General features: G+C 69.7%; 56 protein-coding genes, 1 tRNA gene and 1 pseudogene (2 of these 58 only partly in view). 27 read left to right on the forward strand and 31 right to left on the reverse strand.

Features of this window, described 5'->3' with window-relative positions:
• Nucleotides 1–2,901: the 3' portion of a BTAD domain-containing putative transcriptional regulator gene (locus tag OG975_RS25725; RefSeq protein ID WP_406331722.1), read on the forward strand. The gene continues 225 nt to the left of window position 1, outside the view; 2,901 of the gene's 3,126 nt are visible here — the last part of the coding sequence; its start codon lies off the left edge, out of view; it ends in the stop codon at nt 2,899–2,901.
• Nucleotides 2,902–3,008: 107 nt separating this feature from the next.
• Here the strand turns inward: OG975_RS25725 and OG975_RS25730 are convergent, their stop codons facing one another.
• The 5 genes from OG975_RS25730 to dhaM form a co-directional block, all read right to left on the reverse strand.
• Nucleotides 3,009–3,824 carry an ABC transporter permease gene (locus OG975_RS25730; protein WP_406331723.1) on the reverse strand — a complete coding sequence of 272 codons (816 nt, stop codon included), beginning with the start codon at nt 3,822–3,824 and terminating at the stop codon, nt 3,009–3,011.
• Between the two features lie 83 nt (nt 3,825–3,907).
• The gene (locus OG975_RS25735) at nt 3,908–4,867 is read right to left on the reverse strand and encodes an ATP-binding cassette domain-containing protein (protein WP_406331724.1); all 960 of its coding nucleotides are present in this window, start codon (nt 4,865–4,867) and stop codon (nt 3,908–3,910) included.
• A 221-nt stretch (nt 4,868–5,088) separates the two neighbouring features.
• Nucleotides 5,089–5,544, reverse strand: a complete 456-nt coding sequence (locus OG975_RS25740; protein WP_406331725.1) for an ATP-binding protein — start codon at nt 5,542–5,544, stop codon at nt 5,089–5,091.
• Between the two features lie 75 nt (nt 5,545–5,619).
• Nucleotides 5,620–5,919 carry an HPr family phosphocarrier protein gene (locus OG975_RS25745; protein ID WP_406331726.1) on the reverse strand — a complete coding sequence of 100 codons (300 nt, stop codon included), beginning with the start codon at nt 5,917–5,919 and terminating at the stop codon, nt 5,620–5,622.
• A complete protein-coding gene (gene dhaM, locus OG975_RS25750) occupies nt 5,903–6,295 on the reverse strand; it encodes a dihydroxyacetone kinase phosphoryl donor subunit DhaM (RefSeq protein ID WP_406331728.1) in 393 nt (130 codons plus the stop codon). Before dhaM ends, OG975_RS25745 begins: the two co-directional genes overlap by 17 nt.
• A 60-nt stretch (nt 6,296–6,355) precedes the next feature.
• Here dhaM and OG975_RS25755 point away from each other — a divergent pair, with 60 nt between their 5' ends.
• The 7 genes from OG975_RS25755 to dhaL (OG975_RS25785) all read left to right on the forward strand — a co-directional run bounded on the left by OG975_RS25755 (nt 6,356) and on the right by dhaL (OG975_RS25785) (nt 13,494).
• Nucleotides 6,356–7,135: an IclR family transcriptional regulator gene (locus tag OG975_RS25755; RefSeq protein ID WP_406331729.1), complete on the forward strand. Its 780-nt coding sequence runs from the start codon at nt 6,356–6,358 to the stop codon at nt 7,133–7,135.
• 332 nt (nt 7,136–7,467) lie between these two features.
• Nucleotides 7,468–8,238, forward strand: coding sequence for an MIP/aquaporin family protein (locus OG975_RS25760; protein WP_406331730.1), 771 nt, complete (start codon nt 7,468–7,470; stop codon nt 8,236–8,238).
• On the forward strand, nt 8,235–9,233 hold the full coding sequence (gene dhaK, locus OG975_RS25765; RefSeq protein WP_406331731.1) for a dihydroxyacetone kinase subunit DhaK: 999 nt from the start codon (nt 8,235–8,237) through the stop codon (nt 9,231–9,233). Before OG975_RS25760 ends, dhaK (OG975_RS25765) begins: the two co-directional genes overlap by 4 nt.
• A 152-nt stretch (nt 9,234–9,385) precedes the next feature.
• Nucleotides 9,386–10,012: a dihydroxyacetone kinase subunit DhaL gene (gene dhaL, locus OG975_RS25770; protein WP_406331732.1), complete on the forward strand. Its 627-nt coding sequence runs from the start codon at nt 9,386–9,388 to the stop codon at nt 10,010–10,012.
• Nucleotides 10,009–11,694, forward strand: coding sequence for a phosphoenolpyruvate--protein phosphotransferase (locus OG975_RS25775; protein WP_406331733.1), 1,686 nt, complete (start codon nt 10,009–10,011; stop codon nt 11,692–11,694). The genes dhaL (OG975_RS25770) and OG975_RS25775 overlap by 4 nt, the downstream gene beginning before the upstream one ends.
• Nucleotides 11,695–11,809: 115 nt before the next feature.
• A complete protein-coding gene (gene dhaK / locus OG975_RS25780; protein ID WP_406331734.1) occupies nt 11,810–12,802 on the forward strand; it encodes a dihydroxyacetone kinase subunit DhaK in 993 nt (330 codons plus the stop codon).
• 47 nt (nt 12,803–12,849) lie between these two features.
• Nucleotides 12,850–13,494, forward strand: a complete 645-nt coding sequence (dhaL, locus tag OG975_RS25785) for a dihydroxyacetone kinase subunit DhaL (RefSeq protein ID WP_406331735.1) — start codon at nt 12,850–12,852, stop codon at nt 13,492–13,494.
• Between the two features lie 167 nt (nt 13,495–13,661).
• Here the strand turns inward: dhaL (OG975_RS25785) and OG975_RS25790 are convergent, their stop codons facing one another.
• Nucleotides 13,662–13,826 (reverse strand): hypothetical protein, encoded by a 165-nt coding sequence (locus tag OG975_RS25790; RefSeq protein ID WP_406331736.1) that lies wholly within the window; start codon nt 13,824–13,826, stop codon nt 13,662–13,664.
• 198 nt (nt 13,827–14,024) lie between these two features.
• On the opposite strand from OG975_RS25790, the gene OG975_RS25795 reads away from it, so the two are divergent.
• Both OG975_RS25795 and OG975_RS25800 read left to right on the forward strand, forming a co-directional pair.
• A complete protein-coding gene (locus tag OG975_RS25795; RefSeq protein WP_406331737.1) occupies nt 14,025–16,130 on the forward strand; it encodes a nitrate- and nitrite sensing domain-containing protein in 2,106 nt (701 codons plus the stop codon).
• A 383-nt stretch (nt 16,131–16,513) separates the two neighbouring features.
• The gene (locus tag OG975_RS25800) at nt 16,514–16,660 is read left to right on the forward strand and encodes a hypothetical protein (protein WP_406331738.1); all 147 of its coding nucleotides are present in this window, start codon (nt 16,514–16,516) and stop codon (nt 16,658–16,660) included.
• Between the two features lie 238 nt (nt 16,661–16,898).
• Here the strand turns inward: OG975_RS25800 and OG975_RS25805 are convergent, their stop codons facing one another.
• Complete coding sequence (locus OG975_RS25805) at nt 16,899–17,150, reverse strand: hypothetical protein (protein ID WP_406331739.1); 252 nt, start codon at nt 17,148–17,150, stop codon at nt 16,899–16,901.
• A pseudogene (locus OG975_RS25810) lies at nt 17,147–17,569 on the reverse strand (response regulator). Before OG975_RS25810 ends, OG975_RS25805 begins: the two are co-directional and overlap by 4 nt.
• 186 nt (nt 17,570–17,755) lie before the next feature.
• On the opposite strand from OG975_RS25810, the gene OG975_RS25815 reads away from it, so the two are divergent.
• From OG975_RS25815 to OG975_RS25835, 5 genes are all read left to right on the forward strand, one after another.
• Nucleotides 17,756–19,081, forward strand: a complete 1,326-nt coding sequence (locus tag OG975_RS25815) for a glycosyltransferase family 4 protein (RefSeq protein WP_406331740.1) — start codon at nt 17,756–17,758, stop codon at nt 19,079–19,081.
• 36 nt (nt 19,082–19,117) lie between these two features.
• Entirely contained in the window at nt 19,118–20,578 is a 1,461-nt protein-coding gene (locus tag OG975_RS25820) for a hypothetical protein (protein WP_406331741.1), read from the forward strand.
• Between the two features lie 74 nt (nt 20,579–20,652).
• Nucleotides 20,653–21,030 carry a BlaI/MecI/CopY family transcriptional regulator gene (locus tag OG975_RS25825; RefSeq protein ID WP_406331742.1) on the forward strand — a complete coding sequence of 126 codons (378 nt, stop codon included), beginning with the start codon at nt 20,653–20,655 and terminating at the stop codon, nt 21,028–21,030.
• A 123-nt stretch (nt 21,031–21,153) separates the two neighbouring features.
• Nucleotides 21,154–21,333, forward strand: coding sequence for a hypothetical protein (locus tag OG975_RS25830; RefSeq protein ID WP_406331744.1), 180 nt, complete (start codon nt 21,154–21,156; stop codon nt 21,331–21,333).
• Nucleotides 21,334–21,335: 2 nt separating this feature from the next.
• Nucleotides 21,336–21,725 (forward strand): M56 family metallopeptidase, encoded by a 390-nt coding sequence (locus tag OG975_RS25835; RefSeq protein WP_406331745.1) that lies wholly within the window; start codon nt 21,336–21,338, stop codon nt 21,723–21,725.
• Between the two features lie 294 nt (nt 21,726–22,019).
• On the opposite strand, the gene OG975_RS25840 is transcribed toward OG975_RS25835, so the two are convergent.
• The 7 genes from OG975_RS25840 to OG975_RS25870 form a co-directional block, all read right to left on the reverse strand.
• Nucleotides 22,020–22,346 carry a GNAT family N-acetyltransferase gene (locus OG975_RS25840; protein ID WP_406331747.1) on the reverse strand — a complete coding sequence of 109 codons (327 nt, stop codon included), beginning with the start codon at nt 22,344–22,346 and terminating at the stop codon, nt 22,020–22,022.
• A gap of 77 nt (nt 22,347–22,423) precedes the next feature.
• Complete coding sequence (locus OG975_RS25845; protein WP_406331748.1) at nt 22,424–23,164, reverse strand: hypothetical protein; 741 nt, start codon at nt 23,162–23,164, stop codon at nt 22,424–22,426.
• A gap of 79 nt (nt 23,165–23,243) precedes the next feature.
• Nucleotides 23,244–24,029 carry a hypothetical protein gene (locus OG975_RS25850; RefSeq protein ID WP_406336463.1) on the reverse strand — a complete coding sequence of 262 codons (786 nt, stop codon included), beginning with the start codon at nt 24,027–24,029 and terminating at the stop codon, nt 23,244–23,246.
• A gap of 118 nt (nt 24,030–24,147) precedes the next feature.
• Nucleotides 24,148–24,837, reverse strand: a complete 690-nt coding sequence (locus tag OG975_RS25855; RefSeq protein WP_406331749.1) for a DUF488 family protein — start codon at nt 24,835–24,837, stop codon at nt 24,148–24,150.
• 243 nt (nt 24,838–25,080) lie between these two features.
• Nucleotides 25,081–25,154, reverse strand: a tRNA-Pro gene (locus OG975_RS25860).
• Nucleotides 25,155–25,183: 29 nt separating this feature from the next.
• Nucleotides 25,184–25,984, reverse strand: coding sequence for a Pr6Pr family membrane protein (locus OG975_RS25865; protein WP_406331751.1), 801 nt, complete (start codon nt 25,982–25,984; stop codon nt 25,184–25,186).
• 314 nt (nt 25,985–26,298) lie between these two features.
• Complete coding sequence (locus OG975_RS25870) at nt 26,299–27,225, reverse strand: metallophosphoesterase (protein ID WP_406331752.1); 927 nt, start codon at nt 27,223–27,225, stop codon at nt 26,299–26,301.
• Between the two features lie 134 nt (nt 27,226–27,359).
• On the opposite strand from OG975_RS25870, the gene OG975_RS25875 reads away from it, so the two are divergent.
• Nucleotides 27,360–27,824, forward strand: coding sequence for a GatB/YqeY domain-containing protein (locus OG975_RS25875; protein ID WP_327430434.1), 465 nt, complete (start codon nt 27,360–27,362; stop codon nt 27,822–27,824).
• 195 nt (nt 27,825–28,019) lie between these two features.
• Here the strand turns inward: OG975_RS25875 and OG975_RS25880 are convergent, their stop codons facing one another.
• The 3 genes from OG975_RS25880 to OG975_RS25890 all read right to left on the reverse strand — a co-directional run bounded on the left by OG975_RS25880 (nt 28,020) and on the right by OG975_RS25890 (nt 31,382).
• Nucleotides 28,020–28,259 (reverse strand): LuxR C-terminal-related transcriptional regulator, encoded by a 240-nt coding sequence (locus tag OG975_RS25880; RefSeq protein WP_381263141.1) that lies wholly within the window; start codon nt 28,257–28,259, stop codon nt 28,020–28,022.
• A gap of 204 nt (nt 28,260–28,463) precedes the next feature.
• Nucleotides 28,464–28,925, reverse strand: a complete 462-nt coding sequence (locus OG975_RS25885; protein WP_406331753.1) for a hypothetical protein — start codon at nt 28,923–28,925, stop codon at nt 28,464–28,466.
• Nucleotides 28,926–29,111: 186 nt separating this feature from the next.
• Nucleotides 29,112–31,382: a transglycosylase domain-containing protein gene (locus tag OG975_RS25890; RefSeq protein ID WP_406331754.1), complete on the reverse strand. Its 2,271-nt coding sequence runs from the start codon at nt 31,380–31,382 to the stop codon at nt 29,112–29,114.
• 419 nt (nt 31,383–31,801) lie between these two features.
• Here OG975_RS25890 and wblA point away from each other — a divergent pair, with 419 nt between their 5' ends.
• On the forward strand, nt 31,802–32,140 hold the full coding sequence (gene wblA / locus OG975_RS25895) for a transcriptional regulator WblA (protein ID WP_028799159.1): 339 nt from the start codon (nt 31,802–31,804) through the stop codon (nt 32,138–32,140).
• A gap of 104 nt (nt 32,141–32,244) precedes the next feature.
• Here the strand turns inward: wblA and OG975_RS25900 are convergent, their stop codons facing one another.
• Nucleotides 32,245–33,600, reverse strand: a complete 1,356-nt coding sequence (locus OG975_RS25900; RefSeq protein ID WP_406331755.1) for an ArsA family ATPase — start codon at nt 33,598–33,600, stop codon at nt 32,245–32,247.
• Entirely contained in the window at nt 33,597–34,574 is a 978-nt protein-coding gene (locus OG975_RS25905; protein WP_330306146.1) for an ArsA-related P-loop ATPase, read from the reverse strand. The genes OG975_RS25900 and OG975_RS25905 overlap by 4 nt, the downstream gene beginning before the upstream one ends.
• A 118-nt stretch (nt 34,575–34,692) precedes the next feature.
• Here OG975_RS25905 and OG975_RS25910 point away from each other — a divergent pair, with 118 nt between their 5' ends.
• The 4 genes from OG975_RS25910 to OG975_RS25925 all read left to right on the forward strand — a co-directional run bounded on the left by OG975_RS25910 (nt 34,693) and on the right by OG975_RS25925 (nt 37,278).
• Nucleotides 34,693–34,854, forward strand: coding sequence for a DUF4177 domain-containing protein (locus OG975_RS25910; RefSeq protein ID WP_143608830.1), 162 nt, complete (start codon nt 34,693–34,695; stop codon nt 34,852–34,854).
• On the forward strand, nt 34,851–35,321 hold the full coding sequence (locus tag OG975_RS25915) for a RidA family protein (RefSeq protein ID WP_406331756.1): 471 nt from the start codon (nt 34,851–34,853) through the stop codon (nt 35,319–35,321). The genes OG975_RS25910 and OG975_RS25915 overlap by 4 nt, the downstream gene beginning before the upstream one ends.
• Before the next feature lie 260 nt (nt 35,322–35,581).
• The gene (locus OG975_RS25920; protein WP_406331757.1) at nt 35,582–36,451 is read left to right on the forward strand and encodes an NUDIX hydrolase; all 870 of its coding nucleotides are present in this window, start codon (nt 35,582–35,584) and stop codon (nt 36,449–36,451) included.
• On the forward strand, nt 36,448–37,278 hold the full coding sequence (locus OG975_RS25925) for an MBL fold metallo-hydrolase (RefSeq protein ID WP_406331759.1): 831 nt from the start codon (nt 36,448–36,450) through the stop codon (nt 37,276–37,278). The genes OG975_RS25920 and OG975_RS25925 overlap by 4 nt, the downstream gene beginning before the upstream one ends.
• 60 nt (nt 37,279–37,338) lie before the next feature.
• Here OG975_RS25925 and OG975_RS25930 read toward each other — a convergent pair whose 3' ends face one another.
• The 4 genes from OG975_RS25930 to OG975_RS25945 form a co-directional block, all read right to left on the reverse strand.
• Nucleotides 37,339–38,145 carry a nucleotidyltransferase domain-containing protein gene (locus tag OG975_RS25930; RefSeq protein WP_406331760.1) on the reverse strand — a complete coding sequence of 269 codons (807 nt, stop codon included), beginning with the start codon at nt 38,143–38,145 and terminating at the stop codon, nt 37,339–37,341.
• A gap of 73 nt (nt 38,146–38,218) precedes the next feature.
• Nucleotides 38,219–38,689, reverse strand: coding sequence for a hypothetical protein (locus tag OG975_RS25935; RefSeq protein WP_406331761.1), 471 nt, complete (start codon nt 38,687–38,689; stop codon nt 38,219–38,221).
• A 388-nt stretch (nt 38,690–39,077) separates the two neighbouring features.
• Nucleotides 39,078–39,314, reverse strand: coding sequence for a hypothetical protein (locus OG975_RS25940; protein WP_406331762.1), 237 nt, complete (start codon nt 39,312–39,314; stop codon nt 39,078–39,080).
• A gap of 128 nt (nt 39,315–39,442) precedes the next feature.
• A complete protein-coding gene (locus tag OG975_RS25945) occupies nt 39,443–40,117 on the reverse strand; it encodes a Crp/Fnr family transcriptional regulator (RefSeq protein ID WP_006382668.1) in 675 nt (224 codons plus the stop codon).
• 372 nt (nt 40,118–40,489) lie between these two features.
• On the opposite strand from OG975_RS25945, the gene nth reads away from it, so the two are divergent.
• From nth to OG975_RS25960, 3 genes are read left to right on the forward strand one after another with little or no spacing between them, the layout of a single operon-like run.
• Nucleotides 40,490–41,539 carry an endonuclease III gene (nth, locus tag OG975_RS25950; RefSeq protein WP_406331764.1) on the forward strand — a complete coding sequence of 350 codons (1,050 nt, stop codon included), beginning with the start codon at nt 40,490–40,492 and terminating at the stop codon, nt 41,537–41,539.
• Between the two features lie 60 nt (nt 41,540–41,599).
• Nucleotides 41,600–42,376 (forward strand): NUDIX domain-containing protein, encoded by a 777-nt coding sequence (locus OG975_RS25955; protein ID WP_406331766.1) that lies wholly within the window; start codon nt 41,600–41,602, stop codon nt 42,374–42,376.
• 13 nt (nt 42,377–42,389) lie between these two features.
• The gene (locus tag OG975_RS25960) at nt 42,390–43,589 is read left to right on the forward strand and encodes a MarP family serine protease (RefSeq protein WP_406331767.1); all 1,200 of its coding nucleotides are present in this window, start codon (nt 42,390–42,392) and stop codon (nt 43,587–43,589) included.
• A 27-nt stretch (nt 43,590–43,616) separates the two neighbouring features.
• Here the strand turns inward: OG975_RS25960 and OG975_RS25965 are convergent, their stop codons facing one another.
• From OG975_RS25965 to acs, 5 genes are all read right to left on the reverse strand, one after another.
• Nucleotides 43,617–43,796, reverse strand: a complete 180-nt coding sequence (locus OG975_RS25965; RefSeq protein ID WP_327430447.1) for a hypothetical protein — start codon at nt 43,794–43,796, stop codon at nt 43,617–43,619.
• 117 nt (nt 43,797–43,913) lie between these two features.
• Entirely contained in the window at nt 43,914–44,852 is a 939-nt protein-coding gene (locus OG975_RS25970) for an alpha/beta fold hydrolase (protein ID WP_406331769.1), read from the reverse strand.
• Nucleotides 44,849–45,325, reverse strand: a complete 477-nt coding sequence (locus OG975_RS25975; RefSeq protein WP_406331770.1) for a phage holin family protein — start codon at nt 45,323–45,325, stop codon at nt 44,849–44,851. Before OG975_RS25975 ends, OG975_RS25970 begins: the two co-directional genes overlap by 4 nt.
• 65 nt (nt 45,326–45,390) lie before the next feature.
• Nucleotides 45,391–46,821: a Na+/H+ antiporter NhaA gene (gene nhaA, locus OG975_RS25980; RefSeq protein ID WP_406331771.1), complete on the reverse strand. Its 1,431-nt coding sequence runs from the start codon at nt 46,819–46,821 to the stop codon at nt 45,391–45,393.
• A 363-nt stretch (nt 46,822–47,184) separates the two neighbouring features.
• The gene (gene acs, locus OG975_RS25985) at nt 47,185–49,185 is read right to left on the reverse strand and encodes an acetate--CoA ligase (protein WP_406331773.1); all 2,001 of its coding nucleotides are present in this window, start codon (nt 49,183–49,185) and stop codon (nt 47,185–47,187) included.
• A 213-nt stretch (nt 49,186–49,398) separates the two neighbouring features.
• On the opposite strand from acs, the gene OG975_RS25990 reads away from it, so the two are divergent.
• Together OG975_RS25990 and OG975_RS25995 are read left to right on the forward strand one after the other, a co-directional pair.
• Nucleotides 49,399–50,013 carry an RNA polymerase sigma factor gene (locus OG975_RS25990; RefSeq protein WP_406331774.1) on the forward strand — a complete coding sequence of 205 codons (615 nt, stop codon included), beginning with the start codon at nt 49,399–49,401 and terminating at the stop codon, nt 50,011–50,013.
• Nucleotides 50,010–50,702: a hypothetical protein gene (locus OG975_RS25995; RefSeq protein WP_406331775.1), complete on the forward strand. Its 693-nt coding sequence runs from the start codon at nt 50,010–50,012 to the stop codon at nt 50,700–50,702. Before OG975_RS25990 ends, OG975_RS25995 begins: the two co-directional genes overlap by 4 nt.
• Nucleotides 50,703–50,780: 78 nt before the next feature.
• Here the strand turns inward: OG975_RS25995 and OG975_RS26000 are convergent, their stop codons facing one another.
• A complete protein-coding gene (locus tag OG975_RS26000) occupies nt 50,781–53,177 on the reverse strand; it encodes a SulP family inorganic anion transporter (protein ID WP_406331777.1) in 2,397 nt (798 codons plus the stop codon).
• Nucleotides 53,178–53,516: 339 nt separating this feature from the next.
• Here OG975_RS26000 and OG975_RS26005 point away from each other — a divergent pair, with 339 nt between their 5' ends.
• A complete protein-coding gene (locus OG975_RS26005) occupies nt 53,517–54,788 on the forward strand; it encodes a hypothetical protein (RefSeq protein ID WP_406331778.1) in 1,272 nt (423 codons plus the stop codon).
• 57 nt (nt 54,789–54,845) lie between these two features.
• Here OG975_RS26005 and OG975_RS26010 read toward each other — a convergent pair whose 3' ends face one another.
• Nucleotides 54,846–55,697: the 3' portion of an ATP-binding protein gene (locus tag OG975_RS26010; RefSeq protein ID WP_406331779.1), read on the reverse strand. 141 nt of this gene lie beyond the right edge of the window; only the last 852 of its 993 coding nucleotides appear in the window; its start codon lies beyond the right edge, outside the window; the stop codon is at nt 54,846–54,848.

The raw sequence follows: 55,697 nt of genomic DNA on the forward strand, positions 1-55,697 counted from the left end.
CGCGGGTCCGCCGCGGTGGAGTCCGCGTCCGGCGGCTACCGGCTCTCGGTGCGGGCCGAGGACGTGGACGTTCACCGCTTCGAGGAGCTGACCGCCCGGGGCAGGCGGGAACTGGCGGCCGGGCGGGCCGGCGAGGCGGCCTCGCTGCTCGCGGCGGCGCTCGGGCTGTGGCGGGGCGCGGCGCTCGCCGATGTCCTCGACGCCCCGTTCGCCGGGCCCGTCGCGACCAGGCTGGACGATCTGCGGGCCGCGGCGGCCGAGGACCGCTGCGATGCCGAGCTGCGGCTCGGACGATACGGAGAGGTGCTGGCCGACCTCGAAGCGGCCGGTGCCGAGCGGCCGTTGAGCGAGCGGGTCGCCGGGCTTCGGATGCGGGCGCTGTCCGCGGCCGGACGGCAGTCCGACGCCCTCGCGGTGTACGAGGCGATACGGGAGCGGCTCGGCGACGAACTCGGGGTCGATCCGTCGGCCGGGCTGCGGGAGATCCATCTGGCCCTGCTGCGAGGTGAGTTGGAGACGCCCGCCGAGCGGGCCGAGGCCGCCCCGAGCCGCCTCCCGGCCCGGCTCACCAGCTTCGTCGGCCGTGACAGTGAACTGACGCAGCTCGACGGGCAGTTGGATCGCAGCAGGCTCGTCACCATCGTCGGCCCCGGTGGCGCGGGCAAGACCCGGCTCTCCTTCGAAGCGGCCACTCGGGACCGTGCCCACGCGCGAGGCCGGGTCTGGTTCGTGCCGCTCGCCGGTGTGAGCGCACCGGACCAGCTGGCCGACGCGGTACTCGGCGCCCTCAGCTCCACCGACGGCGGCCTCTACGACGCGGGCCAGGGGCAGCGGGCCACCCCGGTCGAGCGCATGGCCGGGCTCTTCGGCAGCGGCGACGCCCTGCTCCTGCTCGACAACTGCGAGCACCTCGTCGAGGCCGCCGCGGAACTCACCGCCGAACTCCTCGACCAGCTCCCGGAGTTGCGGATCCTCGCCACCAGCCGCGAGGCCCTCGCCATCACCGGTGAGTCCCTGTGCCACCTCGGCCCCCTCGACGTACCGATGGGATCACCGGAGCCCGCCGAGGCCGCGCAGTCGCCCGCCGTCCGCCTCTTCGTCGACCGGGCCGCCGGAGTCCGGCCGGACTTCACGCTCGACGACGTGACCCTCGACGCCGTGGTCGAGGTCTGCCGACGGCTCGACGGGATGCCGCTCGCCCTCGAACTGGCCGCGGCGAAGCTCCGCTCGATGAGCGTCGAGCAGATCGCACGCCGCCTCGACGACCGCTTCCGCCTCCTCGCCTCGGGCAGCCGCACCGCCCTGCCGCGCCAGCGCACCCTGCTCGCGCTCGTCGAGTGGAGCTGGGACCTGCTCGACGAACCCGAGCGGATCCTCGCCCGCAGACTGTCGGTGTTCCCGGGCGGCGCGACCGTCCCCGCGCTCGAAGCGGTCTGCGCGGACCCGTCGCTCCCGGCCGCCGACATCCCGTACGTCCTGGACGCCCTGGTCGAGAAATCGCTGGTCCACACCGTCGACGAAGGGGCGGGCGAGCCGCGCTACCGGATGCTGGAGACGGTACGCGCGTACGCGGCGAGGCGGCTCGCCGACGCCGAGGCCGAGTCCGGGGACGCCGTCACCCAGCGCTATGCCGCGTACTTCCTGGCCCTCGCGGAAGAACACGAACCCCGCCTTCGTACCGGCGAACAACTGCGTGCGATCGAGGTCTTCGACGCCGAACACGACAACCTCGTCCTCGCGCTGCGCTCGCTCGTCGACGCCCGGGACGAGAACCTGGCCGCACGCTTCGCCAGGGCGATGTTCTGGTACTGGGGGATCAGGGGGATGAGCACCCAGCTCGACACCTATGCCGTACGGCCAGGGGGCGGCGAACGTCCGGCCGCCGAGGGCGAGTCGGCGACGGCACGTGAGTTCCACCCGGCCACACTGCTCCTGCGGATGTCCCAAGCCTCCTTCCCCGCAAGCGCATCAGACCCGGGCGGAACCGCGGACCAGGGGGACCCGCTCGACTCGCCCGACCCCTGGGTGCGGGCGAGCGCCCACCTGGCACGGGACTTCGCCCTCACCGAACAGGGCGACCTGGTCACCGGCGCCGAGTCCCGGAGGGAGGCCCTGCGCGGCTTCGAGGAGGTGGGCGACCGCTGGGGGCTCGTGATGAGCCTGTTCCCGATCGGCCGCGACCACTCCCTGCGCGGCGAGTACCCACAGGCCATCGCCACCTTCGAACGGACCGTGGCACTCAGCTCCGAGCTCGGCACCGAGGACTACCTCTACCTCAGCAAGGCCCGACTCGCCCGCGAACGCCGGCGCAGCGGCGACCTGGCGGGCGCCTTCCGCGATCTGCACGCCGCACACCGGCAGGCCCGCGAGCGCGGACAGCTGCGCCTGGAGGCCAACATCCTCGTGGGCCTGGCCAATGTGCACCGCAGGGCCGGTGACCTGGCGCAGTCCGACGCGACCCTCGACCGTCTCGAGGCGCTGAGCGCCCGGCGGCCCTCCCTCAGAGAACTGGCCCGCGACCTGATCGTCAGCACCCGCATCGAGAACCGTCTCGCCGAGGGGGACGCCGTACGGGCCAGGACCCTGCTGCCCGAGGCGGCCGGCGCCCTGTTCGGCCAGGGAGCGGGCGCGGCGCTCGCCTGGGTGGCCGAACTGCTCGGCGGACTACGGACATTGGAGGGCGCCCCCGAGGACGGCGCCAGGTCGCTCGGCATGAGCCAGGTGATGCGCGGCGCCTTCGACTGGGGCGAGCCGGAGTGGTGCGAGCTGGTCGACCGCATCGTGGCGACGCTGGGCGAGGAGGGCTTCAAGAAGGCGTACGAGGAGGGCGCCGCGTACTCCCGTGAGGACGCGCTGCGCTGGCTGGAGGCGGAGACCCTGCGGGCGGTGCCGCGGATCTGACGAGTCGCGCGCGGTCATGCGGACAGCCGGACAGCCGGACAGCCGGGCGGGGTCCGCACCACCCCTGTGGGTGCGGACCCCGCCCGGCCGGGTTTGTCACCGGAGGATCAGCCGGCGTTCTTGCGGTAGGCGCGCATGGCCAGCGGGAAGAAGACGACGATCACGCCGGCCATCCAGGCGAAGGTGCCGGCCAGGGAACCGGCGACCGGGCCGCCGTTGAGCAGGCCGCGGACCGTGTCGGCCACCAGGGAGACGGGGTTGACGTCGGACCAGGCCTGGAGCCAGCCGGCCATGCCGTCCCTGGGGATGAAGACGTTGCTGGCGAAGGTGAGCGGCAGGATCAGGATGGTCATCAGGCCCTGCACGGAGGCGGGGTTCTTGATCAGCATGCCGAGGTACACCGAGATCCAGGAGAAGCTGAGGGCGAAGCCGACGAGCAGGGCGAGCGCGGCGAGCGCGGGGAGCGGGCCGGTCTCGACGCGGTAGCCCATGACCAGGGCGAGGACGACCAGGGTGCCCAGACAGACGACATAGCGGACGATGTCGGCGAGAACGGCGCCGATCAGAGGGCTGGAGCGGGCGATCGGCATACTGCGGAACCGGTCGAAGATCCCGGTACTGGCGTCCGCGGAGAGCGAGGCGCCGATGCCGATGCTGGCCTGGAAGACGGCCATGACCATGACGCCGGGGGTGACGAGCCGCAGGTAGCCGTCGGTGTCGCCGCCGGACATGGCGTCCCCGAAGAGGTAGATGAACATCAGCAGGCTGATGATCGGGGTGAGGATCACATCGACCAGCTGCATCGGCGACTTCATGAACTTGGTGACGCCGCGCCCGGCGAGGGCGAGGCTGTGCTGCGCGGTCTGCGCGAGGCTGATACGGCCGGAGAGCTCGGAGTGGGCGCTGAGGGTCTGGGTGCTCATGAGGGGGACCTCTCGGGTGTCGGGAAAAGTCTTCGCGGTCTTCGCGGTCTTCGGGGACTTCGCGGAACGGGGGAGCCGGGGGCTCAGACGGCGACGGGCTGCTCGTCGGTCGTGGCGGGCGCGTGTCCGGTCAGGGCGAGGAAGACCTCGTCCAGGCTGGGCAGCCGCAGGCCGAGTTCGTCGGCGGTGATGCCGGCCCCGTCCAGGCGGCGGGCGACCGCGGCGACGATCAGCGGGTCGTCGGCCGGGACGGTCAGCACGCCGGAGTCCTGCGCGGGGGAGTGGCCGGACAACTCGGCGAGCACCTGCGAGACCCGCGGCACATCGGCGGCCACGGTGGGCCGGACCTGGAGGATCTGGCCGCCGACGCGGCGCTTGAGCTCACCGGGCCGGCCTTCGGCGACCTTGCGGCCCTTGTCGAAGACGGTGATGGAGTCGGCGAACTGGTCGGCCTCCTCCAGGTACTGGGTGGTGAGCAGCACCGTGGAGCCGTCGGCGACCAACTGCCGTACGACATCCCAGACTTCCTGCCGGGCGTGCGGGTCCAGGCCGGTGGTGGGCTCGTCCAGGAAGAGCACCTGGGGCCGGCCGACCAGGGAGGCGGCCAGGTCCAGACGCCGTCGCATACCGCCGGAGAAGGTGGCGATCGGCTTGCGGGCCGCCTCGGAGAGGGAGAAGTTCTCCAGGAGCTCGGCGGCCCGCGCCTTCGCATCACGCCGGGACAGGCCGAGCAGCCGCCCGATGAGCACCAGATTCTCGGCGCCGGACAGGGTCTCGTCCACGGAGGCGTACTGACCGGTCAGCCCGATCAGCTGCCGGACCTTGACCGGGTCCTTGACGACGTCGTGGCCGCCGATGGTGGCGTGTCCGCCGTCGGGGCGCATCAGAGTGGCCAGGATGCGCACGGTGGTGGTCTTGCCCGCACCGTTGGGGCCCAGGACACCGACGACCTTGCCGGCCGGGACCTCCAGGTCGACGCCGTCCAGGGCGGTGAAGTCGCCGTACTTCTTGACCAGTCCCTCGGCCCGGATCGCGTACGCCATGCTCAACAACTCCTCGTCAGGTCCTCGTCGTTCTCGATGACCATGACGATGCCGGGCCCCGCTGACAGTCCGTGACCAGCCCGCTGACAGCGGTCGCCGACAGCTGTCAGGCGGTATCAGACCACTCCGCGAACAGGCCCGGCAGGAGGAAGCGTCTGCGGCCGTTCCTCGTGCCTGCCGCGAAGTCCTTCAGGGGCGTGCGGGTGCTGTGCCACGGGTGGTCAAGTCCCCATGTGCAAATCGGCCCATCGGGTGGTCCTCTCGGGGCGGCGGGATATTCCGTGGCGTGTGGAGAGGGCCGCGACGATGCCGGTCCCGCGACCGTTTTCCTTGTGTTCGACGGGGTGGGGGCCGTCGGGCGACGTGCGCCGTTGAGGTACCGGCCCCGCGTCGGTGACCTCGATGCGGAGGGCGCGGCGGCTGCCGACCTCGGGAATGGACAACCGCAGCACTGCTGGAGCCAGTGCGTGGACGATCGCGTTGGTGGTCAGCTCCGAGATCACCAGGAGGGCGTCGTCGGCTGTCGGGGCAGGCACGCGCCATTGGACGAGGACGGCGCGTGCGCGTCGGCGTACGGCGGAGACGGCCTCGGGGATGTGCGACAGCGCGCACACCAGCTCGGCCCGCGAGGGCGGGGTCATATCGGCGTCAGACGTGCTCGTGGCGGGGACGCTCATCCTCGGCCACCTCCACTGGTCATTGCTTCTCATGCCGGAAGCGGCGACTGGATCCTGCCGCTGGTGGCGGTCGGGTCACTCGGCGGTGGCGAGGATGTGGGCCAATGCCGTGACGGCCTGTTCGGCGTCGTGGCCTTCGGCGCGGATGGTCACGGTGCTTCCGGCGGTGGCACCCAGGCCCATCACGGCGAGGACGCCGGTCGGATTGACCGTCCGGTCGGCGTACTCCAGCTGTATGGCGCTGGTGAATCCGGCTGCGGCCCGTGCGAGTTGACCTGCGGGGCGGGCGTGGAGGTTGGCGGGCAGGACGACGGCGGTCTCGTGTTTGAACGTGGTCGTGGCGGTCGTGGTGGTGGGGTCAGAGCTTGGGGACATGGCGGGCCTCCTTGGCGGCGTCGGCGACGGTCTTCAGGTCGGCGCCGGATGCGGCGGTGACGACGGCTGCGACAGCTCCTTCGACGAAGGGTGCGTCGACGATCAGCACGTCGGGGTGTGGATGGTCTTCCAGGACGGTGCGGGCGGTCAGGACGGAGCTGCCGAGGTCAGGAAGGACGACGACGCCGGCTCCGCGGTCGGCGTCGCGGATGGCGGCGAGGACGAGGTCGTAGCTGGTGCCGATCCGGCCGTCTTCGGTACCTCCGGCAGTGGCGAGGGGGACCGTGTCGGAGCCGATCTGCTCCACCAGCAGGCGGAGGCCCGCGGCGAGCTCGGCGCTGTGGGACACGAGTACGATGCCGACAGAAGTGCTCATGAACGCTTACCTTAAATCTCGGAACGCTGTTCATCAATACTGAACACAGGAGAATTTTCGATGGTGCAGGCGGTACAGCGCGCGGTGCGGATCCTGCGGGAACTCGCGTCCACCGGGCCCCGGCTGGGTGTGACCGAGCTGGCCGACCGCCTGGGCGTGGCCAAGCCGACCGTGCATGCGCTGCTGCGCACGCTGGAGGCCGATGGGCTGGTCGTGCAGGACAAGCACAGCTCGAAGTACCAGCTCGGCCCGGATCTGGTGCGGCTCGGCAACGCCTACCTGGACACCCAGGAGCTGCGGACCCGCTCGCTGACCTGGGCGGATCAGCTCGCGAACCGAACGAACGAGGCGGTCTGGGTAGCCGTGCTCACCGGTGACCACGTCCTGGTGGTGCACCACGCCTTCCGGCCGGAGGGCGCGGTGCAGATCCTCGAAGTGGGCGCCAGCATCCCGTGGAGCACGTGTGCTCTGGGCAAGGCGATCGTGGCCTTCGTTCCGGCCGACGAGCGGGAGCGGCTGCTCGCGGGCGCGCCGGCGGTGCTCACCGGCGCCAGCGTCACCGACCCGGAGGAGCTGGCGGGCCACCTGAAGGAGGTCCTCAGGACGGGGTACGCGATCGAGGACCAGGAGTCCGCCATCGGGGACGCGGGTATCGCGTCTCCTGTCTTCGACCGCTCCGGCGACGTGGTCGGCGCCCTCGGCATCGTCGGCCCTGTCGAGCGACTGCTGGCCGAATCAGCACGTCAGGAGCTTGCAGTCGCCGTCCGGGAGACCGCCCGCAATCTCTCCCGCGACCTGGGTGCCCCCAGGGGGGCGGCCGCACGCACCACGATGACCTGATCTGCCCCTGCGGTCCGGTAGTGGCTGTCCTCCTTCCCGCATTCCACCCTCTGATCCAGGCCCCTCGGCACGCCGCCGTGGGGCCTTCTCCGTGTCGACGGAACGCGATGGCTGCCGAACCTCTTGACAGGTAGGAAACGCGGGCTTAACTTCCGGAACAACGTTCATCCATGATGAACGCCCTACGGCCGGATGCTTAAGCTGCCCGGTTTCCCCTGAGCCGGCCGCCAGGTTGCCCGACCCTGACCACCTGGCGGCCACCTCCCTTCACAGCCCGCTCTACGCGGAGGAGGTGAGACGCCCAATCTGCCGTTCGGCACTGGGCGCCTTCCATGGAAGAAAACACTTACCCACAGAAGCTTTTGGCCGAGATGCTGGGCACCGCGGTGCTGGTGTTCATCGGCGTCGGTTCGGTTCCCGCCACGCTCATCGTCGGTGGCGACGCGCCCTTCACCATGGCGCAGCTGGGAATGATCTCGCTGGCCTTCGCCACCGCCGTCATCGCCATGGTCTATGCGATCGGCCATATCTCCGGCTGCCAGATCAACCCGGCCATCACCCTGGCGCTCGCCGCCACGAAGAAGATGCCCTGGCGGGACGTCCCTGGCTACATCGCGGCGCAGGTGGCCGGGGCGGTGCTGGGCGCGCTTGCGATCGTCGGAGTGCTGGGGAAGAAGGCGGTCGACGTCGGCCTCGGTATCGCCGCCTACGGCACCGGTGTCGGCGCAGGCCAGGCCTTCTTCGCCGAAGCCATCGGCACGTTCATCCTCGCCTTCGTCGTCTTCGGGGCCATCGACCGGCGCGCGGCCGGCGGCTTCGCGGGCCTGGCCATCGGCCTCGGCGTGTTCGCGATCATCATTCCGGTGGCGCCCGCCACCTCCGCGTCCATCAACCCGGCCAGGACCCTCGGCCCGATGATCACCGGCCAGCTCTTCGACGGCACGGTCCACTGGGATCAGCTGCCTGTCTACCTGGCCGCCGAGGTGATCGGCGCCCTCGCCGCCGGCGTCCTCTACACCGCTCTCAATGCCAACCGCAAGGCAGCAACCGCAGCCGAGAACCGGGCCGCCCAGCCCGCCAACGCCGAAGGAGCCCTGTCATGAAGAAGCTCATCAACGACCCTGGGGCGGTGCTGGACGAGGCCCTGGCCGGGATCGCCGCTGCCCACCGGGATCTGAAGGTCGACGGGGAGAACAAGGTGATCGCCCGAGCGGGCGGCACCAGAGTCGGCAAGGTGGCCCTCATCTCCGGCGGCGGTTCCGGGCACGAGCCCTTGCACGGCGGTTTCGTGGGGCTGGGCATGCTGGACGCGGCCTGTCCCGGGGAGGTGTTCACCTCGCCGGTCCCCGGCCAGATGCTGAACGCCGCGCAGGCCGTGGACGGCGGCGCGGGCGTGCTGTTCGTCGTGAAGAACTACACCGGTGACGTGCTCAACTTCCAGATGGCTGCCGAACTTGCCGAAGATGAGGGCATCACGGTCGAGACCGTGCTGGTCGACGACGACGTCGCCGTCCAGGACTCCACATGGACGGCGGGCCGCCGGGGCACCGGGGCCACCGTCTTCGTGGAGAAGATCGCCGGAGCCCTCGCCGAGCAGGGTGCCGACCTCGCCGCCGTCGCCGAGATGGGCAAGCGGGTCAACGCCGTCTCCCGGTCCTTCGCCGTGGCGCTGACCGCCTGTACCTCCCCCGCTTCGGGCAAGCCGGGCTTCGATCTGCCCGAGGACGAGATCGAGGTCGGCGTCGGCATTCACGGCGAGCCCGGCCGCCGCAGGGAGAAGCTCCGGCCGGCCAAGGAGATCGTGGCCACTGCCCTGGACGCGATCCTGGCCGATCAGCCGCTGGCCGCCGGGGACGAGACCATCGTCATGGTCAACGGCCTGGGCGGCACCCCGCTCATCGAGTTGTACGTGGTGTTCAACGAGGTCGCCGCCGCACTTGGGGACAAGGGCGTGGTCATCGCCCGCAACCTCGTCGGCAACTACGTGACCAGCCTGGACATGGCGGGTGTTTCCGTCACCGTGTGCAAGGCCGATGCCGACATGCTGTCCCTGTGGGACGCGCCTGTGAACACCCCGGCCCTGCGCTGGGGCATCTGAACCGAGCCGGGGGCGGGGCCGCGCAATACGCGAGGGCCGGGCCGGAGCCTTCCCGCGCCAGCTCTCCCCGGACCGCACCCCCGCGCATCCGCCCCCGCCCCCGGCTCACCCAACCGCCAGCCAGCCACGCCCCAACCAGGAACGGAGACTCCGTGGACACCGACCTCGCCCGCACGTGGGTGCAGGCCATCGCCGCCGCGGTGGAGAAGCACAAGGACCATCTCACCCAGCTCGACTCTGCCATCGGCGACGCCGACCACGGCGTCAACATGCACCGCGGCTTCTCCGCCACCACCATGGCACTTGCCGACTACAAGGCAGACACCCCCGGGGCAGTGCTGGTCAAGACGGGCAGCACTCTGATCTCCAGCGTCGGGGGCGCCTCCGGTCCGCTCTACGGCGGCGCCTTCCGCGCCATCGGCAAAGCCCTGGACACGCCCACCACCGACACACGGCAGTTCGCCGCCGCACTCGCCGCGGGCCTGGCGAGCGTCCAGAAGCTCGGCGCGGCCGCACCCGGCGACAAGACCATGATCGACGCCTACGCCCCCGCTCTGGCCGCCTTCCAGCAACAGGCCGACGCCGGAGCCGACTTCGCCGCCGCCGCCGTGGCCGCCGCCGACGCCGCCGAAGAGGGCATGCGTGCCACCACCCCGATGCAGGCCCGCAAGGGCCGCGCTTCCTACCTCGGCGCCCGCAGCATCGGCCACCAGGACCCGGGCGCCACATCCACCGCCCTCATCTTCCGCGCCCTTGCCGAGACAGTGGTGGCCCGATGACCGACCGCCGCACCTACACCGGGCACACCGCCGCACCCGGCATAGCCCTCGGCTTCGTCCACCGCACCGACCGGCCACCCACCAGAACGGTGCTCCCCCACCGCGCCAGCGGCGACCCCACGCAGCAGATCACCGACGCCTTCGACGCCATCGCCACCCGCCTGCTCGACCTGTCCACCTCACTGCGCGAACAGGGCAAGGACGAACAGGCCGACATCATGGAAGTCAACAGCTACATCGCGCAGGACCCGGATCTGCGCGACCAGGCCGTCAAACGAGCGAACGACGGCCATCCGGTACCCGTCGCCGTGCGGCAGGCCATCGACGCCTACGCCGGAACCATCGCTGCCCTGGACGATCCAACCCTTGCCGAACGCGCGGCAGACGTCCGGCAGGTCGGCCGCCGCGTCCTGGCCCACCTGCACGGCGACACGGGCCCCGCCCTCGACCAGCCCCTCGTCCTGGTCGCCCACGAGATCGGCGCCGCCGACCTGCTGGAACCCGGCCAGACGGTGACAGCCGCCATCTCCGTGACCGGCGGCCCGAATTCCCACGCCGCGATCGTCGCCCGCTCGCTGGGCATTCCCTTCCTCCTGGCCGTCGACCCCCAGCTGCTCGAACTGCCGGACGGGCAGGAGATCCTGCTCGACGCGGACCTGGCCAGCGCGGTCGCTCGCCCCGACGACGACGAACGCACCAGGGCCCTGCACGCAATGGAGACCGCCCGAACCCGCAGGCTCGCCCTCGCAGAAGAGCGCCACCTGCCCGCCGAGACACTCGACGAGCACCGCATCGTTCTGCGGGCCAACGTGGCCACCCCGGCCGAGGCCCGCGCGGCCCTGACCACGGGCGCCGAGGGTGTCGGCCTGCTCCGCACCGAGCTGCCCTTCCTCAACCACCCCGCCTGGCCCACCCGCAACCAGCACGCGGCCACCCTCGTCCCCGTCCTGCGCGCTCTCACCGGGCAGGTCGTCACGGCTCGCACTCTCGACTTCGCCGACGACAAACTGCCGCCGTTCCTGTCCCGCCTCCAGGGCACGCGGATCGGTCGGGGCCTCCCCCTCATGCTCGCCCAACCGGACGCCTTCGCCGACCAGTTCCGCAGCCTGCTCAGCGCCGGAGCCGACACCGACCTGCGCATCATGATCCCCATGGTCGCGAGCATCGACGAACTGCGCGCCTGCCGACGTGTCCTCCAGGCCGCAGCCGCCGAAGCCGGCGTCCCGACCCCGCCCCTGGGCATCATGGTCGAACTGCCCGAAGCCGTCGCCGCGGCCGACGACCTCGCCCGCGAAGCCTCCTTCCTCTCCATCGGCAGCAACGACCTCACCTGCCAGATCCTGGGCCTGGACCGGCGCGACCCCACCGCCACCCCCGCCATGGCGGCACACCCCGCTGTACTCGATGCCATCGCCCGCGTCGTCACCGCCGCCCACCGCCACAATCGTCAGGTCTCCGTCTGCGGCGACGCCGCCGCACACCCCCTCGTGACCCCCCTCCTCATCGGCATCGGCTGCGACAGCCTCTCGGTCGCCCCAGCCGCCCTCGACGAGGTCCGGGCCCGCATCCGCCGGCTCCGCCACGACACTTGTGCCTCCCTGGCCGCCGTCGCCCTCACCCGGGAAACCCACGAAGAGGTCTGGCGACTCGTCGAGCAGTGCTGCCAGCCGTCACTGCCCTGACCCGAGCCGCGCACATGGCGCGATTTCTCAAACGTGGGCAGGTCCGACCGGACCTGCCCACCAGAGGACTTGGTTTCCGCTGATCTTCTTATCCAGTCGAGAAGGGGCCTGAACCGTGAAGAAGCTCATCAACTCGCCCGATGAAGTGCTTGCCGATGCTCTCGTCGGCGTGGCCGCCGCGCACCCCTCGCTGACGGTCAACACGTCCGACCGCTACATCGCCCGCGCAAGCGGGCCGACCGCTGGGAAGGTCGGCCTGGTGTCGGGTGGCGGGTCCGGGCACGAGCCGCTGCATGGCGGGTTCGTCGGGTACGGGATGCTGGATGCGGCCTGTCCCGGTGAGGTGTTCACATCTCCCGTGCCGGACCAGATCCTCGCCGCCACGCGGGCCGTTGACAGCGGGGCGGGGGTGCTGCACATCGTGAAGAACTACACCGGCGACGTGCTGAACTTCCAGATGGCCGCCGAGCTGGCCGCCGACGACGGCGTGAGGGTGGAAGGCGTCGTGGTCAATGACGACGTCGCCGTGGAGAACAGCACGTGGACGGCGGGCCGACGGGGTACCGGGGCGACCGTGTTCGTGGAGAAGATCGTCGGTGCGGCCGCCGAGCTCGGTGCGGACCTGAGCACGACCGCGGCTTTGGGCCAGGAGGTCAACGACCGGTCCCGTTCCTTCGGGGTGGCGCTCACGCCGTGCACGGTGCCCGCGTCGGGCAAACCCGGTTTTGAGCTGGGCGAGGACGAGATCGAGCTGGGCGTCGGCATCCACGGCGAGCCAGGTCGCGCCCGCGGCAGGCTCGTCTCCGCCAGGGAGATCGTCGGTGTCGCGTTGGACGCCATCCACACCGACATGCCGCTCTCAGGCGAAGTGCTCGTGATGGTCAACGGCCTGGGCGGCACCCCGCTGATCGAGCTGTACGTGGTGTATGCGGCGGTTGCCGAGTGGCTGGCCGGCCATGGCGTGTGGATCACTCGCAACCTGGTCGGCAACTACGTGACCAGCCTGGAGATGGCCGGCTGCACGATCACGGTGTGCCGGCTCACGCCACAGCTCACCCATCTGTGGGATGCCCCGGTCGTGACCCCCGCGTTGCGCTGGGGACGCTGAGCGGCCTCGGACACCGACGACAGACTCCATGAGGGAGAAGGACGACGATGGACGCGAGCATGTTCCGGGCCTGGATCCATGAGGCCGCCCGACTGGTGGCCGAGAACGCCGATCATCTGACACGCCTCGACTCCGCTGTCGGCGACGCCGACCACGGCATCAACATGCGCCGTGGCCTGCAGGCGGCGGTGGCAATGCTGGACGAAACCGACCCGTCCACCCCCGGCGCGGTGCTCGCCACCGTCGGCCGGGCACTGATCAGCAAGACCGGCGGGGCGTCGGGACCGCTGTACGGCACCGGGTTTCGGCAGGCCGCGGGGGCCCTGGGCGAGGATCCCGACGTGTCCGCGGCACAACTTGGGGCGGCGTTGGCTGCTGCCCTCACCGGCATCCAGCGGATCGGCGCGGCGCTCGAGGGCGACAAGACGATGATCGATGCCCTCAGCCCGGCCGTGACCGCCTACCAGGCCGTCATCGACACAGGCGGCGACCTGACCAACGCCACCCGCGCGGCGTCCGACGCCGCCGTGCGGGGCCTGAAGCAGACCGCGGGCCTACAGGCCCGGAAGGGCCGCGCGAGCTATCTCGGCGCCCGCACCATCGGTCATGAGGACCCCGGCGCGGCGTCGACCGTGCTCATTCTGTCTGCCCTCGCGACCGTCACCGCGGCGAGCGGGCGGAGGAGTGAGTGACCAGGCGCAGGGGCGGCGACATGAGGGTGGTATCCAGTCGGCGGGCCGGCACCGAGGTGGGCGAGCGACCGCTACCCGCCGGTACCTGGTCCTCGACCGCGTACCCCGCTCGTACTCGGCGATGAGGACGTGCCGCAGCGACTCGGGGTCGGTCATGGTCGTGTCGGTCAGGCGTTGGGCCGGCTGAGCCCCGGTACGGAGCGGATCGCCGCAGCGACCGCCGCCGACGAAGTGGTCGCGATCTCGAACAGCTCCGAGACCGACGCGTAGACCGCTGCCCCAGGCACCTGCCAGGGGACGCACGAGGCCATGGCCTCATTCAGCGACGTCACGACAAGCGCACTCGCGCGATGAATGGAGCGTCCGCGATGCGTGCACGCGCCCCTGAATCGCGCACGTTCAATGGCGGAAAGAAGGTGCGAGGGCAAGTGCAGACACAACCCGCGGTGCATCGCCACGGCACGGAACCGGTGCAGCTTCCGGGGGCGAGGGGCAACGGTTCCGACAACGGCAGTACCGATTCGGGGCCCGTGCGTGCAGGTGGAGGGCGTCGCCCGAGCCCGGGCAGCAACCAGGCGGCGTTCGCCCTGAGTAACTGGAGTGTGCGCACCCAGCTGCTGGCTGTGGTGCTCATCCCGATCATCACCGCGCTCGTACTCGGCGGTCTGCGGATCTGCTCGGCCGTGCAGAACACACAGGGCATCAACAACGTCCGTCAGCTCGTCCGTATCGTCGACAAGGGCACGGGGCTGTTGGAGGAGATCCAGGACGAACGCGATCTCACCGCCCTCTACGTTGCGGCCGGGCGTACGGGCGACACGAGCCGGCTGGACACTCAGCGCTCCCAGGTGGACGCGGCACTCGCCCGGGTCCGTGCCGAGGCCGCCCATGTCCACCGTGGGACGAACCCCGTCCTGGCCACCCGGCTCGCGGTGCTCGACGCCTCTGGCGGGAAGGTGGCCTCACTGCGCCACACGGTAGCCCACTCGAAAATGCGCTTGCTGTCCATGGTCAAGGCATACACGGCGTTGATCGCCGAACTCACCGACGCCCTTGACCTTCTCACGCCGGACATCGCCCACCAGACCCTGGCCGTGAGGGCCGGTGCGCTCACGACCTTCGCACACGCCACGGAAGAAGCCTCCCGGCAACGGGCGCTGCTCGGCGGCGTGCTGACCCAGGGACACTTTGATTCGGACGAGGCCCAGGGCCTGTCCCTCGCCAGCCGGCAGCAACAGGTGTTGACCGGCGAGTTCCTGGCCGGTGCGCCGCCGGTCCAGCGTCAATTCTATGAGCGCACCGTCACCGGAAGCGACGTCAACAAGGCTGAGATGCTCCAGAAACAGGCACTCGCCCAACAGGGCACCAGCCGCCTCCGCCTCGACGCCGGCGAGTGGTTCGACACCATGACGAGCAAGCTTGAGCTGATGCGTCTGGTCGAGAAGCGGCTCGTCGGATCGGTCGAAGACGAGAGCTCGCGAGAGCAGCACCAGGCCGAGCGCTCAGTGTTCATCTCCTCGCTCGTCATGCTGTTGATCCTCCTGCTCACGTTCGGTGTGACGCACGTCCTCGTGCAGTCGATTGTCGGCCCGCTGCGCACCCTGCGCGCCTCCGCGCTCGATATCACGGAACGCCGCCTGCCCGAGGTGGTCCGGCTGCTGCGGGGCTCCAGCGACGCGCAACCGGAGGTCATCGAGGTCGAGTCCACGGGCATCAACTCGACCGACGAGATCGGGGGTGTCGCCGACGCGTTCGACGATGTCCATCGCGACTCCGTACGGCTGGCGTTCGAGCAAGCGCAGCTGCGAGGCCGTATCAACGCGATGTTCGTCAATCTCTCGCAGCGCAGCCAGAGCCTCGTGGAACGGCAACTGGAGCTGATCGACCATCTGGAGAGCGGCGAGCAGGACCCCGACCTGCTCGCCAGCCTCTTCAAGGTTGACCACCTGGCCACCCGCATGCGCCGCAATGGGGAGAATCTCCTCGTCCTCGCGGGCGAGGAGGCGGGTCGCCGCTGGAGGGCCCCGGTACGGCTCGTGGACGTCCTCCGGGCCGCCACCAGTGAGGTCGAGCAGTACCAGCGTGTGCAGCTACGCGGATTGGTAACCGCGGACGTCGACGGCCGGGCAGTGAACGACATCGTTCACCTCATCGCGGAGCTGCTGGAGAACGCGACCACGTTCTCCTCGCCGGACACCGAGGTGCTCGTCACGAGCCAGCTGCTGGCCGGCGGCGGCGCGAAAGTCGAAATCCAGGACAGCGGCATCGGCATGACCACAAAGGACCTTGAGGAGGCCAACGACAGGATCCTGAACCCGCCGGTCGTCGACGTCGCGGTGGCGCGGCGCATGGGCATGTTCGTCGTCGGCCGGCTCTCCGGCCGCCACGGCATCCGCGTCCAGCTCCGCGGGTCATCCTGCCAAGGCGTCACAGCAGTGGTCATGCTGCCCCAGAACCTGGTCCGGGAACACGGAGATCACATGGATCCTCCCGGACTGTCAGCCAGGTACAACCCGGAAGGACGCCTCACCGGCTGGCGCAACTACGACACGACCGAGCAACTCGACGAGAGCGCGCCGGCCAAACGTGCGTACCGGGCGCGCCGCCACGGCGCCCGCTCGGCGAGCAAGGAGTAACCGCTATCGCGCCCCTCGCCCAGCCATGGGGGTCCCGGGACGGAGTCTGGGGGAGGCTGGGTCCGGGTCCCAGCGCCGAAAGCAGGGGGCGTATCCCCAGGCCCCGTGTGCCGGAACGGAGGCCCAGGCCCGGTGGATGGCCTCGGCGGCCGTATCCGCAGCAAGCTGCCCGATCTCCCCAGGCACCTCCCGTTCGTCGAGCACGAAGAGCCGGCCTAGGACGAGGTGGGTGGTTGGCTTCCAGCGGAGACGGCGGCCCGCCTCGCGAGCAACGCGCCGGACGTCCATGCGCTCGCCCATCCCCGCAAGGTTCTCGCCGCTCAGGATCAGCTGCCCGTAGTACCCCAGTACTCAGGTTTGAGGAGGCACGCATCATCGACGTCATGCCGACTCTCGCCACCGAGGTCGAGGTGCTGGCCCGCTTCGGCCGTGCGCTCGCCGATCCGATCCGATCCGCTGCCGTCTGCTGGTCGCGCTGCGCTGGACGAGTAAGGACAAGCTCACTCGGCCGGCTCCAACTCATGACGTAGCGGACGACAGTTCGGCAGGCGTCGCCGGCGAAAGCCTGAGGGGCGCCGCCCGGGAGTCGATTCCGAACTCGGCTCCCAAACGGCCCCCGGAACCACTCAGGGGCCCGATCCGCTATGCGGATCAGGCCCCTGACCTGGTGTTTCTCTGTCGGGGTGGCGGGATTTGAACCCACGACCTCTTCGTCCCGAATGAGGTCCGGGCAAGATCCCTGCCTGGCAGATGTGGAATCTGTGCAGGTCAGGCCGCCGGTCTGAGATGGGCTGGCGCGGTCTCGCGGGGGCCCTGGGTGGTGTCGCGCACCACACCCGAAAAGACCTTCTGCTCGTCCACGCGCACCAGCCGGGCCGCCACGTCATAGCTGAGGAAGCCGACGAGCACGGTGACGGTGGCTGCCACGGCCGCGAACGAGACCGCGAACGCGGTGCCCAGGCTGGACCACCGGCCGGGCCGCAGCGCGTGGCGGATCGTTGTGCCCTGGGGCATGGTCATGGCTCTCTGACGGTGTAGCCGACGCCACGGATGGTGTGGATCAGGGCCGGCCGGGCAGGTCGGCCTTGCGCCGCAGACAGCCGAGGTAGGCGGTGAGGTTCTTGGAGCCGGGCCCGAAGCCGTAGCGCCAGATCAAATCGTGGAGGCCCGCGTCCAGCCCGGCGATCCGGTCGGCGGTCTGCACCCGCGCGGTGAGCATGAGCACCGGCGTACGGCCGCCCTCCGAGCGCGGACCCGGCACACTGCCAGCAAGTCGATGCCCGGCATCATCACGTCCAGCACCGCCGCGTCGGGCCGCTCCGGTGAGCGGCGGCCAGCGCCTCGGTGCCGTCGCGCAGGGCCGTGGTCCGGCGGCCCTCCAGCGTCAGGACACGCTCGAGCGATGTGCGGATCGCCCGGTCGTCCTCGGCGGGCAGCACGGGTGTTCGTCACCCGGCCAGTGTGCGCGGCCGACGGGAGTGCCGAGCCGGTCAAGGGTCCGTGCCTAGTGCCTCTTACCTCCTTCTCTCCGTCGTCACGCAGGCGGCTTACCTCCCTGCGTCATGGTGGCGCGTACGCCGGGCGGAGTTGCGTTCCTCCCGGATCCCCGGCCGGAAAGACCACGGATGAAGATCGCATTCCTGCTGCACAACGCCTACGGGATCGGCGGGACGATACGCACCACGCTCAACCTTGCGGCCGCGCTCGCCGACCACCATGAGGTGGAGATCGTCTCGATGATGCGGCACCGCGAGAACCCGCGCTTCACGGTCGACCCGCGCGTGCGGCTGATCCCGCTGGTGGACATCCGGCCGGACAGCGCCGACGCGCGAGATCCGCTGCACGCCGAGCCCGCGCGGGTCTTCCCCGCCGCCGAGAAACGACACCACCAGTACAGCCGGCTGATCGACTGCCGGGCGCGAGAGTACCTGCGCCGCAGTGACGCCGACGTATTGATCGGCACTCGGCCCGGCGTGAATGTCTACCTCGCCCGCTTCGGCCCGGGCCGCGCGCTGCGCATCGGCCAGGAGCACCTGAGCCACGATGTCCACAGCAAGCGGCTGCTCGCCGAGCTGGCTCCGCACTATCGCCGCCTGGACGCGCTGGTCACCACGACCGAGGCGGACGCCGCCGTCTACGCCAGGCGGATGCCGCTGCCGGGGGTGCGCGTCCTCGCCGTGCCCAACAGCGTCCCCGAGCCGCCGGGCCCGCTCTCCGACGGCACTACCAGGATCGTCGCGGCGGCCGGCCGGCTGGCCAGGGGCAAGCGTTACGACCTGCTCATCGAGGCATTCGCAGCCGTGGCCGTCAAGCACCCCGACTGGCGCCTGCGGATCTACGGCGACGGCACCGAGCGTGACCGGCTTGCGCGGCTCATCACCGAGTTCGGGCTCAAGGACGCCGTGCGGCTGATGGGGGTCCGCTCGCCCATCGAGCCGGAGTTCGCGAAGGCGTCGATCGTGGCGGTCTCCTCGGACGCCGAATCGTTCGGCATGACCATCGTGGAGGCCATGCGCTGCGGCGTACCCGTGGTCAGCACGGACTGCCCGCTCGGCCCGGCCGAGATCATCCGCGACGGGGTCGACGGCCGCCTCGTGCCGGTGCGGGACGTGGCCGCGCTCGCCGACGCGCTGAATGACCTCATCGAGGACGAGCCCGGCCGGCGCCGGATGGCCGCCGCCGCCCTGGACAACGCCGTCCGCTTCGACCCGGGACCCATCGCCCGCCGGTACGAGTTGCTCTTCGCCGAGCTGGCCAGGAGCCGCGGTGAGCGCGCCCGCGAACGGGTCGGCGCCGCCGCCCGGACCCGGCTGCGGGGCGTGCTGCGCCGGGCACGGCTGCTGGGCACACTCCGCCGGGCCGGCCGGGCGGTGCGCGACGGGCGCGCCACACCGCGTGGCGCCGTCCGGGCTCCCCGGCCCGCCGGGCCTGCACGCCGCGCACCCCAGTGACTATCGAGTCCAAGTGACGAACGAAGGGGGGAGGACGTGACCGCGACCCTCGCCGCGGCGCCGACCGCAGTGGTGAAGCGCGGGATCGCCCGCCGCCTCCCCTGGATCGCGCTGGCCGCCGTCGGCTACGCGCTGCTCCAACTCGCTCTCACGGTCCCGCACTTGGGGCTGGGCTGGGACGAGACGGTGTACGTCTCCCAGGTCGACCCCCGCAATCCGACCGCGTACTTCAGCGCACCGCGCTCACGCGGGATCAGCCTGCTCACCGCGCCCGTGCTGGCGGTGACCGGCTCCACCCTCACACTCAGGATCGTCCTGGCGCTGCTGTCCGCCGCGGCACTGTACGCCGCCTTCCGGGTGTGGCAGCCGCTGCTGGGGCACCGACGGGTCGCGCTCGCCGCGCTGCTGTTCGGCGGCCTGTGGGTCACCGTGCTGTACGGGCCGCAGGCGATGCCGAACCTGTGGGTGGCGCTGTCCGCCGTGGCCGCCGTCGGCTGGTTCCTGCGTGGCACCGCTCCGGGTGCGGCACAGCGCGCATACATCGGCCTGGCCGCCGCCATCGCGGCCGCCACCTCGTTCCGGACCCCGGACGGCATCTGGCTCGCCCTGCCTCTGCTGGCCGCCTGCGCACTCGTACCGGCCTGGCGGCGCCCGGCACCCGCCCTGACCGTCATCGCGGGGCTCGCCGTCGGCGGCGTCGAATGGATCGCTGAGGCGTACGCCCGGTGGGGCGGGATCGGCGCCCGGCTGCATGTCTCCAGCGCCACCGAAGGCGGCATGGGCGCCCACTGGGCCGGCGGCTACGCCCTGCGCAGCCTCAACGGCCCGCTGCTGTGCCGCCCCTGCCACATCCCGCTGACCCACCCGGCCCTCACCCTGTGGTGGCTCGCCCTTCCGGTGCTGGCCGCTCTCGCCTGCGCGGTGGCGCTGCGGACCGCGCGCCCCGCGACCGCCCTGCTCCCCGTCGCCTGCGCCGCCGCGCTCGCCGTCCCGTACCTCCTCCTCATCGACTACTCCGCACCCCGTTTCCTGCTGCCCGTCTACGCACTGCTCTCCCTGCCGCTCGCCGCACTGGCGGCGCGCATCATGTCGGCGTCCCGCACAACAGGTACCCGCACCCTCGCCGGTTCGGTGCTGGTGGCGCTGCTGGCCGTGCACCTGTCCGCCCAGTACGTGGTGCTGCGCCACAATGTGGCGGACGCCCGCGTGACCACCGGCCGCTACCGCACCGCCGCCGACGAGCTGCGTGGCCTCGGCCTGCGCCCGCCGTGCCTGGTCACCGGCAGCCACGCGCTGCCCGTCGCCTACTACGCCGGCTGCGCCTCGGCCGAGACCTCCGGCAACAACCGCTCGACCGCCACCCCCGCCCTGCTGCGCCGGGCCGCGCGCGAGCCCACCGCCCTGCTGGCGCCCAAGGCTCAGCGACCTCCGGGCTACGCCCGCGGCTGGACCGCCCACCGGTTGGCGGGCACCGGCTGGACCGCATACTTGCCGTAGATCCGGATTCGTCCTCTACGTCTCGTAGTAGCTTGCTCCTCCGGTCACAACCGTGTGCGAAAGGAGCGACAGGCGTGAGCGATCAGGGAGCGGCAGGCCGACGCGCGCGCGGGGAGCTGGAGAGCGAGGTGCTGGCGGCCCTGTGGGCGGCGGGCGAGCCGGTGGCAGCAGGCGCGGTGCGTGACCAGCTGCACGGCGATCCCGCCTACACCACCGTGCTGACGATCCTCTCCCGCCTGCACGCCAAGGGCCTGGTGACCCGCAAACGGGCGGGACGTGCCTACCTCTACGCCCCGGTGCGCGACGAGGCCGCGCACACGGCGGCCGGGATGCGGGCGCTGCTGGAGAAGGGCAGCGACCGGGCCGCGGTGCTCGCCCGGTTCGTCTCCGAGCTGTCGGTGGAGGACGAGCAGGTGCTGGAGCAGCTCCTGCACGGACACCCGGAGGATTGACGCGTGCGGATCGACGTCTACGTACCGCTGCTGCTGAGCGCGCTGTTCGGCGTGGCGGTGCCGTAAACCGGCCGGAGGCTGCCGCCCCGTGCCGCGACGTGGCTACTGACCTGCGCGGCGGTGGTGGCGGCGGGTACCTGGGCAACGGCGCTGGCGCTGCTGGCCTTCACGGTGGTGGGCCAGATTCCGCTGGTGGCCTCCGAAGGGATGTGGTCGGCCGAGGCGCTGGCCGCGAACGATCCGGTGCACCGCCCGGTGGCGCTCCTCTGCGGGCTGGTTCTGCTGGCATCCGCGGTGGGCTGACGGTGGTGTCCTGGCGGCGGGCGCGGGTGTTCCTCGACGCGTGGCGGGAATGCCGGGAGCTTCCGGCGGCCGGGGATCTGGCCGTGGTCGACGACCCGGTGCCGGCCGCGTTCGCCCTGCCCGGGACGCCGGGCCGGGTGGTGGTCTCCTCCGGCATGCTTCAGGCACTGTCCACCGATGAACGGCGCGCCCTGCTCGCTCACGAACGCGCGCATCTGAGCCACCGCCACCATCTGTTCCTGCTCGTGCTCCAGCTGGCGGCGGCCGTCAATCCGCTGCTGCGCCCGCTCGTCCGGGAGGGCGCCTTCGCGGTGGAACGGTGGGCGGACGAAGCAGCCGAGACTTGCCCGCAACAGCCCGTTCGTATGCGGCCTGTGAGTCCCCGTGAGTGACTCTGCCGTCTTCGTGGACTTCGAAGTAGCAGGTTGTCCCCGCCGTATAGGGAAAGTCTCTCCCCGCGGCCGCTGCGCTTCTCGGCTCCGCTTGCCCCCCTGGTCAATGATCGCCCCCTGCGGCGGGTGCGCCCACCGGCAACCACAACTCCCGTACTGCGCACGCGCCGACGCAAGGCACACAACATTAGCCTCAGGCTCGGTCAAGATCTGGGCCTCACCCTACGAGGCGTAGGACCGGCCGCTGTTCGGGCTGGTGTCCGCTGATCAGCGGCTCGGAAGATTGCCTGAGGGTCAGCTGATCCAGATGCCCTCGGGTGAAAGCCGGCGTGCGAGGCGCTGGCCGGCGTCACTGATTGGGGTCGACCAGGACACATCGGCAATATGACATCCGAAGTCGTCTGCGAGTGCCTGCACGAGCGCGGCACCGACGCCCCGGTGGCGATAGACGTCGGCCACCCAGATCAGGATGATGCGCGGGCGCAGGGTGTCGTCCTGATCACCGGAGGGGGACCCGTCGATCAGGTCCCAGCGGCGGTGCCGACTGACGTCGTGAGCGGCCAGGTAGCCGATGACGTACCCATTCGCCTTCAGCTCGTAGTGGTTCTCCTTCTGTGGCATCCGCCCCACTTCAAACACAAGCCTTCGCCACGCGATGGGTGACTGCGACGTCACAACGGCCAGGTCGCGCCACCACATCAGGTTCGCGGGCGCTCGGACGCCGAACGCCCACGCTGCATGATGGACCGTGTGCTTTTTACCGTTGTCCCTGGGCTCCCGCAGCATGCCGCAGGGGCAATTCCCGCCGCTCGGTGTCTCCATGGCGCGGAACTGAACGGGTTTCGCGCCGTAACTGAGGTCCTGGTCTCTGCCGCCCACCCAGGGCCGGAACGACGGATCCTCCGGCTCGACATACCCGGTCCAGCGGTCCCCCGACCGTTGAGGCGTACTCCGCACTTCTTGGCCTTGCCCCGCAGGAATCTCAGGAATGCGCCAGGCGGCGGGTCGAAATCGACGCCGCGGATCAACTCCCGCTCGCCGGGAGCAAGCCAGTCATCGACGGGAAGCGCCAGTCGGTCGGCAAGCGCGTGGAACCTGCTGTAGTCGTGGTCGAGTTCGGCGACGCGCAGTGCCTCGACCGTGGCCTTGACGTGTGGGAACGGAACGAACAGTGTGACCCAGCGCGGGCCGTCGCCCCACGAGAAGTCGCCTGAGTAGCCGTCGTACCAAATACGGTCGATGTACGCGTCGCGTGCCCTGTCGACGGCTTCTCTGTAGGCGGCGGGCAGCTCGGGGTCGTGTCCCTGAGAGGCCGCAGTGTCGACGTACCCATCGCGATCAAGCTCGACTGTGGCGTACCAGCGGTGGGGCCGAACAAGGATCTTCCGGGAGCGCCAGTCGCGGGGATCAGGGTCGAGGTGGGTAGTTCGCTCGGTCATGTGCTCTGCCCCGTAGCTCTACAGAGATCGGTCTTTGGACGTCATACAGGCTGTCGCGAGAGTACGGAGGGACGCAGCGTCAGTTGCCGAACAGGCCGTCCTGGACGTACTGAACGACATGCGCCTTCGGGTAGAACAAGCCCAGCAACATGAAGGTCTTCGGGTGCGCGGCGATGTTGCCGACGAAGCAGTGGACAGCCTTGTCTGCGGTGAACATCTGGTCGAACCAGCGCTCCCGCAGCTTGTCGTGGACAGCGCTCTCGCCGTACTTGCGCAGGAACTTGCGGTATGACTCGCCGGCCTCCCAGTCCTTCAGCCCCATGTCGTGCCCGGGGCAATCGTCGTCGACGCAGCGGAAGCTGTAGCGGAACTCCAGTGGGACCCACTCAAGTCTGTTGAGATCCTGCTCGAACAGATCCAACTGGTCGGCCAGCGCGGCCTTGGACGCCGGCCAGGGCTCGGCCGAAGCAAGCCGGAAGCCGGTGACCTCGGCGGGACGGAAGATGCCCAGGGAGGTCCCGTGCGCCTCCTGGTCCCTCTTGATGGCGCACAGAGACGTCGCGACGAGCGGTTCTATGTACGAGTACCGCTGCTTCCAACCGTCGGTGGGCGGGACGTGGTCCACGACCCGCAGCGTTTCGAGGTTGGGGCGAAGGCTCTCGGGCCGCCTGTCCCCGCTGTGCTGCTGTACGTCGACCTCGATGACCGAGTACTTCGCGAACTGGCTTCCCTCATCGAGGAGTCGAAAGGGCACAGGGAAGAGACGCACGTGCCGTGGTGGTCCCTGGCCGAGCCGTATGCCAGCCACGCAACTGGTCTCGCGGTACTTGGCTGACAGCTCCGGATACGTCTTGACCGTGATCATTATTCGCGCCCGTTGCCGCGCTCCGCCCATTGCGCCCCCTTTGCCGGTTCGCCCCCCGGTCGATTGGAGGCGAGGCATTCGCCTCCGGCAAGAGCGCCTATGGGCTCGATGGTTGAAGTCAGGCGAACGCCGTTACGGGCAGCGACGTTTGCTTGCGGACCGCCTCCAGAACCACTTGGCGGTGACAGCGCTCCTCGTCCTTCTCGAAGCACAGCACCGCGACACGCGACTGCCTGGCGTGCCCAGCGAGACGGTCGAGGTCCGACTGGGCCTCGTCGGAACGCATCACACCGCGGAACCTCGCCCTGCCTTCAGCGAGACGTCCCTCCCAGAACGGAGCCCGGTTGTCCTTGGGATTCCCCAGGCCACGCAGGTGGATGTACTCGATGTCGGCCTCGGCCAGGGCCTCCCCGAGACGGGTCTTGCTGAAGCCCCTCTTGCGGCTGATCGGGGTGAGCCGCACGTCCGCCACGACACTGATGCGGCTGTCGAGGAGCGAGGCGACGAACGAGTCGATGTCCCGGCCTTCGTATCCGGCGGACCAGAGACCGGGTGTGACGGGCGGGACCCGAGCCGCCCGGAACAGGTCATCAAGGGAGACCGCAAGAGCCTCGGCCACCGCGCCGACGGTGAAGAAACCTGGCTGGATCGCTCCCTCGCTCTCCAGGCGGCCCAGCGTCCCAATGGCGATGCCCGCCTCCTTCGCCAGCCGTTCCCGCGTCCACCCGCGGTCCTCCCGTAACGCACGTACCCGCTGGGCGAGCGCGCGAGCATGGTCTTGGGATGGTGCTGAGCGAGGACCTGCCATGTGCGGTGTTCCTAACGACCGTTGAGGTAGCCCGCACGGGTGTTCCTGGTCAGTTACGAGCCCTGGATTCGCGGACGCGCAGGTCCGAGGGCGCGCGAGCACCGCTCTTCCTGCGGCACTGGAGACTGCTCCTGGGAGAAGCCGACCAAGATCTTCTCCCAGATTTCTCCCAAGCGATCTCCAGGAACCACTCAGGGGCCTGATCCATCAAATGGATCAGGCCCCTGACCTGGTACTTCACTGTCGGGGTGGCGGGATTTGAACCCACGACCTCTTCGTCCCGAACGAAGCGCGCTGCCAAGCTGCGCTACACCCCGATCGTCGCTGCTTGTCGCGGCGACGTCGTTTACTTTAGCCCACTGGTGGCCGGAGACGAAATCCGGTTTTCGGGGCGTCGGACGCGGTGGTGGACCGGGTCGGGGCGGACGTGGTCGAGGGCGACGGTGAGAAGGGCGAGGGCGTAGAAGGCGACGCCGAGGATCGCCGTGTTGCCGAGGATGCCGACGTAGCCGTGCCGGTCGACGTCCACGAAGGGGTAGAGGTAGCGCGTGGGGGTGCCGGGGGACATCATCGCGCCGCGGGCCAGGGAAAAGCCCAGGTAGGCGAGGGGGTAGAGGATCCAGGTGGCGGCGTTTCGGACGGCCAGCGGGGTCGGGCGGGTCAGCAGGAGCCAGTCGGCCAGCACCACGATCGGCGTCGCCGTGTGCAGCAGCTGGTTGGCCACCGCGTTCCAGCCCGTGAGGGTGTCGATCTCCCCGGTCATCGAGAAGCCGCTGGACTGGTTCGCCAGGATCAGGTGGTAGACGAGGCCCGTGATCGCGATGTAGAGCAGTGTGCCGCCGGTCACTGCGCCGGGCAGCGGGCGGCGTGCCGTCCACGCGCGCCAGGCCGAGGCGGCGAAGACCACCGCCACGAGCACGTTGCTCTGGATCGTGAAGTAGCTGAGGACGCGGAGCGGGCTTCCCAGGATCAGCTCGATGGCCACGCCCGTCGCCGCCGCGAGGGCTACGAGGAGTCGGAAGGCCGCCGCCGCCGGGCGGCGTGCGGGGGCCACCACCGCCGTCGCGGGGACGACGGAGAGGGTCGGCGGGGGGATACCCGGTATCGCGGGGAGGTCGGGTATGTCCTTGGGTATGGGGGCGATCATGGCCCCACGCTAAGGGGAGCGGACGAATCGGGCGATATGGGTCGCCTGGGTGGGTTACGTCCGCGCAGTCCGCACAGCCCACACAGCCCGTGCCGTCCATGCCGTCCGTGTCGGCGGGGCGCAGCCGTCCGTGCCGCTCATGTCGGTGGCTTGCGGCCGTCCGGGTCTCTGCACCGCGGGCGACCGTATGAGTGGCGCGCGCTGTTCCCGCCCTGTTTTGTCAGCGGCGCGCCCCCGTCGGCGCCCCGCGTCCGCTCCCTGCTCTCCGGCCCCTACCCTCCGGCCTCTGCTCTCCGCCCTTACCCTCCGGCCCCTTACCTCCGCTCCACCAACGTCAGCAGCGAAGCCTCCGGCGGGCAGGCGAACCGTACCGGCGTGTAGCGGTTCGTTCCGCAGCCCGCCGAGACGTGCAGGTACGCCGTCCGGCCCTCCGACGTATGCGTGGACAGGCCCTTCACGCGGTCCGCGTCCAGGTCGCAGTTGGTGACCAAGGCGCCGTAGAAGGGGATGCAGACCTGGCCGCCGTGGGTGTGGCCGGCCAGGATCAGCGGGTAGCCGTCGGCCGTGAAGGGGTCAAGGGTGCGCAGGTACGGGGCGTGGACCACGCCCATCGAGAAGTCGGCGGACTCCGAGGGGCCACCGGCCACGCGCGCGTAGCGGTCCCGCTTGATGTGCGGGTCGTCGAGGCCGGTCAGCTCGATCTCCGCGCCCTCGACCTTCAGCGTCCCCCGCGTGTTCGTCAGGTTCAGCCAGCCCGCCGTGTCGAAGCCGTCGCGCAGGTCCTCCCACGGGTTGTGGATGGCGCCCACCACGGGTGGGTTGCCGTTCAGGCCGTGGCGGCCCTGGATCTTCTCGGTCAAGTAGCGGGCGGGGTTGCGGGGTTTGGGGCCGTAGTAGTCGTTCGAACCGAAGACGTACGCCCCCGGGAACTCCATCAGGGGGCCCAGCGCGTCCAGGACCTCGGGCACGCCCTCGGGGTCGGAGAGGTTGTCCCCGGTGTTGATCACGAAGTCGGGGCGCAGGCCGGCCAGGGAGCGCAGCCAGCGCTGCTTCTTGCGCTGACCGCTCACCATGTGGATGTCGGAGACCTGAAGGACGCGCAGTGGTCGCATCCCGGGTGGCAGGACCGGGACCGTCACCCTCCGGAGGCGGAAGGAACGGGCCTCGAAACCCGCCGCGTACAACAGACCGGCGGCGCCCACCGCCGTGATTCCCAGGGGTACTCCGTATCGCGCGCGCATACGTCCATCGTGTCAGATCCCGGCGAGCCCCCTGCCCGCCTGTGGACAACCCCGCACTCCCCCCGGAGGGCACAAGGGAGCGCGCCCCGAAATCAACAGGCAACCGGCTGACCACACCTGCGACAATCAGCGACATGACCACGCTCAAGTCGAAGCTTCAGGAAGACCTCAACGCCGCGATCAAGGGGCGCGACGAGCTCCGCTCCTCGACGCTCCGGCTGACCCTCACCGCCATCACCAAGGAGGAGGTCGCGGGCAAGACCAAGCGCGAACTCTCCGACGACGAAGTGCAGAAGGTGATCACCCGCGAGGCGAAGAAGCGCCGCGAGGCCGCGGACGCCTTCGCGCAGGGCGGGCGTCCCGAGTCGGCCGAGCGGGAGAAGGCGGAAGGCGAGGTCCTCGCCGCGTACCTGCCCAAGCAGCTGTCCGACGACGAGCTTCAGCAGATCGTCGCCCAGGCCGTCGAGGAGGCGAAGGCGGCGGGTGCCGAGGGGCCGCGCGCCATGGGGCAGGTCATGAAGATCGTGAACCCGAAGGTGGCCGGCCTGGCCGAGGGCGGTCGCGTCGCCGCCGTGGTGAAGAAGCTGCTCGCCGGCTGAGGCGGCGCCAGAAGGTCCTCGTGGGCCAGGAGTTCATCCTGGCCCACGATTCCGACATTCCGACGCGTCGCCTCAGGCGCTGTTGTCGGTCAGGTGAACGAGGCCCCGGCGGTCACCCAGGTACCCCTGTCGGCCTGTATCGGTCTGTATCAGGCCGGTCTGTATCGGGCCGGTCTGTATCGGTCCGTGCGGTCGTCAGTGATCGGTGTCGGTGCTCCCGAGGAGCCCGAGTTCCTGGGCGCGTGCCCCCAGGGCCACCCGCCCGTTGGCTTCGAGCAGTTCCATGAGTCGCTGCACCTTGCGTTGCACCGTTCGGTGTCCGACCCCCAAGTGCCGGGCAATCGACGCGTCGTTCAGCCCCTCGTACAACAGATTCAGGATCTTCTGGTCGTTGGCATCGATTCCTGGATTGGTGGTGTCACATTCCGGCGTCACGGTCAAAGTCGCCTCCCCCATGAAGCAGCCCGATCACTGCCTTTCGGGATGCCAGTCTAGGAAGCGCCTGTGAGTCCGGACAGCAGAATAAATCTCACCAATGACTTTTTAACGGGGCGAGCAGGGTGACGCAATTACGCCATCCCCGCTCGCCTTCAGGCCATTTGTACTTTCAGGCCATGCGTACGTGGAGTACAGGCACGCTCAGTACCAGGGCGTGCACGATTCGTTGCCCGAGGGGTCCTCCGCGCAGGCCCGCATTTCGTAACCCGAAGGGTTGTAGTACATCGGCGTGCGTGTGTAGTAGTAGTTCGTTCCGCCAGGGACCTTCGAGGTCCAGCCCGAGGCCCCGCCCTTCTTCTCGCCGAGACGCCAGTAACAGGTCGAGTGGCTCTTGGTACAGCGCTGGACGTAGACCGTCCAGTTCTGCTGGTCCGAGCCGCTGATGTACCAGAGACGGCCCCAGCTGTACTGGTCTCCGTCCGTCTTTCCCCAGCGCATTTCATACTCGAATGAGCCGCCGAGGTCATACGGGCCGTAGGGGCTGACCGGCCCGGTCTGCCAGGTCTGGACGTTCGGGTCATGGCCGTCGCAGCCGAAGTTGTCGCAGGAGGCGGCCTGTGCCGAAGTGGGCACGGCCAGGGCCAGGGTCAGGGAACTGAGCAAGGCTCCGAGTGTGAAACCGAGTCGGGATCTGAGTTTCATGTCCCCTCCATCTGAGACGGCAACAGCAAGGGCACCCTCAAGGCGGGGCCGGACGTGAATATGTCACGCCCTCCGCCGAGAAGGTGCCCTTACGGTGAAGCTGACGTAATTACGCCGGACGCTTCAATCGCAGCTCAAGGGGTACGGTCAGCCGCGCTGCCCACCGTTTCCGTTTCCCTGGATCAATCCCTCGGGAATGGAGAAGGAAGGCGTCGGGATCACTACACCGCCGTCGGTCTGGCCGCTGATGGTGGTCCCGTTGGTGCTGTTCCCGTTTCCGTTCCCGTTGCCGTTTCCATTGCCGTTGTTGTCGCCGTTGTCCCCGTCGTCCTTGCCCTTGTTCTTGTCGGCGTCGGGAATGTCGACCAGGTTGAAGGAGGGGGCCTCCTTGCCCGTGAGGGCGCCGGTCATCAAGTCCCGCCAGATGGGGCCGGGGACCTGACCGCCGTAGACCTTGTAGCGATAGACGCCGCCGATCTTGATGTTCACCATCTTGACCTTCTGGGTGGCGCTGCCGACCCAGACCGCGCCCGACAGGTTCGGCGTGTAGCCGACGAACCAGGCGTTCTTGCGCTCGTCCGTCGTACCGGTCTTACCGGCGTTGGCACGGTCGGTGAGACCGGCCTGCTGGCCCGTACCGGAGTCGATCACGCCGCTCAGCAGGGTGTTGATGGTGTCCGCGGTCTTCTCGGACATCGCCCGCTGGCAGGTCGACTTCGGTACTTCGAGGGACTTCTGCGTGCCGTTGATCTTCTGCGTGATCGACTCGATGGCGATCGGGGTGCAGTACATGCCGCGGGAGGCGAAGGCGGCGTACGCGGTGGCCATAGTCAGCGGGGAGATGCCCTTGGCGCCGAGGGCGATGGAGGGCACCTGGGGGAGCTTGTCGCCGTTGCCCTGGACCACGCCGAGCTTGTCGATCTGGTTCATCACCGGGCAGAGGCCGATGTCCGAGATCATCTGCACGAAGTAGGTGTTGACCGACTTGGCCATCGCCTCCTTCAGCCGGTACGGACCGACCTCGGACGCGCTCTCGTTCGGCACCTGCTCGTTGGCCTGGTTGGTCCAGGGCTTGCTGCCGCAGGTCTGTACGGGGCTGGGGTAGAGCATCTTGTTCGGCGACGAGTACTCCTGTGTCGCCGGCTTGCCCTGCTCCAGCGCGGCCGCGGCCACGAAGGGCTTGAAGGTCGAACCGGTCGGGAAGCCGTAGTTCGAGCCGCCCATGTCGTAGTTGACCGAATAGTTGTACTCGGTCTCGTTCTTCCCGTAGCCGTAGGGCTTCGACTGGCCCATGCCGAGGATCTTCCCGGTGCCGGGCTGGACCAGGGTGGCTGCTGCCGCGACCTTGTCGGACTTGTTGACGTGGGACTTGAGCGACGCCTGGATCGACTCCTGGGACTGCGGGTCCAGCGTCGTACGGATCGTCAGGCCGCCCTGGTTCCAGATCTTCGCCCGCTGCTCCTTGGTCTTGCCGAAGACAGGGTCGCTCAGGAAGACGTTCTCCACGTACTTGCAGAAGAAGCTGGCGCCCTTGACGGCCGTGATGCAGCCGTTCTTGGGCTGGCTGACGTGCAGGCCGAGCTTCTTCTTCTTGGCCGCGTCGGCCTCCTGCTGGGAGATGTCGTGCACCTCGGCCATGCGCTGCAGCACGGTGTTGCGGCGCTTGGTGGCCTCCGCCTCGTCGTTCACCGGGTCGTACCGGCTGGGCGACTGGACGATGCCCGCGAGCAGCGCCGACTGCTGGAGGTTCAGGTTCTTGGCGGGCTTGGAGAAGTAGCGCTGGGCGGCGGCCTCGATGCCGTAGGCCTGCTCACCGAAGAACGTGATGTTCAGGTAGTTCTCGAGGATCTTCTTCTTGCCGAGCTTCTCTTCCAGCTGGATCGCGTACTTGAGCTCGCGGATCTTGCGGCCGAGGGTCTGCTGGGTGGCCTGGGCGACCTTCGTCGGGTCGTCGCCGGCCTCTTCGACGAAGTAGTTCTTCACCAGCTGCTGGGTGAGCGTGGAGGCGCCCTGGGCCACTCCGCCGTTCTGCGCGTTCTGGTTCACGGCGCGCAGGACGCCCTTCAGGTCGATCGCGCCGTGCTGGTAGAAGCGGGAGTCCTCGATCGCGACGATCGCCTTCTGCATGTACGGCGAGATGTCCTTGAGGTCGACCACCGTGCGGTCGCGCGAGTAGACCGTCGCGATCTGATCGCCCTGGCTGTCCAGGATCGTGGTCCGCTGGCTCAGCGCCGGACTCTTCAGGTTGTCGGGAATCTCGTCGAACCCCTGGACGGACCCCTTGGCCGCCAGACCGAACGCGCCCACGGCGGGCAGCGCGATTCCGGCCATGACAGCACCAGCGAGCACGCTGACACCGAGGAACTTGGCGGCCTGCTGCGTTGCCGACAGACCGCCGCCCGAGCGCTTCTTTGGCATGAGGGCAGCCTACGTTCTCATTTGCCGGACACGCGTATATGCCTTGGCCTAAGCTGCTCTCAACTGTCACAGCAGTGCGGCCACGTATCAATACGTCCGGCGACCCCGAATCGTTCCGGAGGTTCCCCAACTTTTTTGTTGAGGGCTCATTGAGGACGTGTCCGAATCAGCCTCATGTGTCACCAGGCGTCCGTTGTGACTCAACTGAATTGTCCGGGTTTGCCGGGATGCTCACGCATGTCCCCAGCTCACTCCCCCGGGTGATCTGCCGCTTACGCATAGTCCGTTCGGGCCATTCAAGATTGGGCCCGAAGGGGGTGTTGCGCTGTGCCCACCTTCCGTAACGTCCTCAACTGGCGGCGGTGAATATGCCGCTGCCGCCGTGGGGGAGCCTCGATTCGGGAGAGGACGGCGCCGGTATGGGCTGGGTTACCGACTGGAGTGCGCAGGCGGCCTGCCGCACTACCGATCCGGATGAACTGTTCGTTCAAGGAGCAGCGCAGAACCGGGCGAAGGCAGTGTGCACCGGATGTCCGGTGCGCACGGAGTGCCTCGCCGATGCGCTCGACAACCGCGTCGAATTCGGCGTGTGGGGTGGCATGACCGAGCGGGAGCGCCGGGCATTGCTGCGTCGGCGGCCGACCGTCACCTCGTGGCGTCGCCTGCTGGAGACCGCGCGCACGGAGTACGAGCGCGGCGCGGGCCTGCTGCCCCTCGACGAGGAAGAGGTGTACGAGCGCTACGCGGCGGTGGGCTGAGGGCGTTCTCCCTTCGGGGCAGGGCGTATCCGCTCGGAGCCCCTCGGGCCCCGTCGGGGCTGAGGGCGTCCCCTTCGGGTTTCCCTCGGACCTCGCCGGATTCCTTAGCCTTCGGGCAGCTCCGGCCGATTGGCCGCGAGCCGGTTCCCGATGTCCCGCAGCCCGGCGAGGTCATGCACGTCGCCCGGCAGCGCGGCCACTTCGGCCACGGCCACCTCGGGGTGGAGCGCGGCGAAGCGGTCACGCGTGCGCTGCTCGCGGGAGAGCAGCTGCATGCGCTCGGCATGCAGCCTCAGCAGGCCTGCGGTGAGCTGTTCGACGGTCCGGTCGGTATCCGTGGCGGCGGGGGAGCCTTCGTCGGAACCGTCAGGAGCTGATGCTTCGGAAGCGGGAGATTCTGAACTGCCGTACGTGTCGGGAGAGTTACGAAGTCCAGCTTTCCCGCCCCCCTGATCGACAATGCGGGCCTCGTCAAGATTTTCTGCAGCCTCGGAATCGGCCGCGGAATCAGTTGCGGAGTCAGCCGCGGAATCAAGATCTTCCGCGGCGGCGAGCGCCCGCTCGGCGGACAGCTGAGCGGCACCGCTGCCGTGCACCCGGTTGAGTACCAGACCGGCGAACGGCATGTCCTCGGCGGCCAGCCGCTCCACGAAGTACGCGGCCTCGCGCAGCGCGTCCCGCTCCGGGGCCGCCACCACCAGGAACGCGGTGCCGGGCGCCTGGAGCAGCTTGTACGTGGCGTCCGCGCGCGTACGGAACCCGCCGAACGTCGTGTCCATCGCGGCCACGAACGTCTGGACGTCCTTGAGGAGCTGGCCGCCCAGCAGCTTGCCCAGGGTGCCGGTCATCATCGACATCCCGACGTTCAGGAACTTCATCCCCGCGCGCCCGCCCAGCTTCGCCGGCGCCGTCAGCAGCCGGATCAGCCGTCCGTCGAGGAACGAGCCGAGCCGCTTCGGCGCGTCCAGGAAGTCGAGCGCCGAGCGGGACGGCGGAGTGTCGACGACGATCAGGTCCCACTCGTCCCGCGCCCGCAGCTGCCCCAGCTTCTCCATCGCCATGTACTCCTGCGTGCCCGCGAAGCCCGCCGAAAGCGACTGGTAGAAGGGGTTGTTCAGGATCGCGGCCGCCCGGTCGCCGTCCGCGTGCGCCTCGACGATCTCGTCGAACGTGCGCTTCATGTCGAGCATCATGGCGTGCAGCTCGCCGTCCCCCTCGACGCCCTTCACACGCCTCGGGGTGTTGTCCAGCGAGTCGATGCCCATCGACTGGGCGAGCCTGCGCGCCGGGTCGATGGTGAGCACGACCACCTTGCGGCCGCGCTCGGCGGCGCGCAGCCCCAGGGCCGCCGCCGTGGTCGTCTTGCCGACGCCGCCCGAGCCGCAGCACACCACGATGCGGGTCTCCGGGTCGTCGAGCAGCGGGTCGACGTCGAGTACGCGGGCCGGGTTCAGACTCATGAGATCCCTTGCGTGCGCAGTTCCGTGGCGAGCTCGTACAGGCCCGCCAGGTCCATTCCCTCGGCGAGCAGCGGGAGTTCGTGCAGCGGCAGGTCCTGCTCCGTGAGCACGGCGCGCTGCTCGCGCTCAAGGGCGTACCGCTCGGCGTACTCCTCGGCCTGCTGGAGCAGCGGCCCCACCAGCCGCTCGGCGAGTCCGCCGCGGCGGGCGCCGCCGAGTCCGGCCGCGGAGAGCGACTTGGCGATCGCGGTACGGGGAGCGGCGGCCGTGAGCTCCAGGTCGGCTTCGTCCAGGAGCGCGGGCCGCACCATGTTCACGATGATCCGGCCCACCGGCAGCTTCGCGGCCCGCAGCTCGGCGATGCCGTCCGCGGTCTCCTGGACGGGCATCTCCTCCAGCAGCGTCACCAAGTGGACCGCCGTCTCCGGGGACTTGAGGACGCGCATGACGGCCTGTGCCTGATTGTGTATCGGGCCGATCTTGGCGAGGCCGGCCACCTCGTCGTTGACGTTCAGGAAGCGCGTGATCCGCCCGGTGGGCGGCGCGTCCATGACGACGTAGTCGTACGCGAACCGCCCGCTCTTGTCCTTCCGGCGTACGGCCTCACACGCCTTCCCGGTGAGGAGTACGTCTCTGACGCCCGGCGCGACGGTGGTCGCGAAGTCGATGGCGCCGAGCTTTTTCAGGGCGCGGCCCGCGCTGCCCAGTTTGTAGAACATCTGGAGGTAGTCCAGAAGGGCCAGTTCGGGGTCGATGGCGAGGGCGTACACCTCCCCGCCCCCCGGAGCGACGGCGATCTTCCGCTCCTCGTAGGGCAGCGCTTCTGTCTCGAAGAGCTGCGCGATGCCCTGTCTGCCCTCGACCTCGACGAGGAGGACGCGCTTGCCCTCGGTCGCGAGGGCGAGCGCGAGGGCCGCGGCCACCGTGGTCTTGCCGGTACCGCCCTTGCCGCTGACGACCTGGAGCCTGCTCACGTATTCGAGCCTAACCAGTCCGCCGCCGGACTACGCAGGAGGCTGTGGACAACGTGTGCCTGCGGCGGTGGCCGACGCGGGCGGGAAGCGGTGGTCGGCAACGGCTACAGTCGGCCATATGACCAAGTGGGAATACGCAACCGTGCCGCTGCTCGTCCATGCCACGAAGCAGATTCTGGACACCTGGGGCGAGGACGGCTGGGAGCTCGTCCAGGTCGTGCCCGGGCCGAACAACCCCGAGCAGTTGGTGGCCTATCTGAAGCGGGAGAGGTCGGCATGAGCGGCGCCGTCGAAGCGAAGCTGGCGGAACTCGGGCTGAGCCTGCCGGACGTCGTGCCGCCGCTGGCCGCCTACCAGCCAGCCGTGCAGTCCGGTGTGTACGTCTACACCGCGGGCCAGCTTCCGATGGTGGACGGCAAGCTTCCGGTCACCGGCAAGGTGGGTGCCGAGGTCACGGCCGAGGAGGCCAAGGACCTGGCCCGCATCTGTGCGCTGAACGCCCTCGCCGCGGTCAAGTCGGTCGCGGGCGACCTGGACCGCGTCGCGCGCGTCGTGAAGGTCGTCGGCTTCGTCGCCTCCGCCTCGGACTTCACCGGCCAGCCGGGTGTCCTGAACGGCGCGAGTGAACTCCTGGGCGCGGTCCTCGGCGACAAGGGCGTCCACGCCCGTAGCGCGGTCGGCGTGGCGGTACTCCCGCTGGACGCCCCGGTAGAGGTCGAGATCCAGGTCGAGCTGACGGCCGTCTAGGCGAGCACGGCTTTCTTCGCCCCCAGACCCCTGCTTAAAAGATTGCGCAGTTCCCCGCGCCCCTTTTAGGGGCGCGGGGAACTGCGCGAACGGCCCCCACCGGCCCGCAGCCGACGAACTACTCCCGGGGTCGAAGGGGCGGAGCCCCTGGGGGATGGGACGGGTAGGGGCGGCGGGGGCGCAAAACCCGGCCTCGACGTCGGCCCGGAGATCCCCTGAGGCCTCTCGAACATCCGCCCGGCTCGGGATAGCCTCCGCCCATGGCGAATGGGCAGTGGTACCCACCGGAGTGGCCAGAGCGGATCCGCGCGCTCGCGGAGGGCACGCTGACCCCGGTCACCCCCAAGCGCGCGGCCACGGTCATGCTCCTGAAGGACACCCAGTCCACCCCCGTCGTCCACATGCTCCGCAGACGCGCCTCCATGGCCTTCGCCGCAGGCGCGTACGCGTATCCGGGCGGCGGCGTGGACCCGCGCGACGACGAGCACCACATCCGCTGGGCGGGCCCCACGCGCGCGTGGTGGGCGAACAGGCTGGGCGTGGACGAGACCTCCGCCCAGGCGATCGTCTGCGCGGCGGTACGGGAGACGTACGAGGAGGCGGGCGTCCTGCTCGCCGGCCCCACCCCGGACACCGTGGTCGGCGACACCACGGGCGAGGAGTGGGAAGCGGACCGCGCGGCCCTGGTCGCCCGCGAGCTCTCCTTCGCCGAGTTCCTCGACCGCAGGGGCCTGGTCCTCAGGTCGGACCTCCTGGGCGCCTGGACCCGCTGGATCACCCCCGAGTTCGAGTCCCGCCGCTACGACACGTGGTTCTTCGTGGCCGCCCTCCCGGAGGGCCAGCGCACCCGCAACGCCTCCACGGAGGCCGACCGCACGGTATGGATCCGCCCGGCGGACGCGGCAGCCTCGTACGACAAGGGCGAGCTCCTGATGATGCCGCCCACCGTCGCGACCCTGCGCCAGCTCATCCCGTACGACAGTGCCGCCGACGCCCTCGCCGACGCACCCACCCGCGATCTGACCCCCGTCCTGGCCAAGGCCCGCATGGAGAACGGCGAGCTGATCCTCGCCTGGCCCGGACACGACGAGTTCACCAAGCACATTCCGACCGGTGGAGCCCCCGCATGACCGACGCAGCCGCCCTCCCCGGCCAGCCGAGAGGCGGAGTCCTCTCCGGCCCCGCCACCGCGCGCGCCGTCAACGTCCTCGCCCCCAACGCCTCCGCGATGACTCTGGACGGCACCAACACCTGGATCGTCGCCGAGCCGGACTCCGAGCTCGCGGTGGTGATCGACCCGGGGCCCCTGGACGACGTACATCTGCGGAATGTCGTGGATACGGCGGAGAAGGCCGGGAAACGGGTCGCGCTGACGCTGCTGACGCACGGGCACCCGGATCACGCCGAGGGTGCGGCGCGGTTCGCCGAGCTGACCGGGACGGCGGTGCGGGCGCTGGACCCGGCGCTGCGGCTCGGGGACGAGGGGCTGGCCGCGGGGGATGTGATCACCGTGGGCGGGCTCGAACTGCGCGTCGTGCCGACCCCGGGGCACACCGCCGACTCGCTGTGCTTCCATCTCCCGGCCGACCGGGCGGTCCTGACCGGTGACACCGTCCTCGGTCGCGGTACGACCGTGGTGGCCCACCCCGACGGCCGCCTGGGCGACTATCTCGACTCCCTGCGCCGGCTCCGCTCCCTGACGGTCGACGACGGCGTCCACACCGTCCTGCCCGGCCATGGGCCCGTCCTGGAGGACGCCCAGGGTGTCGTCGAGTTCTACCTCGCCCATCGCGCCCACCGACTCGCCCAGGTCGAGACGGCGGTCGAGAACGGCTACCGGTCGTCGGGCGAGGTCGTCGCGCATGTGTACGCGGATGTGGACCGTTCCCTGTGGCCCGCGGCGGAGCTGTCCGTGCTGGCGCAGATGGACTACCTGCGCGAGCACGGCCTCATCTAGGCACCACGGCCTCATCTAGCACTGGGCACGCAGGCGTTTTTGGGGCTCCTAGGGAGGTACTCAAGGGCGTGGCGCCTTAACGCCATGCACGCGCGCGTACTCCTCGGCGAGCCACGGCCCGAGGTCGTTGACGTACGAGCGCAGGACGGTGAGGTCGCCGACCGGCTCGTACCCCAGGACGGCCGCCTCCCGCATCTGCGTGGCCCGCTCCGGGTAGTACGCGCCGAACGCCTCGGCCATCTCCCTCAGGTCGCTGGTCCAGCCGTTCCAGCGGGGCATGACGAGCGTGAAGCCGGTGCGCACGAGACGGCGTGACATGAAGCGGACGAGCGGGCGCCGGGCCTCTTCGGTGTCCGCGGCCCCGGCGATCCGCTCGCGCCAGCGCGGCAGCAGCAGCGCGAGGTCGCCGTTCGTCTCGCGGGCCAGGAGCGAGTCGGGGCGGTAGCGCGGCAGATCCTCGGCCAGATCCTCGCCCAGGAGCGGCGTACAGAGGCAGGCGACGAACCAGCCGAGGTCGTACCTCTCCAGGTCGCTCAGCAGCTGCGCACGGCTGACCAGCAGCGTCCCGCCGCCGTCGATCTGCGCGAACTCCTTGTCGAGCGCCTCGTCCAGCGTGCGGGCGTCGGCGCGGTCCGCCTCGGTGGGCTCCTCGCGCAGGACGAGGAGCAGATCGAGGTCGGAGCGCCCCACGCGCGCGGTGCCGCGCGGAATCGAGCCGTAGAGGTACGCGCTCGTCATCCGCGCCCCGAAGACGTCCGTCAGCCGGTCGCGGGCCGCGGCCACCACGGGCCGGAACTCCCGCGGGATCCGCCCGAGGGAGCCCTCACGCGCGATGCAGCCCTGCTCGTCGAGCCCCTTGTCGTTCATGGGGCCACTGTGCACCGGCGGCGCCATGGGGTCATGTCATTTCCGGCGGACCAATTCCGTGCCATCTGCTGCGTCACCTCCAGCGGAACACGCGCACCCGGTGGTTGGGGCGTGCCGCCGTGCAGATCACGGCGAGGCAGTCCCCTGAGGCGGCCAGGAGCGCCCGGTGGCTGTAGCCGGGCAGGGCGCGCTCGGCCACGACGCGGCCGTCGGCGGGATCGAGCACGGTCGCCCGGTCTCCGTAGCCGTTCAGGACCACGAGGCAGCCCCGGTGGGCCAGCGGGAAGACCGTGCGGCCGTATGTGCTGTGCCACCTCCAGAGGAAGTCGCCCGTGGTGCCGGAGAACGCGCGAAGCTCGCTTCCCTCGTCCTCCTCGTCGTCGTAGTGGGGCGGGACGAGTTCGACGGCGAGCGTGTCGCCGACGACCGCCGTGTGCGGCCCGAACCCCTCGTGCGACGTGGCCGGTTCGATCGTCTGCTCCGCGTCCTCACCCATCACGTGGAGCCGGTAGGGAGCACCCTCCTCGCGGTCGGCGGCGGACACGACGACGGGGCGGGCCGCCAGGACGGAGACGTCGCCCCAGTCCCCGGGGAGCGGTCGCTCCCACTGGAGGTGCCGGTGCGCGCGTCGAGCGCTTAACTCGATCGTGTGATCGTCGGCTCGCTGGCTTGCGGCGTCCTGGGCCGTCCGGGTTAACGTGATCGTGCGATCTGGGACGCCGGGTACGGCGCCAGTGTGCGGGGCCCCTGCTCCACCGGAGTGATGGTTCAGGGCCTCCCCGTCGCCTCTGGCCGTATCCATATGGCCAGGTCGCGCAGGGAACTGGCCTCCCGGGCCCGGACCACGGACAGGATCCGTGTCGCTGCCCCGGGGTTGAGTACGCCGGGGACCAGTACGCCCAAGACCGTTCGGGGCGTGCGGCTGAGCGGGCTCACTCATGCTCAGTCTCCAGGAACGGTTCACCGGTGGTCAGGCCGTACGCCTGCACCCGGTCGAAGCGGGCCAGGGCGAGGGTCCCGGCCACGGCCCAGGCGCCGAGCGGCGCGCCGGGGTCCCCGTTCTCCCGGCCGATCTTCCACAGCCGCGGCGCCGAGGCGGGCCCCCGCCGCCACCAAGGGCGCGCCGACGTTCCGCCCCAGACCGACTCCGGCACTCTGTCCTCGTCCATCCCCACCCCTTGGACCCCGCCCCGGTGACACGAGAAGGGCCCCACCGTATGGCAGGGCCCTTCACATGCGTTCTCGGCTATTCAGCTATTCAGCTATTCAGCTATTCGGCTGTTCAGCGAGTCCGGGACTAGCGCGAGCGCTTCGCGAGGCGCTCCACGTCCAGCAGGATCACCGCGCGGGCCTCCAGGCGGAGCCAGCCGCGGCCCGCGAAGTCGGCGAGCGCCTTGTTGACCGTCTCGCGGGACGCGCCGACCAGCTGGGCCAGCTCCTCCTGCGTGAGGTCGTGCACGACGTGGATGCCCTCTTCGGACTGCACGCCGAAGCGGCGCGAGAGGTCCAGGAGCGCGCGGGCGACGCGGCCCGGGACGTCCGAGAAGACCAGGTCGGACATCTGGTCGTTGGTCTTGCGCAAGCGCCGGGCGACGGCGCGCAGCAGCGCGGCGGCCACCTCGGGCCGCGCGTTCAGCCAGGGCTGGAGGTCGCCGTGGCCGAGGCCCAGCAGCTTGACCTCGGTCAGCGCGGTGGCGGTCGCCGTGCGCGGGCCCGGGTCGAACAGCGACAGCTCGCCGATCAGCTCACCGGGGCCGAGGACAGCGAGCATGTTCTCGCGGCCGTCGGGGGAGGTGCGGTGGAGCTTCACCTTGCCCTCGGTGACCACGTAGAGGCGGTCCCCGGGGTCGCCCTCATGGAAGAGAGCGTCGCCGCGTGCGAGGGTCACCTCACTCATGGAGGCGCGGAGCTCCGCGGCCTGCTCGTCATCCAGCGCCGCGAAGAGCGGGGCGCGCCGCAGAACGTCGTCCACGAGTTCTCTCCTTGTCGACCTGCTCAGGGGATGTTGCTCCCCCTTGGTACCAGGGGACCGTGTTCCCCATCTTGCCGGACGGTCCAAACAGTGTGATCAGTCACAAGTCTGCCGCACTGGCGTCCCGGGCAGTGCGGCAGGGGGCCAATTGGGGGCCGATCTCCTGGGTCCGGGGCGGATGTCGGTGCCGGGCTTTAGGCTGGCCGGGTGTCCAAATCGCCGGTGAGAGCACAGGCCAAGGGGGCTGGGCGGGTGGTTGTACGTCGTGATTCCGCTGTGGGCGAACAGGGCTCCGGCGGAACCAGGAAACCGACAATAGCGACAAAGTCGACGCAGGTGAAGGTGCCTGCGACGACGCCGGTGGAGACGCCCGTGAAGACCCCGGTCAGCGCGGCGGCGAAGAACGCTGCCAAGAAGCCCGCCAAAAAGGCGACAGCCACCGCAAAGAAGGCGGCACCCGCAAAAGTGACCACAAAGAAGGCGACGGCGAAGGTCGCGAAGGCCGCCGTGAAGACCGCGGCGCCGACGAAGGCTGCGAAGAGTGCGGCCCCCGCCAAGACCGTGAAGCAGGCGAAGGCCACGAAGGCTACAAAAGCTACGAAGACCACGAAGGCCACGAAAACGGTGCCCGCCGTCAAGCCCCCCAGGGCCGAGTCCCCCACCGCCCTCGTCCGCCGAGCCCGTCGCATCAACCGCGAGCTCGCCGAGGTGTACCCGTACGCCCACCCGGAGCTGGACTTCGAGAACCCCTTCCAGCTGATCGTCGCCACGGTCCTGTCCGCCCAGACGACCGACCTGCGGGTGAACCAGACGACGCCGGCGCTCTTCGCCAAGTACCCGACCCCCGAGGACCTGGCCGAGGCCAACCCGGAGGAGGTCGAGGAGATCCTCCGGCCGACCGGGTTCTTCCGGGCCAAGACCAGGTCGGTGATAGGGCTCTCCAAGGCGTTGCGGGACGACTTCGGGGGCGAGGTCCCCGGCCGCCTCGAAGACCTCGTCAAGCTCCCCGGTGTGGGCCGCAAGACCGCCTTCGTCGTCCTCGGCAACGCGTTCGGGCGCCCCGGAATCACCGTGGACACCCACTTCCAGCGGCTCGTCCGCCGGTGGCAGTGGACCGACGAGACCGACCCGGACAAGATCGAGGCGGCCGTCGGCGAGCTCTTCCCGAAGAGCGAGTGGACGATGCTCTCGCACCATGTGATCTTCCACGGCCGCCGTATCTGCCACGCCCGCAAGCCCGCCTGCGGCGCCTGCCCCATCGCCCCGCTCTGCCCGGCGTACGGGGAGGGCGAGACCGACCCCGAGAAGGCGAGGAAGCTCCTCAAGTACGAGAAGGGCGGCTTCCCCGGCCAGCGCCTCAAGCCCCCGCAGTCCTACCTGGACGCGGGCGGCATCCCCGCACCCCCACTGGGCGCCGGATGACGGGATGACGGAACGAACACGGCACCGGCAGGCGTTGGGAACAGCAGAACGGGGGTGGCGATGACGCACGCGAGCAACACGCACAGCAGGCACGACGGATACGGCACGCACGACACGCACGACTCGCACGGCACGCATGACTCGCACGGCACCGATGGCTCGCAGGGCGGTCCGGTGGCACTCAGCAAGGAGGGCCTGCCCGACTGGCTGGCCCCGGTGGTGCGCGCCGCCGAGACGGTCGAGCCGCTCCAGCTGAGCCGCTTCCTGCCCCCGGTGAACGGCGCGGGGCGGCAGTCCGCCGTCCTCATCCTGTTCGGCGAGGGCGACCGCGGCCCCGAGCTGCTGCTCATGGAGCGCGCGGGCTCCCTGAGATCGCACGCCGGACAGCCCTCGTTCCCCGGCGGCGCCCTCGACCCCGAGGACGGCGACCCGAAGACCGACGGACCGCTGCGGGCGGCTCTCCGCGAGGCCGAGGAGGAGACCGGCCTCGACCCGAGCGGCGTCCAGCTCTTCGCCGTGCTGCCGAAGCTGTACATCCCGGTGAGCAGTTTCGTGGTCACCCCGGTCCTGGGCTGGTGGCGCCGCCCCACCCCGGTCGGTGTCGTCGACCCCGCGGAGACGGCCCGCGTCTTCACGGTCCCCGTGGCGGATCTCACGGACCCCGCCAACCGCGCCACCACTGTGCACCCCAGCGGCCACCGAGGTCCGGCATTTCTGGTCGAATCCGCCCTGGTCTGGGGCTTCACGGCCGGCGTGATCGACAAGCTGCTGCACTACGCGGGCTGGGAGCGCCCGTGGGACCGGGAGAACCAGGTCCCGCTCGACTGGCGCGCATGACAAGGTGACCTCCGTGAATGTGCTGGACATCCTGTTGCTGGTCGCCGCTGTGTGGTTCGCGATCGTGGGCTATCGCCAGGGCTTCGTCGTCGGCATCCTGTCGGTGATCGGCTTCCTGGGCGGTGGCCTCGTCGCCGTCTACGTCCTCCCCGTCATCTGGGGCTGGGCGACCGACGACACCAAGGTGAGTACGACCGCCGCCGTCGTCGCGGTGGTCGTCGTGATCGTCTGTGCCTCCGTCGGCCAGGCCCTCACCACCCACCTCGGCAACAAGCTGCGCCGGTACATCACGTGGTCCCCGGCCCGCGCCCTGGACGCGACGGGCGGCGCCCTCGTCAACGTCGTGGCGATGCTGCTCGTCGCCTGGCTGATCGGCTCGGCCCTCGCCGGTACGACGCTGCCGACGCTCGGCAAGGAGGTCCGTAACTCCAAGGTGCTGCTCGGCGTGTCACGCGCCCTGCCCGCCCAGGCCAACACCTGGTTCGCCGACTTCTCCTCGGTCCTCGCGCAGAACGGCTTCCCGCAGGTCTTCAGCCCGTTCGCCAACGAGCCGATCACCGAGGTCCAGCCCCCCGACCCGGCCCTCGCGAACAGCGCCGTCGCCGCCCGCTCCCAGAAGTCCATCGTCAAGATCATGGGCACCGCGCAGAGTTGCGGCAAGGTCCTCGAAGGCACCGGCTTCGTCTTCGGCGACCGCCGTGTGATGACCAACGCGCACGTGGTCGGCGGAGTCGACGAGCCCACCGTCCAGATAGGCGGCGAGGGCAAGAAGTACGACGCCACGGTCGTCCTGTACGACTGGGAGCGCGACATCGCCGTACTCGACGTACCGAACCTGAAGGCGCCCGCGCTGCAGTTCACCACCCAGGACGCGAGCAGCGGCAACAGCGCGATCGTCGCCGGCTTCCCGCAGAACGGGTCGTACAACGTCCAGCCCGCGCGCGTGCGCGGCCGCATCACGGCCAACGGCCCGGACATCTACCACCGCAAGACGGTGCGCCGCGACGTCTACTCGCTCTACGCGACCGTGCGTCAGGGCAACTCCGGCGGCCCGCTGCTGACACCCGAAGGCAAGGTGTACGGCGTGGTCTTCGCGAAGTCGCTCGACAACGCCGACACCGGTTACGCCCTCACCGCGGACGAGATCCAGGAGGACGTCACCAAGGGGCGTACCGCGAACCAGCAGGTGGACAGCGACAGCTGCGCGCTGTAGTCCGGCTGTTGGAGGGGCCCGGTGGCCTCAGCCGCGTGGGTGGCGCAGCCGGACCGAGACCCAGCGGGCCCGGCGGCGCAGAATGCGCGGAATCCCCACTTGGGGGTCCGTGCCCGGCAGCTGCGGGGTGCCCCTCTGATGGGAGCTCAGGCCCGAGGCCGAGCGGCGTGTGCGTGCTGCGTCACTGTAGTCGTGCGTCCAGCCCATACCCCGACGTCTGCCCCTGCCCCAAGGTCGATAACCGTGCCCCGGGCCCCCAATTGGCCTATGCGCCGGGCAATTGGCTGTTCGTAGGACAGGTGTTCTCGGACGGTCACCGACGGGTCACCGATCGGGCTCGGGATCCTTCAGCCAGTTGACCAATTCGGTTGAAAACGCCACCGGGTCCTCCTCGTGCGGGAAGTGCCCGAGACCGTCGAACAGCCGCCAGCGGTACGGCGCTTCGACGTACTCCCCGGATCCGGCCGCGCTCCGCGTCCGCATCACCGGGTCGAGTGAGCCGTGCAGATGCAGCGTCGGGACGCGAACCGGCCGCTTCATCCGCCGGTTGAACTGGATGCCGTCCGGGCGCGCCATGGACCGCACCATCCACCGGTACGGCTCGATCGAGCAGTGCGCCGTCGACGGGATGCACATGGCGCGGCGGTACGTCTCCACGGCGTCGTCGTCCGGCAGCCGAGGCCCCGACCAGTCCCGTACCAGACGACCCACCAGGGCGCCGTCGTCCGCGACGAGTTGGCGCTCCGGGATCCACGGCCGCTGGAACCCCCAGATGTAGGAGCCCGCGGCGGTCTGCTTGACGTCGGAGAGCATGGCGGAGCGCCAGCGCCGGGGATGCGGCATGGAGGACACGACGAGCCGGCGGACGAGCTTGGGCCGCATGACGGCCGCCGTCCACGCCAGATAGCCGCCCAGGTCGTGTCCGACCAGCGCGGCGTCGGGCTCGCCGAGGGACCGTACGACCCCGGTGATGTCGAGCGCGAGGTTGGCGGGGTCGTAACCGCGCGGGGTGCGGTCGCTGCCGCCGACCCCGCGCAGGTCCATGGCCACGGCTCGGAACCCGGCGTCGGCGAGCGCCACCAGCTGGTGCCGCCACGTCCACCAGAACTGCGGGAAGCCGTGCAGCAGCAGGACGAGCGGCCCGTCCCCCATCTCGGCGATGTGGAAGCGCGCGCCATTGGCGGCGACATCACGATGCGTCCAGGGACCGTCGAGTCGTACGGCCGAGGTGGGTTGCGCCGAAGGTGTGGCGGGGTCCGTCATGAGGACGAGCGTGCCACAGCCTTGACGGTGTCCTCGACCCGTTCCGGGCGGGGGTGCGGCTTGGCGTTCTGCAGGACGCCCGCCGTCTCCTTCATCGAGGCGGCGACCTTCTGCGGTCCCTGCCCCTTCTTGGCCTTCTTCGCGAAGACGACACCGATCAGTGCGAGAACGGCGGCGACCAGCACATTCGCGGCGAAGGACAGCACGAAGCAGATCGCGAGATTCCAGTTGCTCCAGGTCCGGATGCCGTACGCCAGGGCGAAACTCAGCATCGGAAGGGAGAAGATCAGCACCGCGCCGGCCGCCGCGAACGCCCCGCCGCCGACCGCGCCGCGCTTGACGTCCTGCTTGAGCTGGGCCTTCGCCAGTGCGATCTCGTCGTGCACCAGTGCGGACATCTCGGTCGTCGCCGAGGCGAACAGCTGGCCGATGCTGCGTTCGGCGCCGACCGGGCTGCCGTCGGGTGCGCTCATCGCGATCTCCCTCATCTGCTTCTGTTTGTACCGTCTGGTGCTTCTGTTTGTACCGTCTGGTCAGATCATGCCGGACCGTCGTTCCCCTCGCTTGCCCCGCCCGCCACTTCGGCAAGCCTGCGGTGCTCGGCGGCCTTCCGGTCGTATATCTCCGCCATCCGCAGGTGGTACGCCGGGTTCTCCTGCTCGTAGATGTCGGGGATGCCGTCGAGGTCCTCGTCGCGCTCCTCCGCCTCGCAGAGCGCGCGGTACTTGGCGTTGCGTATCTTCAGCAGCGCCGTGGCGAGCACGGCGGCGATGAACGAGCCGACCAGGACGGCGGCCTTGACCTCGTCGGTGAGCACCGGGTCGCTGTCGAAGGCGAGTTCGCCGATGAGCAGCGACACGGTGAAGCCGATCCCGGCGAGGGAGGCGACGGCGAAGACGTCCGGCCAGGCCAGGTCCTCACTGAGCGAGGCCCTGGTGAACCGGGCCGCGAGCCAGGTCCCGCCGAAGATCCCGACCGCCTTGCCGACCACGAGCCCGAGCACGACACCGAGGGTCTCGGGCCGCGTGAACACATCTCCCAGTGCCCCGCCGGAGATTGCGACCCCCGCGCTGAACAGGGCGAACAGCGGCACGGCAAGCCCGGCCGACAGCGGCCGCACAAGATGCTCGATGTGCTCGCCGGGGGAGTGCTCCTCGTCCTCGTGCCGGTGGCAGCGCAGCATCAGGCCCATCGCCACACCGGCGATGGTCGCGTGGATGCCGCTGTTGTACATCAGCCCCCAGATGACCAGGGCGAGCGGAACGTACACGTACCACCCGCGTACGCCCTTGCGCAGCAGCAGCCAGAACACGGCGAGTCCGACGACGGCTCCACCGAGGGCGGCGAAGTTGATGGTCTCGGTGAAGAAGACCGCGATGATCAGAATCGCGAACAGGTCGTCGACGACGGCGAGCGTCAGCAGGAAGGCGCGCAGGGCGGACGGCAGCGACGTCCCGATGACGGCGAGCACGGCGAGCGCGAAGGCGATGTCGGTGGCGGTGGGCACGGCCCATCCGCTGAGCGAGCCACCGCCGGTGACATTGACGAGCGTGTACACGAGCGCGGGAACGGCCATCCCGCACACCGCCGCGACCACCGGCAGCACCGCGGCCTTCGGATCCTTCAGATCCCCCGCGACCAGCTCGCGCTTGAGCTCGATCCCCGCGACGAAGAAGAACACGGCGAGCAGCCCGTCGGCCGCCCAGTGCTCGATGGAGAGATCGAGCCCGAGGGCGGCGGGCCCGATGTGGAAGTTGCTGACGGTCTCGTAACTGTCCCGCACCGGGCTGTTCGCCCAGATCACCGCGGCAACCGCGGCGACCAGCAGCAGCACGCCACCCAACGTCTCGGTACGCAGCGCATCCGCGACGAAGTTCCGCTCAGGCAGCGACAGCCGCCCGAGGAACTTGCGGGCGGGAGTACGGGTGCGGGGCGCGGCCACGGTGGGGACCTCCGGTCGGGTGGGCATGACTGAGCACTCGCCGACCAGACTTCCCGGCACACCATGAACGATCTTGTCGCGCTATTGACGCTTTCCTTAGCTTACCTAATATGTGGCCGGGCCTATACGGCGATCTTCACATTAGGCATAAAAGGGCGGCTTGGCGCGCGTGGGGGGCCCGGCCTTCAGGCGGGGGTCGCGCCCCTTAAGGGGCGCGGGGAACTGCGCGACCAGCCCCCACCCACCCGCAGCCAAAGAACCGACCTACGGGGTCTGGGGCGGAGCCCCAGCAGTGCAGGGGTGCAGGGGCGGAGCCCCGCGGTGGGGCGGGGGTGTGGGGGCACGCAGTGCCCCCACACACAAAAGGGCGGGCGGGTGGGGGAAACCCCCTCAGTCCTCGCTGGGCGCCGCCGGCAGCTTCGCCTGGATCAGGTCCATAACCGTGGAGTCGGTCAGCGTCGTGACGTCACCAAGCTCCCTGTTCTCGGCCACATCCCGCAGCAGCCGCCTCATGATCTTCCCGGACCGGGTCTTCGGCAGCTCCGCCACCGGCAGCACCCGCTTCGGCTTGGCGATTGGACCGAGCGTGGTCCCCACGTGATTGCGAAGGGCGGCCACCAGCCCGTCATCGTCGGCGGAAGCCGTCCCCCGCAGGATCACGAACGCGACAATCGACTGCCCGGTCGTCTCGTCCGCCGCCCCCACGACCGCCGCCTCGGCGACCGACGGATGCGAGACGAGCGCCGACTCGACCTCGGTCGTCGAGATGTTGTGCCCGGACACGAGCATCACGTCATCGACGCGGCCGAGGAGCCAGATGTCCCCGTCCTCGTCCTTCTTGGCCCCGTCCCCGGCGAAGTACTTCCCCTCGAACCGCGACCAGTACGTGTCGAGGAACCGCTGGTCGTCCCCCCAGATGGTGCGCAGCATCGAAGGCCACGGCTCGGTGAGAACGAGGTAACCACCACCCCCGTTCGGCACCTCCTTGGCCTCGTCGTCGACGACCGTCGCCGAGATGCCCGGCAGCGGCCGCTGCGCCGACCCCGGCTTCGTCACGGTGACCCCCGGCAGCGGCGAGATCATCATCGCGCCGGTCTCCGTCTGCCACCACGTGTCCACGATCGGCGTACGGTCCCCACCGATGTGCTTCCGGTACCAGACCCACGCCTCGGGGTTGATCGGCTCACCCACGGACCCCAGCACCCGCAGGCTGCTGAGATCGAACTTCGCGGGGATGTCGTCCCCCCACTTCATGAACGTACGAATGGCGGTCGGAGCGGTGTACAGGATGGTGACGCCGTACTTCTGCACGATCTCCCAGAACCGCCCCTGATGCGGGGTGTCCGGCGTCCCCTCGTACATGACCTGCGTCGCACCGTTCGAGAGCGGCCCGTACGTGATGTACGAGTGCCCGGTGACCCAGCCGATGTCGGCCGTGCACCAGTAGACGTCGGTCTCCGGCTTGAGGTCGAAGACGGCGTGGTGGGTGTACGAGGCCTGCGTGAGGTAGCCGCCCGAGGTGTGCAGGATGCCCTTCGGCTTCCCGGTCGTCCCGGACGTGTAGAGGATGAACAGCGGGTGCTCGGCCTCGAACGCCTCCGGCGTGTGCTCGGCGGACTGCCGCTCGACGATCTCGTGCCACCACACATCGCGGCCCTCGGTCCAGGCGACGTCCTGCCCGGTACGGCGTACGACGAGGACGTGCTCGACCTGGTCCACCCGCTCGATCGCGTCGTCGACGGCCGGCTTGAGCGCGGACGGCTTCCCGCGCCGGTAGCCGCCGTCGGAGGTGATGACCAGCTTGGCGTCGGCGTCCTGGATGCGGGTGGCGATCGCGTCCGCGGAGAACCCACCGAAGACAACCGAATGCGCGGCGCCGATGCGTGCGCACGCCAGCATCGCGACGACGGCCTCGGGAATCATCGGCAGGTATACGGCGACGCGGTCACCCTTGCCGACACCCAGCTCGGTCAGGGCGTTGGCCGCCTTGCTGACCTCGTCCTTGAGCTCGGCGTAGGTGATGGCCCGGCTGTCGCCCGGCTCGCCCTCGAAGTGAATGGCGACGCGGTCACCATTCCCGGCCTCGACATGCCGGTCCACGCAGTTGTACGCGACATTCAGCTTCCCGTCGGCGAACCACTTGGCGAACGGCGGGTTCGACCAGTCCAGCGTCTCGGTCGGCTCGGTGGCCCAGGTCAGCCGACGGGCCTGCTCGGCCCAGAAGCCGAGCCTGTCAGCCTTGGCCTGCTCATACGCCTCCGCGGTGACATTGGCATTCGCGGCCAGGTCTGCGGGCGGCGCGAACCTGCGCTCCTCGCGCAACAGGTTGGCCAGGCTTTCGTTGCTCACGACATCTCCCTTTCCCAGGGTGTCCGTTGTGTCCCAGGCCACAGCTCATCAGACCGGGGGGCCCGGTGACAAGGGCCGACCCGAAATTGGTTTAGACCTATCCATGTGCTGTGGCGCCCCTCTCCCTGTGCTGCGGCACTCGGCAGAGGCACGTACACAGCCACGTACGGTCCAGCGGTCGGGTTCACTCGGTAACGCTTCCCGGGTCTCGGCCCAAGAACAGGCGAAGTGCCCCCGAAGCGAAGGAGACACCGAGTGGAACGGATACGGGGCGGGCCCCTCGCCGCGACACGTGATCCACAGCTCTTCGAACAGTTCTACCGGCGCCATGTCGACGCCGTGACACGTTTCGTCGCCCGGCGTGTCGACGACCCCCACACCGCCGCCGACCTGACCGCCGAGATCTTCCTAGCGGTCCTGGACTCGGCCGACACCTACCGCCCAGGCCTCGGCAGCGAGACCGCCTGGCTGTACGGCATCGCTCGCAACGTCGTCTCCTCCGAGCGCCGCCGGATCGCCCGCGAGGCCCTCCGCGACCAGCGGATCTCCGGCCGCCGTCTCCTCGACGCCGACGACATCGCCCGCCTTGAGGACAAACTCGACGCCGAGAGCCCGGGCCGCCGCGCGCTCGCCGCCCTCGCCCACCTCCCCGAGGGCGAACGCGCCCTGCTGGAACTCATCACCGTCGACCAGCTCACCCTCCCGGAAGCCGCCGCCGCCCTGGGCATCCGCCAGGTCACCGCCCGCGTCCGCCTCCACCGCGCCCGCAAGTCCCTGCGCACGGAGACCGATGCCACACATGGGCCCGCGCCCCATTCACCACTGACGCACGCATCCGAGGTATCCGAAGTAATCGGGGGAGAGGCATGAACACGAAGACGACCTTCGAGGACCGGCTGCTGAGCGACCTCCAGCGGGAGATCGAACTGCGCGAGGCCGGCGTTGCCGAAGCCGCGGCGGATGACGCGCCCGCGCGGGTCCGCCGTCTGGTCACCCCACCGCGGATCGCCCTCGCGGCCGCGGCCTGCGCCGCGGCCGCGCTCGCCGTGGTGCTCGTGCCCGGCTCCCCGGCCGACTCGACGGCGTACGCGGTAGAGCGCCACGGCGACGGCAGCGTCACGCTCACCCTCAAGGACCTGAGCCTCGGACGCGACGCCCAGCGCGAACTCGCCGAGCGGCTGGGCGCGAACGGGATCCACGTGGACATCCAGGACCTCGACGGCACCCACTGCGAGCAGCCGCGCGGTGAGTCCGTCCGGGGCAACTTCGATGTCCTGCCGTCCACGAAGGCCAGGGACTCCAAGCCGCCCCAGAACGCCAAGAAGGCGGAGCGCAAGGTGAGCTCGCCCGCGTCCCGCATGGGTACCTGGAAGATCACACTTCACCGCGGTGACACCCTGGCCTTCGAGAACTACGGGTTCGGCAGCGGCAAGAGCAGCAACGTGAGCGCCATGACCTTCTATGCGGTCAAGGGCACCATCAAGCCCTGCGTGCCGGTGGAGCTCCCCGACCCCATTTGGGAAGTGACAGATGCCCCTCCATCCGACATGAGGCTGTAACCGGCATATTCCGCCACGGACCAGCAACCGGTACAAGGTGCGCGGCCCCGCCGACTGGGGCCGCGCGCCACGGCCGGGTCACGCGGGACGGCGCAGGTCCTCCGGCGCCCCCACGTGATCGAACAGCTCGCCCCCGTCGCCGTCGGCCAGCAGATACGCCTGAGCCTCCCCGACGTGGAAGTACATCCCGTGCAGTTCGAGCACGCCCTCCCGCAGGGCCCGCGCCACGGACTCATGCGCCCGCAGATGCTCCAACTGCTGCACCACGTTGGTCAGACACAGCTGCTCCACCGCGTCTGCGGGTGCCCGCCCGGCAAGCCGCGCCCACGGCCGGTCCTTGGCGGCCATCCGCTCCAGGCTCGGCTGCCCGTGCCGCAGCCACCGCTTGAGCGGCGTGACCGGTCCTCCGGGCTCCGACGTCAACAGGGCCTGCATCGCCCCGCACCCCGAGTGCCCGCACAGCGTGATGGACCGCACCTTCAGCACATCCACCGCGTACTCGATCGCCGCGGCCACCGAGTCGTCCCCGCTCTCCTCCCCGGGCAACGGCACGAGGTTGCCCACATTCCGTACGACGAAGAGGTCACCCGGACCACTGGAGGTGATCATCGATGTGACGAGCCGTGAGTCGGCACAGGTCAGGAACAGCTGGGACGGCCGCTGCCCTTCCCGCGCCAACCGCGCCAGCTCACCCCGCACCAGGGGCGCGGTGTTCCGCTGGAACGCGCTGATGCCACGCGCCAGTTGGTGCCCGCTCTGCCCTCGGGATCCGTCCTGCCCGCTCGGCGCGGAGCCGTCGGTCGTCTCCCCCGTCCTGTCCGGCCGGCCACCGGAAGGAACGGACTGCGGGGTCGCTGAGGTCTCGCAGTGATGGTTGCGCCATGGTGTCCAGGGCCGGCAACGACAGTGGGCGGAACTCGCGGGCTCGGCGATCCGGGTTCCGGCCCGCCCGGTGAGCTCGACCCTGCCGCCACCCGCGAAGTGGGCGTTCTGCCAGTCCTGCAGCGACTCGTACGCCGCGTGGTCCATGAACGAGCCGTCCAACTCCACCACGGTGTCGGCCCCTTGGGGCACCAGATGCAGGGCGCGGCTGAGCCGTGGCACCGCGAGGAACGTCAACTGCCCTCGTACACGTACGTAATGGACTCCCTCCTTCTCTTCGAGTGTGATGTGGGTGCGGGCGAGGCGGTGCATGGCGACCCCGACGGCCACGGAGACCCCCAGCGCCACTCCCTCAAGAACTCCGAGGATGACGACGCCGAGCGTGGTGACGGTGTACACCAGCACCTCGCGGTGGCGGGTGACCGTGCGAATGTGGTGCAGGGACACCATCTGGATGCCGACGGCCATCACCAGGGCGGCGAGCGATGCGAGGGGGATCAGCTCCAGGATCGGGACCATCAGCAGCGCGGCAACTACTACGAAAACGCCGTGCAGCATCGTGGAGTTCCGGCTCACGGCACCGGCTTGCACATTCGCGGAACTTCGTACGGCGACCCCGGCGATCGGCAGCCCGCCGAGCGCGCCCGAGACGACGTTGGCGGCGCCCTGCCCGAGCAGTTCGCGGTCCAGGTCGGAGCGGCCCACCCGGGACCGTTGCTCGGGCCGACCCGCCACCAGCTTGTCCACGGCGACGGCGCCGAGCAGCGACTGCACGCTGCACACCAGCGTCACGGTGAGGACGGCGGCGGCGATCCCGAGGACCGGGCCCTCGGGCAGCCCGGCCAGCGCGTGGCTGCTCCAGGACGGCAGGTCGGCCTTGGGCAGGGTCAGCCCGGCGAGCGAGGCGGTCATGGTGGCCCCGGCGACGGCGACGAGCGGGGCCGGGACCTTGCGCAGCACGTGCCCGACCCGCCCGGGAATCCGCGTCCAGGTGAGCAGGAGCGCCAGCGTCAGCGCGCTCATCGACACCGCGGCGGGGTGGACGTGCGCCAGCTGGTGGGGCAGTGCGCGGAGGTTGTCGAGGACGGAGCTCTGCGGGGTGCCGCCCAGGACGATGTGCAGTTGGGCTACGGCGATGGTCACGCCGATGCCGGCGAGCATGCCGTGCACGATCGCGGGGCTGACGGCGAGCGCCGTCCGGGCCACCCGCAGACAGCCCAGTCCCAGTTGGGCGATTCCGGCGAGGACGGTGATGGCGCAGGTCGTACGCCATCCGTAGTGGTGGATGAGCTCGGCGGTGACGACCGTGAGCCCGGCGGCGGGCCCGCTCACCTGAAGCGGTGAGCCGCCGAACCGCCCGGCGAGGAGTCCGCCCACGGCGGCGGCGACGAGGCCGGCCTGGAGCGGCGCGCCGGTGGCCAGGGCGATGCCGAGGGACAGGGGCAGGGCGATCAGGAAGACCGCGATCGAGGCCGAGAGATCGGCGCCCGCGATACGGAATCGGCGGGGCGGGGTCGGTGGGGGGCTGTGGGGCTGGTGGATGCGCGTCGGCCGAGTCGAGTCGGCGGCGCGGGTGGGGACGCAGGCAGACATGGTTCCCGTCTCCTCCGGGGCAGCGCGGTCGCGGAACAGGTGGTCCCCCGTCCAAAGCGGCGAGGGCGGGATCGCGGCCGTGGGTCACGGCGTGCAGCGGCGGGATTTTCAACGCTCGGTAAACGGATCGTAATGCAGAGTAAAGGTCTTGTGCGGAATTTCGGGGCAAATGGGGCATTAAATCACCCTCTAGGGTGAACCGAGCTTTTGATCGGCTTGTCGTATTTATTCCTCCTCGGTCCCATGCCACCTTGACGGCGCTGTCGGCAAATCGCTGCACATCACCACAGAACGCCCTAGTGAGCGTTGCTCTGACCGAAGGAAGAAGGAGGGCGGAAGATGGCCGCCACCCAGAGGATTGCCGCGGGCGTAGCGCTCGCCGCGGCCTGCGCCACGGCGCTCGCCGGTTGCGCCGGCGATACGACCGGTTCCAAGGAAGGCGCGCACGGCGCGAAGAAGGGGGCGGGGGCCCCGGCGCCCAAGAGCGTGGTCCGCCTGATCGGCGACGGCTCCACCGCGTACACCGGTGCGCAGCCGCATCTGCCCCGACCCGTGCGGCTGAAGCCCGGCCAGAAGCCCCCGCAGTTCGTGGTCTTCTCGTGGGACGGCGCCGGTGAGGACAGTCAGAAGCTCTTCTCGCACTTCCGGAAGATCTCCAAGGCCAACAACGCGACGATGACGTACTTCCTGAGCGGCGTGTACATGCTGCCGGAGGACAAGCGCGACCTGTACAGGCCGCCGCAGCACTCGCCCGGCAGCTCCGAGATCGGCTTCAACGATGAGCAGGGCATCAAGGACACCGTGAAGCAGCTGCGCGGCGCGTGGCTGGAGGGCAATGAGATCGGCACGCACTTCAACGGCCACTTCTGCGGCAGCGATGGCGGGGTCGGCCAGTGGTCGGTCGCGGACTGGAAGAGCGAGATCACCCAGGCGAAGTCGTTCGTGAAGTCCTGGAAGACCAACACGGGCATGAAGAAGGCGTCCCCGCTGCCCTTCGACTACGACAAGGAGCTCATCGGCGCCCGCACGCCATGCCTGGAGGGTCAGAAGAACTTCAGGAAGGCGGCCCACCAGCTGGGCTTCCGCTACGACACCAGCGGCGTCAACAACCAGCTCTGGCCCGACAGGAGGGAGGGCCTGTGGGACCTGTCCATGCAGCTCGTGCCCTTCCCCGGCCACTCCTACGAGCAGCTCACTATGGACTACAACTTCATGGTCAACCAGTCGGGCACCCAGACCCAGGGAGACCCCGACAAGCAGGAGTACTGGGGCGACCAGATGCGTGACGGGCTGCTCAAGGGCTTCAGCCGTGCCTACGACGGCAACCGCGCGCCGCTGGTCATCGGCAACCACTTCGAGTCCTGGAACGGCGGCAACTACATGCGCGCCATCGACGAGGTCGTCGAGAGCGTCTGCACCAAGTCCGAGGTGCGCTGCGTCTCCTTCCACCAGCTCGCCGACTGGCTCGACGCCCAGGACCCGGCCACCCTCGACAAGCTCCGCGGCCTCAAGGTCGGCGAGGCCCCGAAGCAGGGCTGGGCGTCCTTCCTCTCGGGCCGCCCCGCCCCTGCCCCGAAGGGCGTCCCCGGCGCACCGGCCGTCAAGCCGTAGCGGCTGTCGGGCCGGGCCGGTCGCTCCGTCGGCGGTTGTCGCGTTGCGTCGGGGTGCTCAAGTCAGCTGGGCGGTAGCTGATGCGCAGCGCTCGTCGAGGACGAAGCCGGGGTCGACCTGCGCGGCCAGGTCCGCCCCGGTCTTCTCGTTGCCCCAACTGCTCGCGTTCTTCAGGTGGAAGTGCACCATCTGGTGCGTGTAACGCTCCCAGTCACGCAGTTCGTACGTGGCGTCGGCGGCGGTCTGCAAGGTGCGCAGGGAGCGGCGGTTGGGCTGCTCAAGGAGCTCGAACCGGGGCGGGCGGCCTTTCTCCATGGCGCGCACCCAGTCGGAGTGCCCGACGGTGACCAGGAGGTCGTCACCGACTTCGGTGCGCAGGAAGTCGATGTCGTCCTGGCCCTGCACCTTGTTGCCGACGACCTTCAGGACGACGCCGAAGTCGCGGGCGTACTCCTTGTACTGCCGATAGACGGAGATTCCCTTCCGGGTCGGCTCGGCGACGAGGAACGTGATGTCGAAGCGGGTGAACAAGCCGGACGCGAAGGAGTCGGAGCCCGCCGTCATGTCGACGACGACGTACTCGCTCTGGCCGTCGACGAGATGGTTCAGGCAGAGCTCCACTGCACCGGTCTTGGAGTGGTAGCACGCCACTCCCAAGTCGGCCTCGGTGAACGGGCCGGTGACCATCAAACGGACGGCGCCGCCGTCGAGTTCCACCGGCCGCGCGCAGGCGTCGTACACCGGATTGTTCTCGCGCACCCGCAGCAGCCGTGACCCCTCGCCGGGCGGCGTTGTCTTGATCATCGTCTCGGTGGACGCGATGCGCGGGTTGGAGCCGCGCAGGTAGTCCTTGATCAGCGGCAGCCGCGCGCCCATGGCGGGCAGTCCGGCGGCCTCCGCCTCGTCGAG

The sequence above is a fragment of the Streptomyces sp. NBC_00203 genome (assembly GCF_045206325.1).
GTDB lineage: Bacteria > Actinomycetota > Actinomycetes > Streptomycetales > Streptomycetaceae > Streptomyces > Streptomyces lutosisoli.

Coding starts and splice junctions, on each gene's coding strand:
- OG975_RS25855 (WP_406331749.1), bottom strand. CDS start 24,837: ATGGCAGGTCCTCGCTCAGCACCATCCCAAGACCATGCTCGCGCGCTC.
- nhaA (WP_406331771.1), bottom strand. CDS start 46,821: ATGCCCACCCGACCGGAGGTCCCCACCGTGGCCGCGCCCCGCACCCGT.
- OG975_RS25845 (WP_406331748.1), bottom strand. CDS start 23,164: ATGACCGAGCGAACTACCCACCTCGACCCTGATCCCCGCGACTGGCGC.
- dhaM (WP_406331728.1), bottom strand. CDS start 6,295: ATGAGCACTTCTGTCGGCATCGTACTCGTGTCCCACAGCGCCGAGCTC.
- OG975_RS25730 (WP_406331723.1), bottom strand. CDS start 3,824: ATGAGCACCCAGACCCTCAGCGCCCACTCCGAGCTCTCCGGCCGTATC.
- OG975_RS25900 (WP_406331755.1), bottom strand. CDS start 33,600: ATGAGTCTGAACCCGGCCCGCGTACTCGACGTCGACCCGCTGCTCGAC.
- OG975_RS25890 (WP_406331754.1), bottom strand. CDS start 31,382: ATGCCAAAGAAGCGCTCGGGCGGCGGTCTGTCGGCAACGCAGCAGGCC.
- OG975_RS25840 (WP_406331747.1), bottom strand. CDS start 22,346: ATGCCACAGAAGGAGAACCACTACGAGCTGAAGGCGAATGGGTACGTC.
- OG975_RS25735 (WP_406331724.1), bottom strand. CDS start 4,867: ATGGCGTACGCGATCCGGGCCGAGGGACTGGTCAAGAAGTACGGCGAC.
- dhaK (WP_406331731.1), top strand. CDS start 8,235: ATGAAGAAGCTCATCAACGACCCTGGGGCGGTGCTGGACGAGGCCCTG.
- OG975_RS25740 (WP_406331725.1), bottom strand. CDS start 5,544: ATGAGCGTCCCCGCCACGAGCACGTCTGACGCCGATATGACCCCGCCC.
- OG975_RS25755 (WP_406331729.1), top strand. CDS start 6,356: ATGGTGCAGGCGGTACAGCGCGCGGTGCGGATCCTGCGGGAACTCGCG.
- OG975_RS25920 (WP_406331757.1), top strand. CDS start 35,582: ATGGCGAATGGGCAGTGGTACCCACCGGAGTGGCCAGAGCGGATCCGC.
- wblA (WP_028799159.1), top strand. CDS start 31,802: ATGGGCTGGGTTACCGACTGGAGTGCGCAGGCGGCCTGCCGCACTACC.
- OG975_RS25915 (WP_406331756.1), top strand. CDS start 34,851: ATGAGCGGCGCCGTCGAAGCGAAGCTGGCGGAACTCGGGCTGAGCCTG.
- OG975_RS25775 (WP_406331733.1), top strand. CDS start 10,009: ATGACCGACCGCCGCACCTACACCGGGCACACCGCCGCACCCGGCATA.
- dhaL (WP_406331735.1), top strand. CDS start 12,850: ATGGACGCGAGCATGTTCCGGGCCTGGATCCATGAGGCCGCCCGACTG.
- OG975_RS25850 (WP_406336463.1), bottom strand. CDS start 24,029: ATGATCACGGTCAAGACGTATCCGGAGCTGTCAGCCAAGTACCGCGAG.
- OG975_RS25910 (WP_143608830.1), top strand. CDS start 34,693: ATGACCAAGTGGGAATACGCAACCGTGCCGCTGCTCGTCCATGCCACG.
- OG975_RS25745 (WP_406331726.1), bottom strand. CDS start 5,919: ATGTCCCCAAGCTCTGACCCCACCACCACGACCGCCACGACCACGTTC.
- OG975_RS26005 (WP_406331778.1), top strand. CDS start 53,517: ATGGCCGCCACCCAGAGGATTGCCGCGGGCGTAGCGCTCGCCGCGGCC.
- OG975_RS25805 (WP_406331739.1), bottom strand. CDS start 17,150: ATGACCATGCCCCAGGGCACAACGATCCGCCACGCGCTGCGGCCCGGC.
- OG975_RS25995 (WP_406331775.1), top strand. CDS start 50,010: ATGAACACGAAGACGACCTTCGAGGACCGGCTGCTGAGCGACCTCCAG.
- OG975_RS25865 (WP_406331751.1), bottom strand. CDS start 25,984: ATGATCGCCCCCATACCCAAGGACATACCCGACCTCCCCGCGATACCG.
- OG975_RS25975 (WP_406331770.1), bottom strand. CDS start 45,325: ATGAGCGCACCCGACGGCAGCCCGGTCGGCGCCGAACGCAGCATCGGC.
- OG975_RS25930 (WP_406331760.1), bottom strand. CDS start 38,145: ATGAACGACAAGGGGCTCGACGAGCAGGGCTGCATCGCGCGTGAGGGC.
- OG975_RS25760 (WP_406331730.1), top strand. CDS start 7,468: ATGGAAGAAAACACTTACCCACAGAAGCTTTTGGCCGAGATGCTGGGC.
- OG975_RS25925 (WP_406331759.1), top strand. CDS start 36,448: ATGACCGACGCAGCCGCCCTCCCCGGCCAGCCGAGAGGCGGAGTCCTC.
- OG975_RS25800 (WP_406331738.1), top strand. CDS start 16,514: ATGCCGACTCTCGCCACCGAGGTCGAGGTGCTGGCCCGCTTCGGCCGT.
- OG975_RS26000 (WP_406331777.1), bottom strand. CDS start 53,177: ATGTCTGCCTGCGTCCCCACCCGCGCCGCCGACTCGACTCGGCCGACG.
- OG975_RS25815 (WP_406331740.1), top strand. CDS start 17,756: ATGAAGATCGCATTCCTGCTGCACAACGCCTACGGGATCGGCGGGACG.
- OG975_RS25965 (WP_327430447.1), bottom strand. CDS start 43,796: ATGGGCTGGACGCACGACTACAGTGACGCAGCACGCACACGCCGCTCG.
- OG975_RS25940 (WP_406331762.1), bottom strand. CDS start 39,314: ATGGACGAGGACAGAGTGCCGGAGTCGGTCTGGGGCGGAACGTCGGCG.
- OG975_RS25875 (WP_327430434.1), top strand. CDS start 27,360: ATGACCACGCTCAAGTCGAAGCTTCAGGAAGACCTCAACGCCGCGATC.
- OG975_RS25955 (WP_406331766.1), top strand. CDS start 41,600: ATGACGCACGCGAGCAACACGCACAGCAGGCACGACGGATACGGCACG.
- OG975_RS25970 (WP_406331769.1), bottom strand. CDS start 44,852: ATGACGGACCCCGCCACACCTTCGGCGCAACCCACCTCGGCCGTACGA.
- OG975_RS25870 (WP_406331752.1), bottom strand. CDS start 27,225: ATGCGCGCGCGATACGGAGTACCCCTGGGAATCACGGCGGTGGGCGCC.